Annotated in this window: 49 protein-coding genes and 1 pseudogene (2 of these 50 running past the window's edge); 29 read left to right on the forward strand and 21 right to left on the reverse strand. The window is 61.0% G+C overall.

The window, feature by feature from the left end; genetic code table 11:
* Positions 1-299, forward strand: partial view of a DUF2937 family protein gene (locus V6M90_RS09955; RefSeq protein WP_003172537.1) — the 3' portion only. The gene continues 244 nt to the left of window position 1, outside the view; only the last 299 of its 543 coding nucleotides appear in the window; its start codon lies off the left edge, out of view; it ends in the stop codon at positions 297-299.
* A 64-nt stretch (positions 300-363) separates the two neighbouring features.
* On the opposite strand, the gene V6M90_RS09960 is transcribed toward V6M90_RS09955, so the two are convergent.
* Positions 364-1,284, reverse strand: coding sequence for a LysR family transcriptional regulator (locus V6M90_RS09960; protein ID WP_003172538.1), 921 nt, complete (start codon positions 1,282-1,284; stop codon positions 364-366).
* A gap of 176 nt (positions 1,285-1,460) precedes the next feature.
* Here V6M90_RS09960 and V6M90_RS09965 point away from each other — a divergent pair, with 176 nt between their 5' ends.
* From V6M90_RS09965 to V6M90_RS09975, 3 genes are read left to right on the forward strand one after another with little or no spacing between them, the layout of a single operon-like run.
* Entirely contained in the window at positions 1,461-2,201 is a 741-nt protein-coding gene (locus tag V6M90_RS09965) for a 5-oxoprolinase subunit PxpA (protein WP_003172539.1), read from the forward strand.
* A complete protein-coding gene (pxpB, locus tag V6M90_RS09970; RefSeq protein WP_332846407.1) occupies positions 2,198-2,902 on the forward strand; it encodes a 5-oxoprolinase subunit PxpB in 705 nt (234 codons plus the stop codon). Before V6M90_RS09965 ends, pxpB begins: the two co-directional genes overlap by 4 nt.
* A complete protein-coding gene (locus V6M90_RS09975) occupies positions 2,899-3,807 on the forward strand; it encodes a 5-oxoprolinase subunit C family protein (protein WP_003172543.1) in 909 nt (302 codons plus the stop codon). Before pxpB ends, V6M90_RS09975 begins: the two co-directional genes overlap by 4 nt.
* Positions 3,808-3,857: 50 nt before the next feature.
* On the opposite strand, the gene V6M90_RS09980 is transcribed toward V6M90_RS09975, so the two are convergent.
* The 3 genes from V6M90_RS09980 to V6M90_RS09990 all read right to left on the reverse strand — a co-directional run bounded on the left by V6M90_RS09980 (position 3,858) and on the right by V6M90_RS09990 (position 7,062).
* Positions 3,858-5,036: a vWA domain-containing protein gene (locus tag V6M90_RS09980; RefSeq protein WP_003172544.1), complete on the reverse strand. Its 1,179-nt coding sequence runs from the start codon at positions 5,034-5,036 to the stop codon at positions 3,858-3,860.
* Positions 5,036-5,881 carry an AAA family ATPase gene (locus tag V6M90_RS09985; protein WP_141064519.1) on the reverse strand — a complete coding sequence of 282 codons (846 nt, stop codon included), beginning with the start codon at positions 5,879-5,881 and terminating at the stop codon, positions 5,036-5,038. Before V6M90_RS09985 ends, V6M90_RS09980 begins: the two co-directional genes overlap by 1 nt.
* A 104-nt stretch (positions 5,882-5,985) precedes the next feature.
* Positions 5,986-7,062 carry a DUF748 domain-containing protein gene (locus tag V6M90_RS09990; protein WP_003172546.1) on the reverse strand — a complete coding sequence of 359 codons (1,077 nt, stop codon included), beginning with the start codon at positions 7,060-7,062 and terminating at the stop codon, positions 5,986-5,988.
* A gap of 125 nt (positions 7,063-7,187) precedes the next feature.
* On the opposite strand from V6M90_RS09990, the gene cysK reads away from it, so the two are divergent.
* On the forward strand, positions 7,188-8,162 hold the full coding sequence (gene cysK, locus V6M90_RS09995; protein WP_332846408.1) for a cysteine synthase A: 975 nt from the start codon (positions 7,188-7,190) through the stop codon (positions 8,160-8,162).
* Between the two features lie 109 nt (positions 8,163-8,271).
* On the forward strand, positions 8,272-9,210 hold the full coding sequence (locus V6M90_RS10000) for an aspartyl/asparaginyl beta-hydroxylase domain-containing protein (RefSeq protein WP_003172550.1): 939 nt from the start codon (positions 8,272-8,274) through the stop codon (positions 9,208-9,210).
* Between the two features lie 130 nt (positions 9,211-9,340).
* On the opposite strand, the gene acnA is transcribed toward V6M90_RS10000, so the two are convergent.
* On the reverse strand, positions 9,341-12,082 hold the full coding sequence (gene acnA / locus V6M90_RS10005; protein ID WP_332846409.1) for an aconitate hydratase AcnA: 2,742 nt from the start codon (positions 12,080-12,082) through the stop codon (positions 9,341-9,343).
* A 196-nt stretch (positions 12,083-12,278) separates the two neighbouring features.
* Between acnA and rlmM the strand changes: the two genes are divergently transcribed.
* A complete protein-coding gene (gene rlmM / locus V6M90_RS10010) occupies positions 12,279-13,355 on the forward strand; it encodes a 23S rRNA (cytidine(2498)-2'-O)-methyltransferase RlmM (RefSeq protein ID WP_003172552.1) in 1,077 nt (358 codons plus the stop codon).
* Between the two features lie 27 nt (positions 13,356-13,382).
* Complete coding sequence (gene tusA, locus V6M90_RS10015) at positions 13,383-13,634, forward strand: sulfurtransferase TusA (protein ID WP_003172555.1); 252 nt, start codon at positions 13,383-13,385, stop codon at positions 13,632-13,634.
* Here the strand turns inward: tusA and V6M90_RS10020 are convergent.
* Positions 13,631-15,025 (reverse strand): MATE family efflux transporter, encoded by a 1,395-nt coding sequence (locus V6M90_RS10020; protein ID WP_332846410.1) that lies wholly within the window; start codon positions 15,023-15,025, stop codon positions 13,631-13,633. The genes tusA and V6M90_RS10020 overlap by 4 nt on opposite strands.
* 181 nt (positions 15,026-15,206) lie before the next feature.
* Between V6M90_RS10020 and pdxB the strand changes: the two genes are divergently transcribed.
* Positions 15,207-16,349, forward strand: a complete 1,143-nt coding sequence (gene pdxB, locus V6M90_RS10025; protein ID WP_332846411.1) for a 4-phosphoerythronate dehydrogenase PdxB — start codon at positions 15,207-15,209, stop codon at positions 16,347-16,349.
* A 53-nt stretch (positions 16,350-16,402) separates the two neighbouring features.
* Here pdxB and V6M90_RS10030 read toward each other — a convergent pair whose 3' ends face one another.
* Positions 16,403-16,576 carry a PA1571 family protein gene (locus V6M90_RS10030; protein ID WP_014717504.1) on the reverse strand — a complete coding sequence of 58 codons (174 nt, stop codon included), beginning with the start codon at positions 16,574-16,576 and terminating at the stop codon, positions 16,403-16,405.
* Positions 16,577-16,818: 242 nt separating this feature from the next.
* On the opposite strand from V6M90_RS10030, the gene V6M90_RS10035 reads away from it, so the two are divergent.
* The gene (locus V6M90_RS10035; protein WP_141064522.1) at positions 16,819-18,585 is read left to right on the forward strand and encodes an ABC transporter transmembrane domain-containing protein; all 1,767 of its coding nucleotides are present in this window, start codon (positions 16,819-16,821) and stop codon (positions 18,583-18,585) included.
* Positions 18,586-18,647: 62 nt separating this feature from the next.
* Positions 18,648-19,412: pseudogene (locus tag V6M90_RS10040) on the forward strand (Fic family protein); the annotation flags it as partial.
* Between the two features lie 87 nt (positions 19,413-19,499).
* Here V6M90_RS10040 and V6M90_RS10045 read toward each other — a convergent pair.
* Positions 19,500-21,428, reverse strand: a complete 1,929-nt coding sequence (locus V6M90_RS10045; RefSeq protein WP_042944346.1) for a transglycosylase SLT domain-containing protein — start codon at positions 21,426-21,428, stop codon at positions 19,500-19,502.
* Positions 21,429-21,641: 213 nt separating this feature from the next.
* Between V6M90_RS10045 and V6M90_RS10050 the strand changes: the two genes are divergently transcribed.
* On the forward strand, positions 21,642-23,561 hold the full coding sequence (locus tag V6M90_RS10050) for an ATP-binding cassette domain-containing protein (protein WP_003172562.1): 1,920 nt from the start codon (positions 21,642-21,644) through the stop codon (positions 23,559-23,561).
* A gap of 120 nt (positions 23,562-23,681) precedes the next feature.
* Here V6M90_RS10050 and V6M90_RS10055 read toward each other — a convergent pair whose 3' ends face one another.
* On the reverse strand, positions 23,682-24,122 hold the full coding sequence (locus tag V6M90_RS10055; RefSeq protein WP_141064523.1) for a universal stress protein: 441 nt from the start codon (positions 24,120-24,122) through the stop codon (positions 23,682-23,684).
* Positions 24,123-24,227: 105 nt separating this feature from the next.
* Between V6M90_RS10055 and V6M90_RS10060 the strand changes: the two genes are divergently transcribed.
* The 7 genes from V6M90_RS10060 (at position 24,228) to V6M90_RS10090 (ending at position 32,716) form a co-directional block, all read left to right on the forward strand.
* Positions 24,228-24,665, forward strand: coding sequence for a hypothetical protein (locus V6M90_RS10060; protein ID WP_332846412.1), 438 nt, complete (start codon positions 24,228-24,230; stop codon positions 24,663-24,665).
* A 487-nt stretch (positions 24,666-25,152) separates the two neighbouring features.
* On the forward strand, positions 25,153-27,300 hold the full coding sequence (fadB, locus tag V6M90_RS10065) for a fatty acid oxidation complex subunit alpha FadB (RefSeq protein WP_141064524.1): 2,148 nt from the start codon (positions 25,153-25,155) through the stop codon (positions 27,298-27,300).
* 29 nt (positions 27,301-27,329) lie between these two features.
* Positions 27,330-28,505 carry an acetyl-CoA C-acyltransferase FadA gene (gene fadA, locus V6M90_RS10070; protein ID WP_003172567.1) on the forward strand — a complete coding sequence of 392 codons (1,176 nt, stop codon included), beginning with the start codon at positions 27,330-27,332 and terminating at the stop codon, positions 28,503-28,505.
* 94 nt (positions 28,506-28,599) lie between these two features.
* Positions 28,600-28,836, forward strand: a complete 237-nt coding sequence (locus V6M90_RS10075; RefSeq protein WP_003172568.1) for a DUF1653 domain-containing protein — start codon at positions 28,600-28,602, stop codon at positions 28,834-28,836.
* A gap of 114 nt (positions 28,837-28,950) precedes the next feature.
* A complete protein-coding gene (gene topA, locus V6M90_RS10080; protein ID WP_141064525.1) occupies positions 28,951-31,572 on the forward strand; it encodes a type I DNA topoisomerase in 2,622 nt (873 codons plus the stop codon).
* Positions 31,573-31,842: 270 nt separating this feature from the next.
* Positions 31,843-32,364, forward strand: a complete 522-nt coding sequence (locus tag V6M90_RS10085; RefSeq protein WP_332846413.1) for a DUF6586 family protein — start codon at positions 31,843-31,845, stop codon at positions 32,362-32,364.
* 118 nt (positions 32,365-32,482) lie between these two features.
* Positions 32,483-32,716, forward strand: a complete 234-nt coding sequence (locus V6M90_RS10090; RefSeq protein ID WP_141064587.1) for a hypothetical protein — start codon at positions 32,483-32,485, stop codon at positions 32,714-32,716.
* Between the two features lie 335 nt (positions 32,717-33,051).
* Here the strand turns inward: V6M90_RS10090 and sulA are convergent, their stop codons facing one another.
* Together sulA and lexA are read right to left on the reverse strand one after the other, a co-directional pair.
* Positions 33,052-33,525, reverse strand: a complete 474-nt coding sequence (gene sulA / locus V6M90_RS10095) for an SOS-induced cell division inhibitor SulA (protein WP_141064527.1) — start codon at positions 33,523-33,525, stop codon at positions 33,052-33,054.
* A gap of 10 nt (positions 33,526-33,535) precedes the next feature.
* Positions 33,536-34,144 (reverse strand): transcriptional repressor LexA, encoded by a 609-nt coding sequence (gene lexA, locus V6M90_RS10100; protein WP_003172575.1) that lies wholly within the window; start codon positions 34,142-34,144, stop codon positions 33,536-33,538.
* A gap of 263 nt (positions 34,145-34,407) precedes the next feature.
* Between lexA and psrA the strand changes: the two genes are divergently transcribed.
* Positions 34,408-35,115 (forward strand): transcriptional regulator PsrA, encoded by a 708-nt coding sequence (psrA, locus tag V6M90_RS10105; protein ID WP_003172576.1) that lies wholly within the window; start codon positions 34,408-34,410, stop codon positions 35,113-35,115.
* Between the two features lie 144 nt (positions 35,116-35,259).
* Positions 35,260-36,270 carry a beta-N-acetylhexosaminidase gene (nagZ, locus tag V6M90_RS10110; protein WP_141064528.1) on the forward strand — a complete coding sequence of 337 codons (1,011 nt, stop codon included), beginning with the start codon at positions 35,260-35,262 and terminating at the stop codon, positions 36,268-36,270.
* 115 nt (positions 36,271-36,385) lie between these two features.
* Here the strand turns inward: nagZ and V6M90_RS10115 are convergent, their stop codons facing one another.
* From V6M90_RS10115 to mfd, 3 genes are read right to left on the reverse strand one after another with little or no spacing between them, the layout of a single operon-like run.
* Positions 36,386-39,076, reverse strand: coding sequence for a DEAD/DEAH box helicase (locus V6M90_RS10115; RefSeq protein ID WP_332846414.1), 2,691 nt, complete (start codon positions 39,074-39,076; stop codon positions 36,386-36,388).
* A gap of 9 nt (positions 39,077-39,085) precedes the next feature.
* Complete coding sequence (locus V6M90_RS10120) at positions 39,086-39,652, reverse strand: CsiV family protein (protein ID WP_003172579.1); 567 nt, start codon at positions 39,650-39,652, stop codon at positions 39,086-39,088.
* A gap of 11 nt (positions 39,653-39,663) precedes the next feature.
* A complete protein-coding gene (gene mfd / locus V6M90_RS10125; protein WP_003172580.1) occupies positions 39,664-43,113 on the reverse strand; it encodes a transcription-repair coupling factor in 3,450 nt (1,149 codons plus the stop codon).
* A 340-nt stretch (positions 43,114-43,453) separates the two neighbouring features.
* Here mfd and V6M90_RS10130 point away from each other — a divergent pair, with 340 nt between their 5' ends.
* A complete protein-coding gene (locus V6M90_RS10130) occupies positions 43,454-44,917 on the forward strand; it encodes a glyceraldehyde-3-phosphate dehydrogenase (protein WP_332846415.1) in 1,464 nt (487 codons plus the stop codon).
* 105 nt (positions 44,918-45,022) lie between these two features.
* Here V6M90_RS10130 and V6M90_RS10135 read toward each other — a convergent pair whose 3' ends face one another.
* Positions 45,023-45,556 (reverse strand): chalcone isomerase family protein, encoded by a 534-nt coding sequence (locus tag V6M90_RS10135; protein ID WP_003172583.1) that lies wholly within the window; start codon positions 45,554-45,556, stop codon positions 45,023-45,025.
* Between the two features lie 214 nt (positions 45,557-45,770).
* Between V6M90_RS10135 and sthA the strand changes: the two genes are divergently transcribed.
* Complete coding sequence (gene sthA / locus V6M90_RS10140; RefSeq protein ID WP_003172584.1) at positions 45,771-47,165, forward strand: Si-specific NAD(P)(+) transhydrogenase; 1,395 nt, start codon at positions 45,771-45,773, stop codon at positions 47,163-47,165.
* A gap of 42 nt (positions 47,166-47,207) precedes the next feature.
* Here the strand turns inward: sthA and V6M90_RS10145 are convergent, their stop codons facing one another.
* The gene (locus V6M90_RS10145; protein WP_003172585.1) at positions 47,208-47,930 is read right to left on the reverse strand and encodes a glycerophosphodiester phosphodiesterase; all 723 of its coding nucleotides are present in this window, start codon (positions 47,928-47,930) and stop codon (positions 47,208-47,210) included.
* 44 nt (positions 47,931-47,974) lie between these two features.
* On the reverse strand, positions 47,975-48,559 hold the full coding sequence (locus V6M90_RS10150; protein ID WP_003172586.1) for a PilZ domain-containing protein: 585 nt from the start codon (positions 48,557-48,559) through the stop codon (positions 47,975-47,977).
* A 94-nt stretch (positions 48,560-48,653) separates the two neighbouring features.
* Between V6M90_RS10150 and V6M90_RS10155 the strand changes: the two genes are divergently transcribed.
* From V6M90_RS10155 to V6M90_RS10165, 3 genes are read left to right on the forward strand one after another with little or no spacing between them, the layout of a single operon-like run.
* The gene (locus tag V6M90_RS10155; RefSeq protein ID WP_003172587.1) at positions 48,654-49,904 is read left to right on the forward strand and encodes a lipoprotein-releasing ABC transporter permease subunit; all 1,251 of its coding nucleotides are present in this window, start codon (positions 48,654-48,656) and stop codon (positions 49,902-49,904) included.
* 7 nt (positions 49,905-49,911) lie between these two features.
* Positions 49,912-50,595: a lipoprotein-releasing ABC transporter ATP-binding protein LolD gene (gene lolD / locus V6M90_RS10160; RefSeq protein ID WP_165448107.1), complete on the forward strand. Its 684-nt coding sequence runs from the start codon at positions 49,912-49,914 to the stop codon at positions 50,593-50,595.
* A 58-nt stretch (positions 50,596-50,653) separates the two neighbouring features.
* A complete protein-coding gene (locus tag V6M90_RS10165; RefSeq protein WP_003172589.1) occupies positions 50,654-51,898 on the forward strand; it encodes a lipoprotein-releasing ABC transporter permease subunit in 1,245 nt (414 codons plus the stop codon).
* A 55-nt stretch (positions 51,899-51,953) separates the two neighbouring features.
* On the opposite strand, the gene V6M90_RS10170 is transcribed toward V6M90_RS10165, so the two are convergent.
* Both V6M90_RS10170 and V6M90_RS10175 read right to left on the reverse strand, forming a co-directional pair.
* A complete protein-coding gene (locus tag V6M90_RS10170; RefSeq protein ID WP_141064530.1) occupies positions 51,954-53,309 on the reverse strand; it encodes a heavy metal sensor histidine kinase in 1,356 nt (451 codons plus the stop codon).
* Complete coding sequence (locus tag V6M90_RS10175) at positions 53,306-53,986, reverse strand: heavy metal response regulator transcription factor (RefSeq protein WP_003172591.1); 681 nt, start codon at positions 53,984-53,986, stop codon at positions 53,306-53,308. Before V6M90_RS10175 ends, V6M90_RS10170 begins: the two co-directional genes overlap by 4 nt.
* 156 nt (positions 53,987-54,142) lie before the next feature.
* Here V6M90_RS10175 and copI point away from each other — a divergent pair, with 156 nt between their 5' ends.
* Entirely contained in the window at positions 54,143-54,679 is a 537-nt protein-coding gene (gene copI, locus V6M90_RS10180; protein WP_042944350.1) for a copper-resistant cuproprotein CopI, read from the forward strand.
* A 66-nt stretch (positions 54,680-54,745) separates the two neighbouring features.
* The gene (queF, locus tag V6M90_RS10185; RefSeq protein ID WP_003172594.1) at positions 54,746-55,576 is read left to right on the forward strand and encodes an NADPH-dependent 7-cyano-7-deazaguanine reductase QueF; all 831 of its coding nucleotides are present in this window, start codon (positions 54,746-54,748) and stop codon (positions 55,574-55,576) included.
* A 136-nt stretch (positions 55,577-55,712) separates the two neighbouring features.
* Here queF and V6M90_RS10190 read toward each other — a convergent pair whose 3' ends face one another.
* Together V6M90_RS10190 and V6M90_RS10195 are read right to left on the reverse strand one after the other, a co-directional pair.
* Positions 55,713-55,979, reverse strand: coding sequence for a DUF4404 family protein (locus V6M90_RS10190; RefSeq protein ID WP_141064532.1), 267 nt, complete (start codon positions 55,977-55,979; stop codon positions 55,713-55,715).
* Positions 55,980-56,089: 110 nt separating this feature from the next.
* Entirely contained in the window at positions 56,090-56,698 is a 609-nt protein-coding gene (locus tag V6M90_RS10195; protein WP_332846416.1) for an HAD family phosphatase, read from the reverse strand.
* A gap of 196 nt (positions 56,699-56,894) precedes the next feature.
* Between V6M90_RS10195 and V6M90_RS10200 the strand changes: the two genes are divergently transcribed.
* A protein-coding gene (locus V6M90_RS10200) for an MlaA family lipoprotein (RefSeq protein WP_003172597.1) crosses the window boundary here: on the forward strand, positions 56,895-57,118 show its 5' portion. 466 nt of this gene lie beyond the right edge of the window; only the first 224 of its 690 coding nucleotides appear in the window; the start codon lies at positions 56,895-56,897; the stop codon falls past the right edge of the window.

The following is a 57,118-nucleotide window of genomic DNA, read 5'->3' on the forward strand; positions in this document are numbered from 1 at the left end:
CCATGCTCGATCGTCAGGTGGCGTTGGATAAACAATTCCAGGCCATGCAAGGCCCGTGGTACATCCGCGCGCTGCAGGTGGCGGTGGCGGCCGACCCGGACATTCGCCTGGAAACCTGGAACGGCTACAGCTACCAGATCCTGCTGACGCCAGAGGCGATGGGCTGGGGGCTGGGCGGGGCGATGCTGTTGTCGTTCGGCCTGGAATGCCTGTTCCGTTTGATCGACTGGATCGTGTTGGGCGGCAAACGCATGCGCCAGAGCCGGCCGATTGAAGAGCGTGACCTCAAGGGCCTCTAAAGACCCAACTCGGTCAAACCGTGGGAGGGGGCTTGCTCCCACAGTTTTAATCGTGTTTCTTCAGTCAAATCGGTGTGCTCAGCACCATCCGCTCTTCGCCGACTTCCTCGGCATACCGCGCCACCACCTTCTGACACAACCCCACGATCTCCTCCACCAGCTCCACGCCCACGCGCCACGACACCACCACCTGCAAGTTCGGCAAACGCTGCGCCATCGGCAACATCAGCAATTCCCCGCGCGCCAGTTCTTCACTGACCAGCACTGGCGGCAATGCGCCAATCCCAAACCCGTCGCGCAGCAAGCGGGTAATCGCCGACACTGAATTCACACAGTTCATGCGTGGCGCGGCCACGCCGTTGGCCTGCATCAGGCTCAGCACATCCTGATGCGGGTGGGAGTTTTTCGAGTAAGTGATGATGCGTTCCTGGGCCAGTTCGGCGAGGGAGGCATAGTCGCGGTTATAGATCGACTGGCTGGCGACGATCCAGGCCATGGGGTGGCTGCACAACTCCAGGCTGCGCACGGTTTCCAGGCGCAGCAGATCGGTTTGCAGAATCAGATCGAGGAAGCCTTTTTGCAGCTGATCGCTGAGGTTGAGCGCGGTATCGGCGACCAATTCGATTTCCACCAGGGGAAACTGGTCCATCAATTCGGCGACCAGCGGGCTGAGCCACGTGTGGATCACCGTGTCCATCGCGCCGATGCGAATGCGCCCGACCTTGCTGCTGGTGGTCTCCAGGGACTGTTTCAACCCCTGCATGGTCACCATCATCTGCTCGGCGTAGTCGAGCACCTTCACCCCGTCCGGGGTCAGGCTCACGCCGCGTGAATCACGCAGAAACAGCTTCACCCCCAGTTCGCTTTCCAGCACGGCAATGCGGCTGGAAATCGACGCCTGGGTGGTGAACAGCTTATCGGCGGTCAGGCGAAAGCTCTTGAGCCTGGCTACCCAGACGAAGGTTTCGAGAAACTTCAAATTCATGGGATCAACTTTTCTTATGCATGGATCGGTTTTTATTAGTTGGACGCGTCGCGGGCAAGCGCCAAAAATCGAGCCATTCCACGATAAGCGTCGTTGGGTGTCAGGACAACAGCGTTGCGGGATCTTGGTAAAAGATCCCACACTACAAAAAAACAAAGCCTACAGGAGCGACCAGCGTGAGCCGCCTTTTACTCAATTGCGACATCGGCGAAAGCTTTGGCAACTGGACCATGGGTCTGGATGCCGAGGTCATGCCGTTCATCGATTGTGCCAACGTGGCGTGCGGCTTCCATGCCGGCGACCCGAGCATCATGCGCAAGACCGTCAGCCTGGCGCTCAAGCATGGCGTGCAAGTCGGTGCACACCCGGCCTATCAAGACCTGCAAGGCTTTGGCCGTCGCTCCATGCAGTACACGCCCCAGGAAATCCAGGACCTGTTGCATTATCAGATCGGCGCGCTCGACGGCATCTGCCGGGCGCAGGGGGGGCGGGTCAGTTACGTCAAGCCTCACGGCGCGATGTACAACGACATGATGGCCAACCCCGCGCAGTTGCGCGCGGTGATCCAGGCCATGGCCGCCTATGGCGAGTTGCCGCTGATGCTGCTGGCCACCCGTGACAACAGCGCGGTCCAGGCCCTGGGCGACGAATACGGCGTGACCCTGTGGTTCGAAGCCTTTGCTGATCGTGCCTACGACAACCACGGCCACCTGGTGTCCCGCCAGTTACCGGGTGCGGTGCACCATGACGTCGAGACCATCGTGCAACAGGCCCTGACCATTTCCCGTGGCCAACCGCTGACCGCCAGCGACGGCAGCCCTCTGGTCCTGCAGGCCGATACCCTGTGCGTACACGGCGACAACGCCAGTTCGATCGCGGCGGTGCAGCGTATCCGCGAGGCGTTGAAGCCAGCATGAAGCCACGCATTGAAGTGGTCGCCATCGACTGCCTGATGGTGCGTCTGTTTGACGTGATCGCCGAAGCCAACATGCCGTGGATGCTCGCCGCCACCCAGCGTCTGCGCAATGAGTTCGGTGCGGCGTTGGTGGATCTGGTGCCGTCCTACACCACCTTGATGGTGCATTACGACCTCACCGCGTTGAACCCGGCCCAGGCACACGAACTGATCGACCAGGCGCTCACCGACCTGCAACCCCTGGCCCAGGGCAGCGGCCAGTGCCATGTGTTGCCGGTATGGTACGACCTGAGCGTCGGCCCCGAGTTGACGTTGCTCAGCCAGCGCAGCGGACTGACGGTAGACGACGTGATCCGCCGCCACAGCGCCCATGAATACCAAGTGTTCGCCCTTGGTTTCGCCCCCGGTTTTGCCTTTATGGGGCTGGTGGACGAACGCCTTGCCACTCCACGCCTGAACACCCCGCGCAAGCGCGTGGCGGCCGGCAGTGTCGGCATTGCCGAACGGCAAACCGCAGCTTACCCGGTGGTTTCCCCCGGTGGCTGGAACCTGATCGGCCGCACCCCGTCCAAGCTGTTTGACCGCGAGCGTGACGGTTACAGCCTGATGCGGCCCGGCGACACGGTACGTTTTGAATCGGTCGATCACGCCGAGTTCATCCACTTGGGTGGCGACGACACGCCGTTGGAGACGCAGGCATGAGCCGCTTGATCATTGAGGCCAGCACGCCGCTGTGCCTGTTACAGGACGCCGGTCGCTTTGGCGTGCGCCACCTGGGTGTGACCCAGGGCGGCGCGCTGGATTGGGTATCGATGTCCTGGGCCAACTGGCTGCTGGGTAATGCGCTGGATGCGCCAGTGGTGGAAGTCACCCTGGGTGGGTTTACCGTACAGGCTGAGGATTATTGCCTGCTGGCCTTGGCCGGTGCGGACCTGGGCGCGTACGTCGACGAGCGCGCCATTAGCCCCGGACGCAGTTTTATCCTGCAAAAGGGCCAGCGCCTGCGCTTTACCCAGCCGTTCAGCGGTGCGCGGGCTTACCTCGCGGCGCCGGGTGGGTTTGAGGCGCCGCAGGTGCTGGGCAGTTGCGCCACTGTCGTGCGTGAGGCCCTGGGCGGGGTGGACGGTTTCGGCAAGGCGTTGGCCGAAGGCGGGCGCCTGGCGTATTCAGGCACGGGCGGGGCGATGAACGTTCTGAGCGAGCCCGCCTTGCCCGCTAAAGCGCCGCTGGAGGTGATTGTCGGCGCGCAAATTGGCCAGTTCAGCGGCCAGAGCCTGTTCGATGCGTTCAACACCGACTGGGCCCTGGACAGCCGCGCCGACCGCATGGGCATGCGCTTGCTGGGCACGCCGTTGCAGTATCAGGGGCCGTCGCTGATTTCCGAAGGGATTCCCCTGGGCGCCATCCAGGTACCGCCGGATGGGCAGCCGATTGTATTGCTCAATGATCGGCAGACCATTGGCGGGTATCCGCGATTGGGCGCGCTGACGCCTCTATCGCTGGCGCGACTGGCGCAGTGTTTGCCGGGGGAAAAGGTGAGGTTGGTGCCGGTGGTGCAGGAGACGGCGCATCGGCGGCACATCGAATATTTGCGCCGATTTAAATAGCGCCGCAAATTAAGATGTGGATTGGATGTGGATTGGATCGCAGATCAGGGTCACTTGGAAAGAAACCGCATCCCTTCCTCAAGCCCGCGCAGCGTCAGCGGATACATCTGATCCTCCACCAACTCCCGCACAATCCCCGTCGACGCCGTAAAGTCCCAGGTGTCCTTCGGATACGGATTAATCCAGATCAGCTTCTTGTACTTGGCCATGAAGCGCTGCATCCACACATACCCCGGCTCCTCGTTCCAGTGCTCGACGCTGCCGCCGGCCTGGGTGATCTCGTACGGCGCCATCGAGGCATCGCCGATAAAGATCACTTTGTAGTCGGCGCCGTACTTGTGCAGCAGGTCCTGGGTGGAGGTGCGTTCCGAGGTGCGGCGCTGGTTGTTCTTCCATACCGATTCGTACACGAAGTTATGGAAGTAGAAATACTCCAGGTGCTTGAACTCGGTCTTGCACGCCGAGAACAGCTCTTCGCAGATCTTCACATGGGCATCCATCGAACCGCCGATGTCGAACAGCAGCAACAGCTTGATGGTGTTGCGTCGCTCGGGGCGCATCTGGATGTTCAGCAGCCCGGCATCGCGGGCGGTGTGGTCGATGGTGCCATCGATGTCCAGCTCGTCGGCCGCGCCCTGGCGGGCGAATTTGCGCAGGCGGCGCAGGGCGATCTTGATGTTGCGCGTGCCCAGTTCCACCTGGTCGTCGAGGTTCTTGTACTCGCGCTGGTCCCAGACTTTCACCGCCTTGCCCTGGCGCTTGCCCGCATCACCCACGCGAATGCCTTCCGGGTTGTAACCGCCGGAACCGAATGGGCTGGTGCCGCCGGTGCCGATCCATTTGTTGCCGCCGGCGTGACGTTCTTTCTGTTCTTCCAGGCGTTTCTTGAACTCCTCGATCAGCTTGTCCAGGCCGCCGAGGGACTGAATCTGTGCGCGCTCCTCATCGCTGAGTGAGCGTTCGAATTCCTTGCGAAGCCAGTCTTCGGGAATCAGCGCCTGCAAGTGGTCGTCGAGCTTTTCCAGGCCGTTGAAATAGGCACTGAAGGCGCGGTCGAACTTGTCGAAATGCCGCTCGTCCTTGACCAGGATCGCCCGGGCCAAGTAGTAGAACTCGTCCATGTCGGCGAAGGTCACGCGCTGCTTGAGCGCGTTGATCAGGTCGAGCAACTCGCGCACCGACACCGGCACCTTGGCGGCGCGCATCTCGTTGAACAGGTTGAGCAGCATCAGCGGTTACCGCGACGGCTCATGAACGCCAGACGCTCCAGCAATTGCACGTCCTGCTCGTTCTTCACCAGGGCACCGGCCAGGGGCGGGATGGCCTTGGTCGGGTCGCGCTCGCGCAGTACCGCTTCGCCGATGTTGTCGGCCATCAGCAGCTTGAGCCAGTCGACCAGTTCGGAGGTGGACGGCTTTTTCTTCAGGCCCGGTACCTTGCGCACGTCGAAGAACACGTCCAGCGCTTCGCTGACCAGGTCTTTCTTGATGTCGGGGTAGTGCACATCGACGATCTTCTGCAACGTGGCGCGGTCGGGGAAGGCGATGTAGTGGAAGAAACAGCGGCGCAGGAACGCGTCCGGCAGCTCTTTTTCGTTATTGGAGGTAATGATGATGATCGGGCGTTTTTTGGCCTTGATGGTCTCGTCGATCTCGTAGACGTAGAACTCCATCTTGTCGAGTTCCTGCAGCAGGTCGTTGGGGAACTCGATATCGGCCTTGTCGATTTCGTCGATCAACAGGATCACCCGCTCTTCGGACTCGAACGCCTCCCAGAGCTTGCCCTTCTTCAGGTAATTGCGCACGTCGTGCACCTTGTCCACGCCCAGTTGCGAGTCGCGCAGGCGGCTGACCGCGTCGTACTCGTACAGGCCCTGATGCGCCTTGGTGGTGGACTTGATGTGCCAGGTGATCAACTTGGCGCCGAACGACGCGGCCAGTTGCTCGGCGAGCATGGTCTTGCCGGTGCCCGGTTCGCCCTTGACCAGCAACGGCCGCTCCAGGGTAATGGCGGCGTTGACGGCCAGTTTCAGGTCATCGGTAGCCACATAGGCCTGGGTGCCTTCGAACTTCATCGGTGTTTCCTCGCATTCATCAATGCCCGGACTATACCGCGCAGCCCCGGCGACTGTGAACGCAGACGGGTTATTCAGTCTCTGAATGGCCAGTCACCCTGGCCTCAGTCCGCTGACGGCTTGGGCTGTTCATACCGTGCGTTGAAGGCCTGGATAAAACCGTTGCGCAAGATCGCTAAAAACGCAGAGAACGCGCTGACATCTTGCTGATGCACACTGCCACTGAGTTCGACGCGGGTGGCAAACTGGTTTTTGCCCTGGTTTTTCAACACGGTCTCGCCGGCGCCCACCACGGCCTCCCAGATCGAGCGGAAGATGTTCTTGTCCTTGTTTTCCACGTCCTGCTGCCAGTCGAAAACTTCGACATCGCGCAGCAAGGGCTTGATATAACCGCGCAGTTGGCCTTTTTCGGCCTGGGCTTCGATCACGACATCGCCGGTACCGGCCTTGAAATCGAACTTGCCGTAGGCCGAGGCGAAGTCGTTCATGCGCTTGAGCTGCAGGTCGCGGGCGCGGAAGCGGAACTCGAACTCTTCGAAATCGCTCAGCGGGTCAAAGGTGGCACTGGCTTCCAGCGGCGCCTGGCCTTGCAGCAGGGCCTTGCCGTCGAAGCGGGCATCGCGCTTGCCTTTGACGTCGACCACGTTGGTCAGGTTGTAGAAACTGGCGTTGACCGACGTGGCGTTGATGTTCACCGCAGGTTTGGAGGTGAAGTTATGGAAGGCAATCTTGCCGTCTTCTATGCGTATTTCGTTGAGGGTGATGGGCAACAGTTTGCTCAACTGCTCTTGCCAATCCGTGCCTTTACCGGTCTGGGATGCTTGCTTGTTCGCACCGCCGTCGACGAAGTTGACTTCAGGCCTGACGAACTGCCCCTCGGCGACTACGGCATGGTCGTACCACAACGAGTGCCAGCTGACGGCGAATTCGATGAGCGGAGCGTTGACGAACGGTACGGGCACCTTGCCGTCCACCTTGACGATTTTGAGGCCGTTGATGCGATAGGCGCCACGCCACAAAGCCAGGTCCACATCGGCGATTTCGCCACGGTAGTCGCCCATGTCCGCGAGCTTTTCATTCAAATAGTTGCGTACCAGATAGGGCAACGCGATGTTCAAGGCAACCAGCAGCACCACCAGCCCGGCGACGGTCCATAGCGGCCAACTGTAGCGACGTTTCATGGGGCAGTTCTCCTTGCGTGTAGCAAATTGACTGCCGAGACGCGCTCAACGTTCCTCCGACTGGACGCTTCGCAACACGAGGCATACCCTTGTTGCCTTCCTGAAATTGCCCAATAGGACCCGTCATGAGCCGAATTTTTGCAGACAACGCGCATTCGATCGGTAACACGCCCCTGGTTCAGATCAACCGCATCGCCCCGCGTGGCGTGACCATCCTGGCCAAGATCGAAGGGCGTAACCCTGGGTATTCGGTGAAGTGCCGCATTGGCGCCAACATGATCTGGGACGCCGAAAGCAGCGGCAAACTCAAGCCGGGCATGACCATCGTCGAGCCGACGTCGGGCAACACCGGCATCGGCCTGGCGTTTGTCGCCGCCGCACGCGGCTACAAGCTGCTGCTGACCATGCCGGCGTCCATGAGCCTGGAGCGGCGCAAGGTGCTCAAGGCCCTGGGGGCCGAGTTGGTGCTGACCGAGCCGGCCAAGGGCATGAAAGGCGCCATCGAAAAAGCCGGCGAGATCGTCACCAGCGACCCGGCCACCTACTTTATGCCGGCCCAGTTCGAAAACCCGGCCAACCCGGCGATCCACGAGAAAACCACCGGCCCGGAAATCTGGAATGACACCGACGGTGCGGTAGACGTGCTGGTGGCGGGCGTGGGTACCGGCGGCACCATCACCGGCGTATCGCGCTATATCAAGAACACCGCGGGCAAGCCGATTCTGTCGGTGGCGGTTGAGCCGGCCGTGTCGCCGGTGATCACCCAGGCGCTCGCCGGGCAAGAGATCAAGCCCAGCCCGCACAAAATCCAGGGGATCGGCGCCGGCTTTGTGCCGAAAAATCTCGATCTGTCGATGGTTGACCGCGTGGAGCTGGTGACCGACGACGAATCCAAGGCCATGGCCCTGCGCCTGATGCAGGAAGAGGGGATTTTGTGCGGCATCTCCTGCGGTGCCGCCATGGCCGTGGCCGTGCGTTTGGCCGAAAAACCGGAGATGCAGGGCAAAACCATCGTCGTGGTGTTGCCGGACTCCGGTGAGCGCTACCTGTCGAGCATGCTGTTCAGCGATTTGTTTACCGAGCAGGAAAACCAGGCTTGATTTGGGTCAGCGCCGATAGTCTGGGCCTTCTGCATACTGGCCCAACTGTTTATCATGGCCGGCTGCTACGTCTGCTGTTGGCCAGGCGCTTATTTCCAGGAGTTGCTACATGACCTTTTCGTTGGCCGCCAAGTTGTCGGTGTTGCTGTTGTTTATCGGCAGCACGCTGTATGTACATCTGCGCGGCAAGGCCCGTTTGCCGATGTTGCGCCAGTTCGTCAACCATTCGGCGCTGTTCGCCCCGTATAACGCCTTGATGTACTTGTTTTCGGCGGTGCCCTCCAAACCTTACCTGGACCGCAGCAAGTTCCCGGAACTGGATGTGCTCAAGGACAACTGGGAAGTGATCCGCGAAGAGGCCATGCATCTGTTCGACGAGGGTTACATCCGCGCCGCCGAAAAGAACAACGACGCCGGTTTCGGTTCGTTCTTCAAGAAAGGCTGGAAGCGTTTCTACCTCAAGTGGTACGACAAACCGCTGCCATCGGCCGAGGCGCTGTGCCCGAAAACCGTGGCGCTGGTGAGCAGCATTCCCAACGTCAAGGGCGCCATGTTCGCGCTGTTGCCGGGCGGCAGCCACCTCAACCCGCACCGCGACCCGTTTGCCGGTTCCCTGCGTTATCACCTGGGGCTGTCCACGCCCAATTCCGATGACTGCCGCATCTTCGTCGATGGCCAGGTCTATGCCTGGCGTGACGGTGAAGACGTGATGTTCGACGAAACCTACGTGCACTGGGTGAAGAACGAAACCGAGCAGACCCGCGTGATCCTGTTCTGCGACATCGAACGCCCGCTGAGCAACCGCCTGATGACCCGCGTCAACCGTTGGGTCAGCAAGCAGCTGGGGCGCGCCACGGCGCCACAGAACCTGGATGACGAGCGCGTCGGCGGGATCAACCAGGCGTATGCCTGGAGCAAGACCTTCAGCGACAAGTTCAGCGGTGTGGTCAAGCAGTGGAAGCGCAAGCATCCCAAGGCCTACCGCATTGCCCGGCCGGTGTTGGCGGTGGCGGTGCTGGTGCTGCTGTGGAAGTGGTTGTTCGGCTGATCTGAAACATTAAACGCGGTCAAAATGTGGGAGGGTGCTTGCTCTCGATAGCGGTGGTTCAGTCACTGATGTATTGACTGACACACTGCTATCGGGAGCAAGCCCCTCCCACATTGGTTTACGTCGTTCTTCAAGAGGCAATCAACTGGCGCAGCACATAGTGCAAAATCCCGCCTGACTTGAAGTACTCCACTTCATTGAGCGTGTCGATCCGGCACAGCACCTCGACCTTCTCTTTACCGCCATCCTCCCGCGTAATCACCAGCGTCAGGTTCATGCGCGGCACGATGTCCACGTCCGTCAGGCCGAGGATGTCGAGCTTCTCCTTGCCGGTCAGCTTGAGTGTCTTGCGGTTCTGGTCCAGCTTGAACTGCAACGGCAGCACGCCCATGCCCACCAGGTTGGAGCGGTGGATGCGCTCGAAACTCTCGGCGATCACCGCCTTGACCCCCAGCAGGTTGGTGCCCTTGGCGGCCCAGTCGCGGCTCGAGCCGGTGCCGTATTCTTGCCCGGCGATCACCACCAGCGGCGTGCCCGAGGCCTGGTATTTCATCGAGGCGTCGTAGATCGGCATCTTCTCGCCGGTGGGGATATACAGCGTATTACCGCCTTCCTCGCCGCCGAGCATTTCGTTGCGGATACGGATATTGGCGAAAGTGCCGCGCATCATCACTTCATGGTTACCCCGGCGTGAGCCGTAGGAGTTGAAGTCACGCGGTTCCACGCCTTGCTCGCGCAGGTATTGGCCGGCGGGGCTGTCGACCTTGATGTTGCCGGCGGGGGAGATGTGGTCGGTGGTCACCGAATCCCCCAGCAGGGCCAGCACGTTGGCGCCTTTGACGTCTTCGATCACCGGCAGCGGGCCGGCAATGTTGTCGAAGAACGGCGGGTGCTGGATGTAGGTGGAGTCCGGCTGCCATACGTAAGTGGCGGCCTGCGGCACTTCAATGGCCTGCCACTGCGCGTCGCCGGCAAACACCTCGGCGTATTCCTTGTGGAACATGCCGGTGCTGACCTGCGCCACCGCGTCGGCGATCTCCTGGCTGCTCGGCCAGATGTCCTTGAGGTAGACCGGCTTGCCGTCCTTGTCGTTACCCAGCGGCTCGCTGCTGATATCGATGCGCACGGTGCCGGCCAGGGCATAAGCGACCACCAGCGGCGGCGAAGCCAGCCAGTTGGTTTTGACCAGTGGGTGCACGCGGCCTTCAAAGTTGCGGTTGCCGGACAGCACCGAGGCGACGGTGAGGTCGGCCTTCTGGATGGCTTTTTCAATCGGCTCGGGCAATGGGCCGGAGTTACCGATGCAGGTGGTGCAGCCATAACCCACCAGGTCGAAGCCGAGCGCGTCCAGGTATTGGGTGAGGCCGGCAGCCTTGTAGTAGTCGGTGACCACTTTGGAACCCGGCGCCAGGGAGCTTTTGACCCAGGGTTTGCGGGTCAGGCCTTTTTCCACGGCTTTTTTGGCGACCAACCCGGCGGCCATCATCACGCTGGGGTTGGAGGTATTGGTGCACGAAGTGATGGCGGCGATGACCACCGCGCCGTTTTTCAGGCGGTAGGTGTTGCCTTCGTATTCGTAATCGGCTTCGCCCACCAGGTCGGCATTGCCCACGGCCACACCGCCGCCGCCTTCGCTTTCCAGGCGGCCTTCTTCCTTGTTGGTGGGTTTGAATTGCAGGTCGAGGAAGTCGCTGAAGGCCTGGCCGACATTCGGCAGGGCCACGCGGTCCTGCGGGCGTTTCGGCCCGGCGAGGCTGGCTTCGACGCTGCCCATGTCCAGGGCCAGGCTGTCGGTGAACACGGGCTCCTGGCCGGCGTTGCGCCACAGGCCCTGGGCTTTGGTGTAGGCCTCCACCAGTTTGACGGTTTCGGCCGGGCGCCCGGACAGGCGCAGGTAGTCGAGGGTGACCTCATCCACTGGGAAAAAGCCGCAAGTGGCGCCGTATTCCGGGGCCATGTTGGCGATGGTCGCGCGATCCGCCAGGGGTAGATCGGCCAGGCCGTCGCCGTAGAACTCGACGAATTTACCCACCACGCCCTTTTTGCGCAGCATCTGGGTCACGGTCAGCACCAGGTCGGTGGCGGTGATGCCCTCTTTGAGTTTGCCGGTGAGCTTGAAGCCGATCACTTCCGGAATCAGCATCGACACCGGTTGGCCGAGCATCGCCGCTTCCGCTTCGATCCCGCCGACGCCCCAGCCGAGTACGCCGAGGCCGTTGATCATGGTGGTGTGCGAGTCGGTGCCTACCAGCGTGTCGGGGAAGGCGTAGGTGCGGCCGTCTTCGTCTTTGGTCCACACGGTGCGGCCCAGGTATTCGAGGTTGACCTGATGGCAGATGCCGGTGCCCGGCGGCACCACGCTGAAGTTGTCGAAGGCGCTCTGGCCCCAGCGCAGGAAGGCGTAGCGTTCGCCGTTGCGCTGCATTTCGATGTCGACGTTTTGTTCGAAGGCGTCGGCGTTGCCGAACTTGTCGACCATCACCGAGTGGTCGATCACCAGGTCCACCGGTGACAGCGGGTTGATGCGCTGCGGGTCGCCTCCGGCCTTGGCCACGGCGGCGCGCATGGCGGCCAGGTCGACCACGGCGGGCACCCCGGTGAAGTCTTGCATCAGCACACGGGCGGGGCGGTATTGGATCTCGCGGTCGGACTGGCGCTCTTTGAGCCAGGCGGCAATGGCCTTGAGGTCGGCACCGGTGACGGTCTTGTTGTCTTCCCAGCGCAGCAGGTTTTCCAGCAGCACCTTGAGCGACATCGGCAACTTGCCCAGGTCGCCCAGGCTCTTGGCGGCTTCGGGCAAGCTGAAGTAGTGATAGGTTTTGCTGTCTATTTTCAGGGTCTTGAGGGTACTCAGGCTATCAAGCGATGACATGACACGACTCCTTTTGGTCCGCACGGCTACGGACCTGACGGGACGAACAGAGCTATCAACTTAGCGCTGTTTTCATTAGCAGGCTAATAACTGGACTCTATGGTTAAGTCCAAGGTTCCGAACTCGGCTATCATGCGCGCGTTTTCATGACAGGCATTGCGATAGCGCAATGCCGGTTGATTCACCAGGAGATGCAATGAACACCCTTTTTATGCACTGCCGTCCGGGCTTTGAAGGCGAAGTCTGTTCCGAGATCGCGGAACACGCCGCGCGCCTGAACGTTTCCGGCTACGCCAAGGCCAAGACCGGCAGCGCCTGCGCCGAATTTGTCTGCACCGAAGAAGACGGCGCCCAGCGCCTGATGCACGGCCAGCGCTTTGCCGAGCTGATTTTCCCCCGGCAGTGGGCGCGTGGGGTGTTCATCGACCTGCCGGAAACCGACCGCATCAGCGTGATCCTCACCCACCTGCGCGCGTTTCCTGTGTGTGGCAGCCTGTGGCTGGAGATGGTCGACACCAACGACGGCAAGGAACTGTCGAATTTCTGCAAAAAGTTCGAAGTGCACCTGCGCAAAGCGTTGTTGAATGCCGGCAAGCTGGTGGACGACCCGAGCAAGCCGCGCCTGCTGCTGACATTCAAGAGTGGCCGCGAAGTGTTCATGGGCCTGGCCGAGTCGAATAACTCGGCGATGTGGCCCATGGGCATCCCGCGCCTGAAGTTTCCACGGGACGCGCCAAGCCGTTCGACCCTGAAGCTGGAAGAGGCCTGGCACCACTTTATCCCTCGCGACCAGTGGGACGAACGTCTGCATGGCGACATGACCGGCGTCGACCTCGGTGCCGCGCCGGGCGGCTGGACCTGGCAACTGGTCAACCGTGGCATGCTGGTGACTGCTATCGACAACGGTCCCATGGCCGAAAGCCTGATGGACACCGGCCTGGTGCAACACCTGATGGCCGACGGCTTCACCTTCGTGCCCAAGCAGCCGGTGGACTGGATGGTGTGCGACATCGTCGAGAAACCCGCGCGCAACGCGGCATTGCTGGAAACCTGGATCGGCGAGGGGTATTGCCGTGAGGCGGTGGTGAACCTGAAGTTGCCGATGAAGCAGCGCTATGCCGAGGTCAAGCGCCTGCTGGAACGCATCGAAGACGGCTTCAAGGCGCGCGGCATTCGCGTGGAAATCGGCTGCAAGCAGCTGTATCACGACCGTGAGGAAGTGACGTGCCACCTGCGTCGGCTGGTGGATGTGAAGAAAACCAAGGCCCGCTGAACTGAGCGCCGGTTTCAGGAGTAGACAATGAGCGATATTTTCGACACCGCCGTTGATGGCACCCTCGACGCAACGGGCCTCAATTGCCCTGAGCCGGTGATGATGCTGCACCAACACATCCGCGACCTGGCGCCCGGCGGCCTGCTCAAGGTGATCGCGACCGACCCGTCGACCCGCCGCGATATCCCCAAGTTCTGCGTGTTCCTTGATCACGAACTGGTGGATCAGCAGGAACAGGCCGGTACCTACCTGTACTGGATCCGCAAGAAGGCCGATTAAGCCCGCGCCTTGTCGGCCCGGATGCGCCGGCGTGCACTGCGCGCCAGGCGCACCAGCAACATCCCCGCCGCACAGCTCAACCCCACGATCAGCCCTTGCCACAAGCCGCTTGGGCCGCTGGGTTCGCCCAGCCAGTGGGTCAACCCCAGGGCGTAACCCACCGGCAGCCCCACGCCCCAATAGGCAAACAGGGTCAGCACCATGGTGACGCGGGTGTCCTGGTAGCCACGCAGGGCGCCGGCGGCGGTGACCTGGATCGAGTCGCTGAACTGGAACAGCGCGGAAAACACGATCAGCGTCGACGCCAGGTGGATCACTATCGGGTCCGGCGTGTAGATCGCTGCGATCTGCTCGCGAAACACCAGCATCAGGCTGCACGACAGGCAGGCATACGCCAGCGCGGTGCCCATGCCGACCCCGGCGGCGAAGCGGGCTTCCCGCGCCTCGCCACGCCCCAGGGCCTGGCCGACCCGCACGGTCACGGCCATGCTCAGGGAGTAGGGGATCATGAACACCAGCGAGCTGACGTTCAGCGCGATCTGATGCCCCGACACCACCGTGGCGCCCAGGCTGCCGAGCAGCAGGGCGATCACCGCGAAGATGCTCGATTCGGCAAAGATCGCCACGCCAATCGGCAGGCCAATCCCCAGCACGCGTTTGATCACCGCCCATTGCGGCCAGTCGAAGCGTTTGAACAATTCGCTGCTCTGGTAGGCGGCTCCCCAGCGCGTCCAGGCGGCCAGGCCGAGCATCATCACCCACATGGCAATGGCCGTGGCCCAGCCGCAGCCCACGCCGCCCATGGCCGGCACGCCAAAGTGGCCGTAGATGAAGATGTAGTTCAGCGGAATATTCAGCGCCAGGCCGACCAGGCCCAGGACCATGCTGGGCCGGGTGCGGCCCAGGCCATCGCTGAAGCAGCGCAGCACGTAATACAGCGCAACCGCCGGCATACCGGCGGCGATGCCATGCAGGTAGCCCATGGACGGGGCGATCAGGTCAGGCTCGACCTTCATCGCCTGCAGGATCGGCTGGGCGCACAGCAACAGCAGGGCTGCGATGATCCCCACCACGACGGCCAGCCACAATGACTGACGCACCAACGGCCCGATCTCGCTGAACTGGCCCGCGCCGTAGCGCTGGGCGACTTTCGGCGTGGTGGCCAGCAGGGTACCGGTCATCAGCAGGTACACCGGGATCCAGATCGAGTTGCCCAGGCCCACCGCCGCCAAGTCCTGGGGGCTGACCCGCCCGGCCATCACCGCGTCGACGAAACTCATGGCGGTGGTGGCCAGTTGGCCGATCATGATCGGCAGCGCGAGCGTCATCAGGCCGCGCACTTCCTGGCGGATGCGGGCGGGGCGGGTGAGGGGGGCGGTGGCAGTGTTCACGTACGGGTGTCCAATAGGGGCGCGCAAGGACGGCGGATTCTACGCCTTGACGCATCAGTCAGGAAAAAACCTGTGTTAGCGATTTGTAAGCGCTCCCAAGATCACCGCCCCTCCCACAGGGTCCTCCTGTGTTACTTGGATCGCATCCCTGTACACTGCCGATCCGCCAAAGGAGCCTGCCATGCTGATTGTTGCCGACGAAAATATCCCGCTGCTCGATGCATTTTTCCAAGGATTTGGCGAGATTCGCCGGGTGCCCGGTCGTTCCATCGACCGCGCCACGGTCGAGCAGGCCGACGTGCTGCTGGTGCGCTCGGTGACCAACGTCAATCGTGCGTTGCTGGAGGGCACGAAGGTGCGGTTTGTCGGCACCTGCACCATCGGCACCGATCACCTGGACCTCGGCTACTTCAAGCAGGCCGGTATCCAGTGGTCCAGCGCCCCCGGCTGCAATGCCCGTGGCGTGGTGGACTATGTGCTGGGCAGCCTGCAGACCCTGGCCGAGATCGAAGGCGTCGACCTCACCACACGCACCTATGGCATCGTCGGTGCCGGTGAAGTGGGCGGGCGGCTGGTCAAGGTGCTCAAAGGGCTGGGCTGGAATGTGCTGGTGTGCGACCCGCCGCGGCAGATCGCCGAAGACGGCGATTACGTAAGCCTGGCGCAGATCGTCGAGCAGTGCGATGTGATCAGCCTGCACACCCCGCTGGTCAAGTCCGGCAACGGTTCCACCTGGCATTTGCTCGATCGCCAGCGCCTCGAACAGCTTAAGCCGGGCACCTGGCTGATCAACGCCAGCCGTGGCCCGGTGGTGGACAACGCCGCCTTGCGCGAGGTGCTGCTGGAACGCGAAGACCTGCAAGCGGTGTTGGATGTATGGGAAGGCGAGCCCGAGGTGGATGTCGACCTGGCCGACCTGTGCGTGCTGGCCACGCCGCATATCGCCGGCTACAGCCTTGAAGGTCGCCAGCGCGGCACGGCGCAGATTTACCAGGCGTTCTGTGCGCAACTGGGCGAAGTGCCGCGGATTCAATTGAGTGACCTGCTGCCGCCCCTGTGGTTGGCCGAGGTGCACTTGAACGCCGCAAGCGATCCGGCGTGGGCGCTGGCGACCTTGTGCCGCAGCGTGTACGACCCACGTCGCGACGATGCGGATTTTCGTCGCAGCCTTGTAGGATCGGTAGAGGAGCAGCGTACGGCGTTCGACCTGCTGCGCAAGCACTATCCCGCACGCCGTGAGATCGAGGGGTTGAAGGTGCGGATCAACGGCGAATCCGTCGCGCTTTCGCAGATCGTCTCGGCCCTCGGTGCCGAAGCGATTTAACCTCCCATAAAAAACCCGGCCATGGAGGCCGGGTCTGAAAGAGCGTGGGCGCTTCAGCCTTGCTGGGCAGGTTTGACCAGGCGCTGTTCCAGTTCGCTGCAGGCTTGCTGGATCATTTCTTCGGTAATCTGCACTTCACGGCCCTTGGCGTCGATATACGAGCAAGGCAGCTGCTGCGGCTGGCGGATTACTTCAATCTTGGCATCGCTGCTGTTTTGCAAGGTCATGGCCTGTCTCCTCATCAGGTTGTGTACCTACTCTAAAACCCCCGCGTGACCGCGCTGTTACAACTCCCTGCCGGTCACGGGTTCGAACACCCAGTCCACCAGAAACGGCGGTGGATTTCCAGCCGGGCGTTAGACCGATAGCCTCTAGAGGCATGCATCGGCGGGCATAATTAACCTGACTCATTGCTATTTGCCCAAGTTCCCCCAATGTTGAGGATAGATTCTTCATTGGTGATCCCGCTATGCTCTCAGTCCGTCAACGCCGCGCGATTCGCCTGGCCAGCCGTTTTATCGCGCCTTACCGCTGGCAGGCGCTGGGCGCTTTGTTGGCACTGATCGTCACGGCGGGCATTACCTTGTCCATGGGGCAGGGCATTCGCCTGCTGGTCGACCAGGGCTTCATGACCCAGTCACCGCATCTGCTCAACCAGTCCATCGGCCTGTTCATGGTGCTGGTATTGGGCCTGGCGGTGGGCACCTTTGCGCGCTTTTACCTGGTGTCGTGGATCGGCGAGCGGGTGGTCGCGGATATTCGTCGCCAGGTGTTCGACCACCTGATCTACCTGCACCCCGGTTTCTACGAAAACAACCGCAGCTCGGAAATCCAGTCGCGGCTGACCACCGACACCACCTTGCTGCAATCGGTGATCGGCTCGTCGCTGTCGCTGTTCCTGCGCAATGCCTTGATGGTGATCGGCGGCATCGTGCTGTTGTTTGTGACCAACCCCAAGCTCACCAGCATCGTGGTGGTGGCGCTGCCGCTGGTGCTGGCGCCGATCCTGATCTTCGGCCGCCGCGTGCGCAGCCTGTCGCGGTTGAGCCAGGACCGTATTGCCGATGTCGGCAGCTACGTGTCCGAGACTCTCGGCCAGATCAAGACCGTGCAGGCGTACAACCACCAGCGGCAGGACGAACAACGCTTTGCGGTGACCGTGGAGGAAGCCTTCGTCACCGCGCGCAAACGCATTGCCCAGCGCGCCTGGCTGATTACCCTGGTGATCATGCTGGTGCTCGGCGCCGTGGGTGTGATGTTGTGGGTGGGCGGCATGGATGTGATCAGTGGGCGCATTTCCGGCGGCGAGCTGGCGGCGTTTGTGTTCTACAGCCTGATCGTCGGCAGCGCCGTCGGTACGTTGAGTGAAGTGCTGGGCGAATTGCAGCGCGCTGCCGGCGCAGCCGAGCGCATCGGTGAGTTGTTGCAGTCCACCAACGAAATCCAGGCGCCCGCCACCGATGCCGTGAAATTGCCGGAGCGGGTCAGTGGGCGCATGGAACTGCAGGACCTGCGTTTTTCCTACCCTTCAAGGCCTGACAGTTACGCCATCGACGGCCTGAGCCTGAGCATTAACCCCGGTGAAACCCTGGCTCTGGTTGGCCCTTCCGGCGCCGGCAAATCGACGATCTTCGACCTGCTGTTGCGCTTCTACGACCCCCAGCACGGGCGCATCCTGCTCGAAGGGCAGGCGCTGACCGAACTCGACCCCATGGACCTGCGCCGTCACTTCGCCCTGGTATCGCAGAGCCCGGCGTTGTTTTTCGGCAGCGTCGAAGAAAACATCCGCTACGGCAACCCGAACGCCACCCGCGAGCAGGTCGAAGCCGCCGCGCGCATTGCCCACGCCCACGACTTCATCCTGCAAATGCCCAACGGCTATCAGACGCATCTGGGCGATGGCGGCATGGGCCTCTCGGGCGGCCAACGCCAACGCCTGGCCATCGCCCGCGCGTTGCTGGTAGATGCTCCGATCCTATTGCTGGACGAAGCCACCAGCGCCCTCGATGCCCAAAGCGAGCACCTGATCCAGCAAGCGTTGCCGCAGTTGATGCAGGGGCGTACCACGCTGGTGATTGCACATCGATTGGCCACCGTGAAGAACGCTGATCGGATTGCGGTGATGGACCAGGGCAAGCTGGTGGCGGTGGGCACGCATCAGCAGTTGATTGCGAGTAATCCGCTGTATGCACGGTTGGCGGCGTTGCAGTTCAGTGATGGGGCTGAGGCGGAATGAAGCTGCGGTTAGCCTGTTCCTAAGGCATCATGTGACCTTTCGTTATTGAACTGGATGAGGACATGAGCCGTTATCAACCTCCGTTGACACTGACTACAAAGATGCTGGCTCTGGTCGCCGACATCAGTGAGCAGATCGGTCAACTTTCAGTCGGTGATGATAATCGTCAGACGCCTCAGTTAAGGCGTGGCAATCGAATCCGCACTATCCAGGCCTCGCTGGCTATCGAGAACAATACCCTTAGCGTCGAGCAAGTGACTGCTGTTCTAGAGGGTAAGCGGGTGTTGGGCTTGCCTCGGGAAATCCAGGAAGTGCGTAATGCATTTTCTGCCTACGAGGCGATGCCGCAGTGGGCTGTGGGTGATCGTGCTGACCTGCTTAAGGCGCATGAACTGCTGATGTTTGGATTGATCGATGATGCCGGACGGTTTCGCCAGTCGGGCGTCGGCATTTATCGCGGCGAGCAGTTAGTTCATATGGCTCCGCCGGCAAGTCGCGTGACGCATCTGATAGATGACTTGCTGCAATGGCTATCTGTTTCTGATTGGCATCCGCTGATCGCGAGCTGCGTGTTCCACTACGAGTTTGAATTTATCCATCCATTTGCGGATGGCAATGGGCGGATGGGGCGTTTATGGCAAACCTTGATCCTTAGTCAGTGGCGGCCTGTATTGGCTTACTTGCCGGTGGAAGCGGTGATTCGGGAGCAGCAGGACGCCTACTATGGCGCGCTGTCGGCGGCCGATCAGCGAGCCGAGGCGACTCCCTTCGTTGAGTTCATGTTGCAGGCGCTGAGTCTGGCGTTGGCCGAAGCGGTGCAAAGCGAACGTCCGGCGGTTCCATAAAAATGCCCGCATCTCTCAATGCGGGCACTCCTCTTGAAGCTTCAAACTTGCCGCTTGAAGCTGCGCCTCTTACTGATCATCAAAATACCGCTCATGCCAATCCACCAACGGCTGTGGCGAATTGAGCTTTTGCCCGTAGATCACCGAATAAGACAGCACGTTCTGCACATACTGGCGGGTTTCGTCGAAGGGGATGCTTTCCACCCATACGTCGAAACTCAGGTGATCCGCCCCGCGCAGCCACTGGCGCACGCGGCCGGGGCCTGCGTTGTAGGCGGCGGAGGCGAGCACGCGGTTGCCGTTGAACTGGCTGTGCACCTGGCTCAAGTAGGCGGCGCCGAGCTGGATATTTTTGTCCGGGTCCAGCACCTGGGCCGGGGAGGCCAGCGGGATGCTGAACTTGCGTGCGGTGTCCCTGGCGGTGCCGGGCATCAGTTGCATCAGGCCGCTGGCGCCGACGCCGGAGCGGGCGTCGTCCATGAAGGCGCTTTCCTGGCGGGTGATGGCGAATACCCAGCTTGAATGCAGGCCGCGGACCTTGGCTTCGCGCACCAGGGTGTCGCGGTGGGCCATTGGGAAGCGGATGTCCAGGTCGTCCCAGTACTGCGCCTGGCTGATGGTGCGGATGGCCGGGAAGTACCACTTCATGTCGTAGGCCAGCTTGGCCTGGGCGACCATCTCGTCACGGTTGAAGTGACGGCTGACGTGATACCACTCGCGGCGGCCGTCCACCACCTGACCACGCGCATAAAATTCCAGGGCGCGACGCACGCCGGGGGTGTTACGGACCTTGTTGATCAGCGCCTGGCTCATCACCAGCGGCTTGTTGTTCAACTGATACGGCGCCTTGGAACGGTCGGCGGCAAGGAACCCGTAGAAGTCCCGCTCCCGCGACAGGTTCTTGTACAGCACCAGGGCTTGCGGGTTTTTCGGCTCGGCCAGTTCCAGGCTGCGGGCCTGCCAGTAGCGCCAGCGGTTGGTGGTGGCCAAGTCTTGTGGGAGTTTACGGGTCAACTGGTAGGCATCTTCCCAACGGGCCAGGCGCAACAGCAGGCGCAGGCGCCACTCGGAAACGGTGTTGTCGCGCAGTTCGGGGTCGTACTGGGTCATGACTTCAAGGGCGCGCGGGTCGAAGCGCTTGGCCAGGGTCAGGCCGATTTCGCGGGCGATCGACACTTTTTCGTCACGGGAGAAGTGCATGCTGCTGGCATAGCCGTCGAGCAGGGCCATGGCCTTGTCCGGGTCCTGGCGCGCCAGGCGACGCAGGCCCAGGCCCACGGCGTCCGACATGGCCTCGGTGGCCGGTCGGAAGCGTGACGGGTCGCTGAGCATATCGGGCTTTTGCGCCACGTCCACCATCAGGCGGCCTTGAGCGCCGAGGGTGGGCAGGGTTTTCACCAGGCTGTTGGCCAGCGCGTAGTTGCGTGCTTCGGCGGCGAGTTTGGCGCGGTCCCAGATCTTCTGTTCAGTGAGTTGGCCATCGGAGGCCCACTGGCCAAAGGTGACATCACACGCGGCGGGTTGGGATTTGCCGGTCATCCACAGCTTTTCGGCGGTCTTGTAGCCCTCGGCCTTCAGGTTGTGGGTGAGCTGATACTGGCCGTGCAGGCAATCCAGTTCGACGAAGTTGAGCTTGGAATCGTAGTACTTTTCAAAGGTCTGCCAGTCGCCACGTTCGGCCAGCCAGCGCAACCAGCGCAGTTTCATCCAGTTGGCCTGGGGCAGGTCGCCGTTTTTGGCGAGGAATTGTTCGATTTCCTCGTTGCTCGCGGTTTTCAGCCGCGCGGTCAGTTCGTCATAGGCCAGGTACGGCGTGAGCGGGTAGTCGGCCAGGGCCTGGCTGTATTGCATGTACGGGCCCGTATCGCCTTTGGCGAGGGCGCGTTTGGCTTCATCGTAATATTGACGTTGGGTGGTGAGGTCCACGGCCTGGGCGGATTGAACGGCGGTGGCGGAAAGAAGCAGACAAGATAAAAAGTTGAAAAGGCGACTGCGCATGAGACGTCCGTGCAGAGAAATCACGACTAGCACCGGCACCGCCGACACTGATTGCCCCTAGCTTAGCCTTTTGCCAGCGGCGGGCGAAAGCTTTGCCGGGCGGTTCGTTCAAGTTCGCCAGAAATGTCCTACAGAACGTATCAGCAGTGAAAATGCGGGCCGCATCCCACCCTCAACTCAGGTAGAATGCGCGCCCAGTTTTTGGAGAAGCGTATGACCCTGCTCAAATTCAGCGATGTGTCCCTTGCTTTCGGCGCTATGCCGTTGTTGGACAAGGTGTCCTGGCAGATCGCCCGTGGTGAGCGGGTGTGCATCATCGGCCGCAACGGCACCGGCAAGTCCAGCATGATGAAGCTGGTCAAAGGCGACCAGAAGCCCGATGAAGGCTCTGTCTGGCGCGCGCCAGGCCTGAAGATCGGCGAATTGCCGCAGGAATTGCCGGTGGCCGACGAACGGACAGTGTTCGACGTGGTTGCCGAGGGCCTGGACGGCGTTGGCGAACTGCTTGCGCAGTACCATCATCTGGCGCAGAACTGCGTCACCGAAGAGGACCTGGACAAACTGATGCACGTCCAGCAAGACCTTGAGGCCCGTGACGGCTGGCGTCTTCAGCAACTGGTCGACAGCACCCTGAGCCGCCTGCAACTGCCGGCCGACAAGACCCTCGCCCAGTTGTCCGGCGGCTGGCGTCGTCGCGTGCTGCTGGCCCAGGCCCTGGTGTCCGAGCCCGACCTGCTGCTGCTCGATGAGCCGACCAACCACCTGGACATTGGCGCGATTGCCTGGCTGGAAGAAGCGCTCAAGGATTTCCAGGGCGCCGTGCTGTTCATCACGCACGACCGTTCCTTCCTGCAAAACCTGGCCACGCGCATCCTGGAGCTGGACCGTGGCGGCCTGATCGACTGGAACGGCGACTACGCCAGCTTCCTGGTGCACAAGGAAGCCGCGTTGTCCGCGGAAGAAACCGCCAACGCGTTGTTCGACAAGAAACTGGCCCAGGAAGAAGTCTGGATCCGCCAGGGCATCAAGGCGCGCCGCACCCGTAACGAAGGCCGCGTGCGTGCGTTGAAAGCGTTGCGTGTCGAGCGCAGCGAACGCCGCGAGCGTACCGGCAAGGCCAATATCCAGCTGGATACCGCCGACAAATCGGGCAAGCAGGTGATGGTGCTGGAGAATGTCAGCTTCCATCATCCGGACGGCCCGTTCCTGATCAAGGACTTTTCCATGGTCCTGGCACGCGGCGACCGTATCGGTCTGCTGGGCGCCAACGGCACCGGCAAGACCACCTTGCTCAAGTTGATGCTCGGTGGTCTGCAACCGACCAGCGGCAGCGTGGAAGAGGGCACGCGTATCGATGTGGCCTACTTCGATCAGTTGCGCCATCAGTTGGACCTGGAAAAAACCGTGATCGACAACGTGGCCGAAGGCCGCGATTTTATCGACATCGACGGTCAGAGCCGCCATGTGTTGAGCTACCTGGGCGATTTCCTGTTCAGCCCGCAGCGTGCGCGTACGCCGGTCAAAGCCTTGTCCGGTGGTGAGCGTGCGCGTTTGCTGCTGGCCAAACTGTTCAGCAAACCGGCGAACCTGCTGGTGCTCGACGAACCGACCAACGACCTCGACGTGGAAACCCTTGAACTGCTGGAAGAGGTGCTGTTGACCTTCAACGGCACGGTACTGATGGTCAGCCACGACCGGGCATTCCTCGACAACGTGGTCACCAGCACCCTGGTCTTCGAAGGTGAAGGCAAGGTGCGCGAGTACGTCGGTGGTTATCAGGACTGGCTGCGCCAGGGTGGTTCACCGCGCCTGCTGGGTGTGACCGAGAGCAAGTCCGGCAAGGCCGACTTGAACTCGGCGGTGGTGGCACCTGCCGCTGCTGCCGCACCGGCACAGGAAGCCGCGCCCGCCGCCAAGAAGAAACTCAGTTACAAGCTGCAACGGGAACTGGAAGCCTTGCCGGGTGATATCGACGCCAAGGAACAGCAGATCGCCGCGGTAGAAGCAGAAATGGCCGACGCGGGTTTCTACCAGCGTCCTGCGGCGGAAACCGCCAAGGTCATCGCTTCGCTGGAGGCGTTGAACCAGGAGCTGGAAGTGCTGGTTGAGCGTTGGGCTGAGTTGGATGCCTGATTGATTCGCGGGCAATAAAAAAGCCCGGCGCTCTTCTATGAGCGCCGGGCTTTTTCATATGAAATGCGGTTTAAATGTGGGAGGGGCAAGCCCCCTCCCACATTTTGATCTTCAGTGGTCTTATGAACTCTTGACCAGCTTCACCGCCAGCACATCACATGGCGCGCCATGCAGCACATCATTGGCAGTAGAACCCAGCAACAACGCCAAACCGTGACGACCATGGCTACCCACCACGATCAAGTCGCAAGCCTTTTCCTTGGCCAAGTGGTGGATTTCCTGGCGCGGTTGGCCGTATGTCAGGTGGCAGTCTTCCTTTTTCAGATGCGGGTATTTGAGAATCAAACGGTCCAGGCGCTCCTTGGCCTGGTCAAATTGTTGTTGCTGCAACTGGGAAAGGTCCATCGGTACGTCACCGCCAAAGGCCATGGCCATGGGCTCGACGATATGCACCAGCGATAGTACGGCGCCATTGGCCAATGCAGATTCCTGCGCGCGCTTGATCACCGGATCGCACTCTTCGGTCAGGTCGACAGCGACCAGAATATGTTGGTAGGGCATGAGGCGTTCCTCCAAGGGACTGCAATAAGTTCAGTATGGCTGCTTTCAAGCGGATGGGGTTGCGTCAGGTCAAATCCGCTCATCTAGAAATTCGGGAGTACACATATGACGGTGTGGATAGTGGTGTCAATCCTTGCGGTGGTTTTAAGCCCCCTGGCCTGGCTGCGCCCGTCGCGTGGGCAGAGCGGGCGCATGGCCCTGCGCATGGAGGCGCGACGTATCGGCCTGGCCATGCAACTGGCGCCCCAGGAGTGGCCGCACTGGCTCAAGCAGGAGCCGCCAAGCCCCTGTGCGCAGTATTGCCGGCCACGGCGCGGCAGCACACCGTCGATCTGGAGTTATTGGCAGTTGGAGCCGGGTGTGTGGGTCAACCAGTGGCGCGAAGTGTGTGTGGATGAGAAGTTGTTGGCGCATTTTGCGACGTTGCCGGCCAACGTTTACAAGGTGGAAGCTGACACGCAAATGATCGCTTTGTATTGGGGCGAGAAGGGCGAGGCAAGTGATTTGCTGGCCATTGATGCCCTGCTCAAGGCCTTGGCTTGATTAAAAGCAGCAGGCAATAAAAAGCCCGACATCATCATCGGGCTGGAGTTGGCCAGGCAGGCCGGTAAATCAGTGTTTGTCGCGTCGGATGTTCATCCAGGCGCGTTACGGTTGTCGCTAGCCTAGCGGCATATCCGGTTCTGTACAGTCCTTTGCCAAATCTTTTCAATTATTGATTTCATGAATAATGCGATATTGACGCGGCGCGCGCCTGGGGGCAGGTTCTGAAAATGACTGGAAAGTCGCCTTTTTCCTGGCCTTTCGGGCGATTGACAATTGCCTGGAATTGGATGAAGGTGGCGTACCCAAATCAAACGGGCGTATGAATTGAGCGTTTGTCTGTCAGACCGTTCATACAGAACCCCGACTATCGCATTGGCGGGTGTGCCTGGCGGATTGGCGTGAGCATTGATGCAACTGTCAATGTCAAACCAGAGGCCAGCGTCCAGTGTGTACTGTTCAGCTTCCATATCGTGGAGATCAGTTGATGATTTACGAAGGTAAAGCCATCACGGTTAAGGCTCTTGAAAGTGGCATCGTCGAATTGAAATTCGACCTCAAGGGTGAGTCCGTCAACAAGTTCAACCGTCTAACCCTGAATGAACTGCGTCAGGCCGTAGACACCATCAAGGCTGATGCATCGATCAAAGGTGTGATCGTCTCCAGCGGCAAGGACGTATTCATCGTCGGCGCTGACATCACCGAATTCGTCGACAACTTCAAGCTGCCCGATGCCGAGCTGGTGGCTGGCAACCTCGAAGCCAACAAGATTTTCAGCGATTTCGAAGACCTCAACGTGCCGACCGTTGCCGCGATCAATGGCATCGCGCTGGGCGGCGGGTTCGAGATGTGCCTGGCAGCGGACTTCCGCGTCATGTCCGCCACCGCCAAAATCGGTTTGCCGGAAGTGAAACTGGGCATCTACCCAGGTTTCGGCGGCACCGTGCGCCTGCCACGTCTGATCGGCGCGGACAACGCGATCGAGTGGATCGCCGCCGGTAAAGAAAACCGTGCCGAAGACGCGCTGAAAGTCGGTGCCGTCGACGCTGTGGTTGCCCCGGACAAGCTGGCTGAAGCCGCTCTGAACCTGATCAAAGGCGCCATCAGTGGCGAATTTGACTACAAGGCCAAGCGCCAGCCGAAGCTGGAAAAACTCAAGCTCAACGCCATCGAACAAATGATGTCGTTCGAAACCGCCAAGGGTTTCGTGGCCGGCCAGGCCGGCCCGAACTACCCGGCGCCGGTTGAGGCGATCAAGACCATCCAGAAAGCCGCGAACTTCGGTCGCGACAAAGCCCTGGAAGTGGAAGCGGCAGGCTTCGTCAAACTGGCGAAAACCTCGGCTGCCCAGAGTCTGATCGGCCTGTTCCTGAACGATCAGGAACTGAAGAAAAAAGCCAAGGCCTATGACGAAATTGCCAAGGACGTGAAACAGGCTGCCGTACTCGGCGCCGGTATCATGGGTGGCGGTATCGCCTACCAGTCGGCGTCCAAAGGCACGCCGATCCTGATGAAAGACATCAACGAGCACGGTATCGAGCAGGGCCTGGCGGAAGCCGCCAAGCTGCTGGTGGGCCGCGTTGATAAAGGTCGCATGACCGCTGCGAAAATGGCTGAAGTGCTCAACGGCATTCGTCCTACGTTGTCCTACGGCGATTTCGGCCATGTCGACCTGGTGGTCGAAGCGGTTGTCGAGAACCCGAAGGTCAAGCAGGCGGTATTGGCTGAGGTGGAAGCCCAGGTCAAAGACGACACCATCCTTGCCTCCAACACCTCGACCATTTCCATCTCGCTGCTGGCCAAGGCCCTCAAGCGTCCGGAAAACTTCGTCGGCATGCACTTCTTCAACCCGGTGCACATGATGCCGCTGGTGGAAGTGATCCGTGGCGAGAAGTCCAGCGAGCTGGCCGTTGCCACCACCGTTGCCTACGCCAAGAAAATGGGCAAGAACCCGATCGTGGTCAACGACTGCCCGGGCTTTTTGGTCAACCGCGTGCTGTTCCCGTACTTCGGCGGTTTCGCCAAGCTGGTCAGCGCCGGTGTGGACTTCGTACGCATCGACAAAGTGATGGAAAAATTCGGCTGGCCCATGGGCCCGGCGTACCTGATGGACGTGGTCGGTATCGACACCGGCCACCACGGTCGCGACGTGATGGCTGAAGGCTTCCCGGACCGCATGAAGGACGACCGCCGCTCGGCTGTCGACGCGCTCTACGACGCCAAGCGCCTGGGCCAGAAGAACGGCAAGGGCTTCTACGCCTACGAGACCGACAAGAAGGGCAAGCAGAAGAAAGTCGCTGATCCTTCGGTGCATGAGGTACTCGCGCCAGTCATCTACGAGCAGCGTGAAGTGTCCGATGAGGACATCATTAACTGGATGATGATCGCCCTGTGCCTGGAAACCGTGCGTTGCCTGGAAGACGGCATCGTCGAGACCGCCGCCGAAGCCGATATGGGCCTGGTGTACGGTATTGGCTTCCCTCCCTTCCGTGGCGGTGCGCTGCGTTACATCGACTCGATCGGTGTGGCTGAATTCGTTGCCCTGGCTGATCAATACGCTGATTTGGGCCCGCTGTACCACCCGACCGCGAAGCTGCGTGAAATGGCCAGCAATGGCCAGAGCTTCTTCGGTTAAGCGCCCAAACGACTAGAGCGAGAATATTTATGAGCTTGAATCCAAGAGACGTGGTGATTGTCGACTTCGGTCGCACACCGATGGGCCGCTCCAAGGGCGGCATGCACCGCAATACCCGTGCCGAAGATATGTCGGCACACCTGATCAGCAAACTGCTGGAACGCAACGTCAAGGTCGACCCGAACGAAGTCGAGGACGTGATCTGGGGCTGCGTCAACCAGACGCTGGAGCAGGGCTGGAACATCGCGCGCATGGCTTCCCTGATGACGCAGATCCCGCACACCGCGGCCGGCCAGACCGTGAGCCGCCTGTGCGGTTCGTCGATGAGCGCGTTGCACACGGCCGCCCAGGCGATCATGACCGGTAACGGCGATGTGTTCGTGGTCGGCGGCGTGGAGCACATGGGCCACGTCAGTATGATGCACGGCGTTGACCCGAACCCGCACATGTCCCTGTATGCGGCAAAAGCGTCGGGCATGATGGGCCTGACCGCGGAAATGCTCGGCAAAATGCATGGTATTACCCGTGAAGCCCAGGATGCATTCGGCGTGCGCTCCCACCAACTCGCCCACAAGGCGACCGTGGAAGGCAAGTTCAAGGATGAAATCATCCCGATGAACGGCTACGACGAGAACGGTTTTCTGAAACTGTTCGACTACGACGAAACCATTCGTCCGGATACCACCCTGGAAAGCCTGGCGGCGCTCAAGCCCGCCTTCAATCCAAAGGGCGGCACCGTGACGGCCGGTACTTCATCGCAAATCACTGACGGTGCTTCGTGCATGATCGTGATGTCGGCGCAGCGTGCCCAGGACCTGGGCATCCAGCCACTGGCCGTGATCCGTTCGATGGCGGTGGCGGGTGTGGACCCGGCGATCATGGGCTATGGTCCAGTACCGGCCACACAAAAAGCCTTGAAGCGCGCGGGCCTTTCCATCTCCGATATCGACTTCTTCGAGCTCAACGAAGCTTTCGCCGCACAAGCCTTGCCAGTGCTGAAAGATTTGAAAGTGCTCGACAAGATGAACGAGAAGGTTAACCTGCACGGCGGTGCGATTGCCTTGGGCCACCCATTCGGTTGCTCCGGTGCACGCATTTCTGGCACTTTGCTCAATGTGATGAAGCAAAATGGCGGCAACCTCGGGGTAGCCACCATGTGCATTGGTCTTGGCCAAGGCATTTCCACCGTCTTCGAACGCGTCTAAGCGTTGAGTTGACGGAAGCCGGGGCCCAGTGCCCCGGTTTTTGTTTTTGGGTTTTTTTGTATTTTTTTAACAAATTTTCTAAGAGGGCCGGAGCATGAAAGTTGAACCAGGGCTCTACCAACATTATAAGGGGCCGCAGTACCGTGTTTTCAGTGTGGCGCGGCACTCCGAAACCGAAGAAGAAGTGGTGTTCTACCAAGCACTGTATGGTGAATACGGTTTTTGGGTGCGCCCCTTGAGCATGTTCCTGGAGTCCGTCGAAGTTGACGGCGAGCAGGTCCCGCGCTTTGCTTTGGTCCAGGCCGAACCCAGTCTTTTTTCAGGGCAATAACGGCAGGTCGCGCAGAATGCTGCGCTTGACCTCACCCGGTTGCCACTATATATAGCGTTGCCGCGTCAGGCGCCAACTGCCTTTCACTTCTCGAATTCAGGAATTTTCCGATCCATGGGCAAATCGCTGGTCATTGTGGAATCCCCGGCTAAGGCCAAGACCATCAACAAGTACTTGGGTAACGAGTACGTGGTGAAGTCGAGTATCGGCCATATCCGAGACCTGCCCACCAGCGGTTCGGCTAGCGCCAGCAAGGAGCCAGCCGCCAAGCGCGGCAAGGCGGCTGCGGGTGAAGGTCCGGTGCTCACGCCTAAAGAGAAAGCGCGCAAGCAGCTCGTCTCGCGCATGGGCGTAGACCCGGACCATGGCTGGAAGGCCAAGTACGAAATCCTTCCGGGCAAGGAAAAGGTCATCGAAGAGCTGCGCCGGCTCGCCAAGGATGCCGACACCATCTATCTCGCAACGGACTTGGACCGCGAAGGGGAAGCCATTGCCTGGCACCTGCGCGAAGCCATCGGCGGCGACGACAGCCGCTACAAGCGCGTGGTGTTCAACGAAATCACCAAGAAAGCCATCCAGGAAGCCTTCTCCAAGCCGGGCGAGCTGGACATCGACCGCGTCAACGCCCAGCAGGCCCGGCGTTTCCTCGACCGCGTGGTGGGCTACATGGTTTCGCCGCTGCTGTGGGCGAAGATCGCCCGTGGCCTGTCCGCCGGCCGTGTGCAATCGGTAGCGGTCAAGCTGGTGGTGGAGCGTGAGCGCGAGATCCGTGCGTTCAACCCAGAAGAATATTGGGAAGTCCACGCCGACCTCGGCACCGCCAAGGGCGCCAACGTGCGCTTTGAAGTGGCTCGCGAGAAAGGCGAGGCCTTCAAGCCGCTGAACGAAGCCCAGGCCATGGCCGCGCTGGAGAAGCTCAAGGCCTCCAGCTACAGCATCGTCAAGCGCGAAGACAAACCGACCAGCAGCAAACCGTCGGCGCCGTTCATCACCTCCACCCTGCAGCAGGCCGCGAGCAACCGCCTGGGCTTTGGTGTGAAGAAAACCATGATGATGGCCCAACGTCTGTACGAAGCCGGTTACATCACCTATATGCGTACCGACTCCACCAACCTGTCGTTGGACGCGGTGGCGATGGCGCGTACTTATATCGAGAGCGAATTCGGCAAGAAGTACCTGCCGGAGAAGCCGAACGTCTACAGCAGCAAGGAAGGCGCACAAGAGGCTCACGAAGCGATTCGTCCTTCCGACGCCAACACCACGCCCGCCAAGCTGAGCGGCATGGAGCGTGACGCTGAGCGCCTCTACGAGCTGATCTGGCGCCAGTTCCTGGCTTGCCAGATGCTGCCGGCGCAATACCTGTCCACCACCGTGAGCGTGGGCGCCGGTGATTTCGAGCTGCGCGCCAAGGGCCGTATCCTCAAGTTCGACGGCTACACCCGTGTGATGCCGCAGATCGCCAAGCCAGGCGACGACGACGTGCTGCCGGACATGGCCCAGGGCGACACGTTGAAGCTGATCAAGCTCGACCCGTCGCAGCACTTCACCAAGCCGCCGGCGCGTTATTCGGAAGCCAGCCTGGTCAAGGAGATGGAAAAACGCGGTATCGGTCGTCCTTCGACCTACGCAGCGATCATCTCGACCATCCAGGACCGTGGCTACGTGGCGCTGCACAACCGTCGTTTCTATTCGGAAAAGATGGGCGACATCGTTACCGAGCGCCTGTCCGAGAGCTTCTCCAACCTGATGGACTACGGCTTCACCGCCGGCATGGAAGAGAACCTCGATGACGTGGCCCAGGGCGAGCGCGACTGGAAAAACGTGCTCGACGAGTTCTACGGCGACTTCAAGAAGAAACTCGAAGTGGCCGAAAGCCCTGAGAGCGGTATGCGTGCCAACCAGCCGGTGATGACGGATATCCCGTGCCTGACCTGCGGCCGGCCGATGCAGATTCGTACCGCGTCCACTGGTGTGTTCCTGGGGTGCTCGGGCTACAGCCTGCCACCCAAAGAGCGCTGCAAGGCCACCGTCAACCTGGTGCCGGGTGATGAAATCGCTGCCGATGACGAAGGTGAGTCCGAGTCGCTGGTCCTGCGTGGCAAGCACCGCTGCCCGATCTGCAGCACGGCGATGGACGCCTACCTGCTGGATGAAAAGCACAAGTTGCATATCTGCGGTAATAACCCGGATTGCAATGGTTACGAGATCGAAGAGGGGACTTACCGCATCAAGGGCTACGAAGGTCCGAGCCTGGAGTGCGACAAGTGTGGCAGCGAGATGCAGCTCAAGACCGGCCGTTTCGGCAAGTTCTTCGGCTGCACCAACCCGACCTGCAAGAACACCCGCAAACTGCTCAAAAGCGGCGACGCGGCGCCACCGAAGATGGACCCGGTGAAGATGCCTGAGCTCAAGTGCGAGAAGGTCAACGACACCTACATCCTGCGTGACGGTGCTTCGGGGTTGTTCCTGGCCGCCAGCCAGTTCCCGAAAAACCGCGAGACCCGTGCACCGCTGGTGCTGGAGATCGTGCCGCACAAGGACGAGATCGATCCGAAGTACCACTTCCTGTGTGAAGCGCCGAAGAAGGACCCGGATGGTCGCCCAGCCGTGATCCGCTACAGCCGCAAGACCAAGGAGCAGTACGTGCAGACCGAAGTGGACGGCAAGCCTACCGGCTGGAAAGCGTTCTACGACGGCGGCAAGTGGAAGGTCGAAGACAAGCGCCAGGGCGCTTGATCCGCCGGATACGCTGACCTGACGCTTGAATGTGAGAGGGGGGCTTGCTCCCGATAGAGGTGCATCAGTCGACATGTGTATGACTGATGCACCTCTATCGGGAGCAAGTCGAATCGTCGCACCGCCCCTCCCACATTTGGATCTGTTTGCTTCTGAAAGTAGAGTGTTGACCCGCATAAGCAGCCGTTCATGGTACTTGCAGTGCGCTCGGCTGATCCGTGACACTGTTCAGCCAGCATCCTGCCTATTCGTTGTGGAGATTTTGCCGTTATGGCCAACGAACTCTATACCCGTACCAATCAGAAAATTTACTTTGCGGGTTTGTCCCTGGAAGCCCTCGGCCGGGCCGAGGATGGGAAGGAGATGAATGCTATTGCGCTGGTCCAGGCAGGACGTGAAGCGGCGTTGTTCCACTTGTACGGCGCTTTGCTGGGCCTGTGCCATGAGATCGCCGGGTTCTACCGTCTGCCACAGGCCGGTTCGCCGCGTGCGGAAATGATCATGAACAGCGAAGTGCTGGCGTCCATGGCCATCCCCGAACTGGCTGAACTGGTGGAAATGGCTCAGAGCCCCGACAGCTGGGTGGCGCGTTTGCTCAAGGCCCATGCTGATATGTTCCAGCCACCAAGGGTTCCCCATGTGCCCAAGGGCGACGTGACCCAACCGCTGATCGTGGCGGTGACGTTGGAGCAGGAAGAGCCCAAGCCCCTGAGTCGGGAGGAGTTGGAAGGCTGGCGGCAAGAGCTGAAGAAGATGGCACTGCGCTTTCGTGAAGGTCTTAACGAGTGTTAATAGCGGCTCGGACTCAAAAAGCACCGTTCATCAAGCTGTAAAGAAACCTGTTCAGATCCTCAGCGAGGCTGGGTGTATGACTGATATAATCCCGGCCTTTCGTGGAGAACAGACTTTTATGCCGACGTCCTTTCTGGAAATTGTTGAACTGCCTGACGGTCGAATCGAGCTGCGCCGGGCCGAGGACGAAGGTTCTCTGGTTATCCTGGATTTTTCCGAAGACGCAAAAGTGTTTTTGCAGGGCCAGCACGTTGAAGTGGCAAAAGCCATGTTGAGCGTGGGTGTGCAGATGGCCGGACGGCTGGCGGAAGGCGAGCCGGATAAAGAAGACGGGCCGCGGGTTCTGCACTGAGTCGTGTGAGGAATGAGCTTACTGCTGAGCCTGGTTTTCTGTACTGAACCTGGCCTCAGATGAACTGACTTCTGTGGACACTGGCTCGTTTTGGTGAATTGGATTGCTGTGGTGAACTGGCTTATTGTGGTGAGCGGGCTTGCCCCGCGCTGGGCTGCGAAGCGGCCCCAAACCAGGCACCGTGGACTACCTGATATATCGCGTTCATCTTTTGGTTAGGGCCGCTACGCGCCCCAGCGCGGGGCAAGCCCGCTCACCACAACAAGCCTGCTCATCGCACAAGCCCCCTCATCACAGGCTGCCCTTCATCGCAGGGCTGGTCGTTAGTGCATCAATTATCCCAATCGAATATTCAAGCTCTGCGCATCGCCCAAACGTGCAGCACTGATCAACTGCTGCTTGGCCGTCGCATTCAGCGGATTCAACCAGCTCACCACTGTATGGCTACGCCCCAGGCGCAATGCTTCACAGGTCAACTGCTGGGCGCTTTGTGCGCCGCGTGGTTGCAGCAGCAGGATGCGCTCACGGTTGAGGCCGGCGTCCCTCAGCCAGGCCTGGGTGAGGCTGGCTGGCGGGGCGATCAACGTCAGCCACCGTGCATCCTGCTCCTCGCTCAACTCACGCAGGATGGGCGCCAGCAGGCTCAGGCAGCTTCCGGCAGCACCGCGCAACGACAGCTCACTGAACGCCTCAAGCTCGGCGCCCCAGGGCGCTTCGACCGTCTCCTTGAGGATAGGCGCAAGAGGTTGGGCCATAAAGGCTTCGAACAGCGACAGTTGTGTGTGTTGTGGGGTGTGCACGATCTGCATGATGCCTCCTTTAGCGGCGAATAACGCCGACACTCAAGCCTTCGATCACCAGGTCCTGATCTTTCAGGTTCACTTCAATCGGGGCGAACTCAGGGTTCTCGGCCAGGAGCCAGACCTTGCTGCCTTCGCGCTTGAAGCGCTTGACGGTGACTTCATCGCCGATACGGGCGACGACGATTTGACCATTCCGGGCTTCACGGGTGGTGTGAACGGCCAGCAAGTCACCATCAAAGATGCCCACGTCTTTCATGCTCATGCCATGGACCCGCAATAGGTAATCGGCGCGCGGATGGAAGAAGGTCGGGTTGATGTTGCAGGATTCCTCGACGTGCTGCTGCGCCAGGATCGGCGCACCGGCTGCAACGCGGCCGATGATCGGCAGGGTCGATTCGTCGGCCTTGGCTTCGAAGCCAGGGATGCGAATGCCGCGCGAAGCGCCAGGGGTCATCTCGATCGCGCCTTTGCGAGCGAGGGCCTTGAGGTGCTCTTCGGCGGCGTTGGGGGACTTGAACCCCAACTCCAGCGCAATCTCGGCTCGCGTCGGCGGATAGCCGTTGTCATCGAGGCAGCGCTTGATAAAAGCCAGAATCTCAGCTTGGCGTGGCGTCAGTTTTAGCATGTTGATCGCTCTGTCTTTTTATACAGTGACTGGGATTATATACAGTGAACTGCGCTTGGCAATCATCCTTTTTCGGGACTCCGCTGGACGGTCGTTCTTTATCCGTCCTACAAGGTAGAGATAGCGCTGCCTACAGAGCTGGAAGGATGTGATTAAATAGCGCTGAAATAGATGACTGCCCAGCCGCAAAGCGAACCTGCAGACTTGACAAGACACACCCTGAAACGTATGTTTCAAACAAGTGTTTGTCAGGCGGAGTAGCCATGGCCCAGTCGGAAACCGTTGAACGCATTCTCGATGCTGCCGAGCAATTGTTCGCGGAAAAAGGATTCGCCGAAACTTCATTGCGGCTGATCACCAGCAAGGCCGGGGTCAACCTTGCCGCGGTGAACTACCATTTCGGCTCGAAAAAAGCCCTGATCCAGGCGGTGTTCTCGCGCTTTCTCGGGCCGTTCTGCGCCAGTCTCGATCGTGAGCTGGAGCGTCGCCAGGCCAAGGCCGACCACAAGCCCAGCCTGGAAGAACTGCTCGAAATCCTCGTTGAGCAAGCCTTGGTCGTCCAGCCACGCAGCGGTAATGACTTGTCGATCTTCATGCGCCTGTTGGGCCTGGCGTTCAGCCAGAGCCAGGGCCACCTGCGCCGCTACCTGGAAGACATGTACGGCAAGGTATTTCGCCGCTATATGTTGCTGGTCAACGAAGCCGCCCCACGTATTCCGCCGATCGAGCTGTTCTGGCGCGTGCACTTCATGCTCGGTGCGGCGGCGTTCAGCATGTCCGGTATCAAGGCGTTACGTGCGATTGCCGAAACCGATTTCGGCGTCAACACCTCCATTGAGCAGGTCATGCGCCTGATGGTGCCGTTCCTCGCCGCCGGCATGCGCGCCGAAACCGGCGTGACGGACCCGACGATGGCGGCTGCGCAGTTGCGTCCACGCAGCAAAACCGTGCCGGTTCCCGCCAAGGTTTGACCGCTGCGGGTGTGCGCGGCCGCTTGCATCCGCTAAGCTAGCCGCCATGCCGATTTCAGCTATTTACCCGCAACCCATTGTGCTTGCCGTGCTTGCCGCGCGACGTCAGCGCACTGGGTTGTGGGCGTTATTTAAGGAAGGTTTATGACTGCTGCCCTGCAAGGTTCTTTGATGGTCGACATCGCCGGTACCTGGCTGACGGCCGAGGATCGCCACCTCTTGCGCCAGCCTGAAGTGGGTGGCCTGATCATTTTTGCGCGCAATATCGAGCACCCGCGCCAAGTACGGGAACTGAGCGCGGCGATTCGCGCGGTGCGCCCGGACTTGCTGCTGGCGGTCGATCAGGAAGGCGGCCGCGTGCAGCGCCTGCGCCAGGGCTTTGTGCGCCTGCCGGCCATGCGCGCGTTGGCGGATAACCCCAATGCCGAATACCTGGCCGAACAATGCGGCTGGATCATGGCCACCGAAGTGCTGGCCGTCGGCCTGGACCTGAGCTTTGCCCCGGTGCTGGACCTGGACTATCAGCGCAGCGCCGTGGTCGGCACCCGATCCTTCGAAGGCGACCCCGAGCGCGCCGCCGTGCTCGCCGGTGCATTTATCCGTGGCATGAACAGCGCCGGCATGGCCGCTACCGGCAAGCACTTCCCCGGTCACGGTTGGGCCGAGGCTGATTCCCACGTCGCCATTCCCAATGACGAGCGCAGCCTGGAACAGATTCGCGCCAACGACCTGGTGCCTTTCGCACGCCTGAGCAAGCAACTGGCGGCGGTGATGCCGGCGCACGTCATTTATCCGCACGTCGATAACCAGCCCGCCGGCTTCTCGCGCCGCTGGCTGCAGGACATCCTGCGCGGTGAGCTGCAGTTTGATGGGGTGATTTTCAGCGATGACCTGTCCATGGCCGGTGCCCATGTGGTCGGCGACGCGGCCAGCCGGATTGAAGCGGCGCTGACTGCCGGTTGCGACATGGGCCTGGTGTGCAACGATCGTGCAGCGGCCGAGTTGGCGCTGAGTGCGGCGCAGCGCATGAAGGTCACACCGTCTGCTCGTATTGCGCGGATGCGCGGGCAAGCGATTGCTTCGACGCAGTACAAACAGGATCCGCGTTGGCTGGCAGCGCTTGCCGCGTTGCGGGCTGCTCAGTTAATTGACTGAAGACTGAGTCGCGCTCATCGGGGGCGAGTTCCCTCCCATATTTGTATGTATTCGCCATCAAAGTGGGGGAGGAGCGGTGCGGCGATTCGACTCGTCCCCGATGGCGATCCGACCGTCATCGCTTCTCTTGCTTGTTGGGCAGCGGCGCAAACAACGCCTCGATCTCCTCGTTGCCCAATTGCCAATCCCCGGTGGTACGCCCATCCAGCACACCCGCCGCCAGGTCGGATTTTTCTTTCTGCAGGTGCTGGATTTTCTCTTCCACTGTGCCCCGCGCAATCATTTTGTAAACGAACACCGGCTTCTCTTGCCCGATGCGATACGCACGGTCGGTGGCCTGATTTTCCGTGGCGGGGTTCCACCACGGGTCGTAGTGGATCACGGTGTCGGCTTCGGTCAGGTTCAGGCCGACGCCGCCTGCCTTCAGGCTGATCAGAAAAATCTGCAGTTTGCCACTTTGAAAATCCTTCACCGGCGTGCGCCGATCACGGGTCTGGCCAGTGAGTAACGCGTAGGCAATCCCGCGTTTTTTCAGTTCGGCTTCGATCAGGCTCAGCATCGAAGTGAACTGCGAAAACAACAGAATCCGCCGGCCTTCGGCAAACAACTCGTCGAGCATCTCCAGCAGGCTGTCGAGCTTGCCCGAGCTGCTGCCCCGGGCGGGCGGGGTGGCGTCGTTGACCAGGCGCAAATCACAGCAGACCTGGCGCAGTTTGAGCAGCGCTTCAAGGATGATGATCTGGCTGCGCGCCACGCCCTTGCGGGTGATCTCGTCGCGGACCTTTTTATCCATGGCCAGGCGCATGGTTTCGTATACGTCACGCTGTGCTTCGTTGAGGTCGACCCAGTGGATGATCTCGGTCTTGGGCGGCAATTCCGTGGCCACCTGTTCCTTGGTGCGGCGCAGCAGGAAGGGTTTGATCCGACCGTTGAGGTGCTGCAATCGCACGTCACTGGCGCGTTTTTCGATGGGCACGCGGTAGTCGCGGTTGAAGCTTTTCACGTCGCCCAGCCAGCCCGGCAGCAGGAAGTGGAACAACGACCACAGCTCGCCCAGATGGTTTTCCAGTGGCGTACCGCTCAGGCACAGGCGTTGCCGCGCGTTCAGCTCGCGTGCCGCCTGGGCCGCCTTGCTGGACGGGTTCTTGATGTACTGGGCTTCATCGAGGATCAGCACATGCAAGGGCAGGGTGGCGAGGTGGTCGATGTCCTTGGGCAGCAGGGCGTAGGTGGTCAGCAGCAGGTCGTAGTCCCGCAGGTTGGCAAAATGTTTCTTACGCCCGGCACCGTACAGTGCCAACACGTTGAGCTGTGGGGTGAAGTGCGCCGCCTCGTCGAGCCAGTTGGGAATCAGGCTGGTGGGCATGACCACCATGCACGGCCGGTCCAGGCGCCCGGCGATCTTTTCGCTGAGGATATGCGCCAAGGTCTGCAGGGTTTTGCCCAGCCCCATGTCATCCGCAAGAATTCCGCCCACATCCAGTTGGCTCAGCGACTGCATCCAGCTCAAGCCTTCCAGTTGGTAAGGGCGCAAGGTGGCGTTCAAGCCTTCGGGCGCCACGCAGGTGAAGTCCTTGATATCGCGCAGGCGCTGGGCAAAGTTGCGGATCTTCTCGCCGCCTTCCCATTGCAGCGGCAGGTCTTCCAGCGGGTTGAGGCGAATGGCGTCGGCCTTGGCCAGGCGCAGCGTGGTGGTGCCGGCCTCTTGCAGGTAAAACTCACCGAGGGTTGCCAGCACTGGTTTCAGGCGGCCGTAGGGTAGCGCCACTTGCAGCGGGCCGTGACCGTTGGGCAAGCCGGGGATGTTGACCAGGATCAGCTCGTCATCGCGGCGCCGCGCGACTTTTTCCGGGTTGAGGATCTCGGTGTGGGAGCGCATCAGGTTGAGCAGGATCGGCAACAGACTCAGTCGCTCACCGTTGACGATGATCCCCAGTTCCAGGTCAAACCAGTCACGCTCAGGCCCTTCATCAACGGTGGCGTACCAGTCGTCGACCGGGCTCAGGTCGAAGCCGAAGTCCTCATCGATCTGCAACTCCCACCCCTCGCTACGCAAGGTGGGCGATGCGTTGAGGGTGAAGTTCAGCCAGGCGCTGTCATTGACCATCTCGAACAGCTCGCCGGCGCTTTCCGGCAAGGCCTTGCTCTGGCGCGTGGCGATCTTGAAGCCCAGCAGGCGCAGTTGTTCGCGGTAGGGCTGCTCCAGCTCGGGATGGCGCTTGATGCGAAGGCTCCGGGTTTCCTCGCGCACAATAATGTCGGCGTTCTTCTGGCCGCTGACATAGTTGCCCCGATAATTGAACGACAGCGCCGCACGGTGCTGGATATAGCGCTGCATCTTGCCATTGCGCGGTTCGAACGCACTGAATTCAACGCTGGCCAGCCACAGGCGCGGGATCGGCAGCGCATCCTCTATCACCACCTGCGGCAGCACTACACGGTTATCCAGCACGGCCTGGAGTTTTTCCAGCAGTTCGGCATCCTGCGCCGCTGCTGGATAGGCCAGGGTTTCCTGGACCTTGAGCAGCACGGCCGCGATGTGTTTGCAGTTGGTGTGCACCGGGCAGGTGCAGCGGCTGTCCACCAGGATCAACAGGCCCTTGGCGGATTCGCGCAGGGAGATGGTTTGCCGATAGACGTTGCCGCCCGAGCCTTCGCAACTGGCGATGATGGTGCTGTCGCCGGATTCGACGATACGCACGCGGTTCTCCAGGGCATAACGTCGCCCGCGCTCCAGGCTCTGCTCTTTGAAGCGATTGGCCCACGAAGGGGCCAGGGGTTTGGTCAGCGACGGCGTCAGGGGCATGGCGCTGGATCAGTCCTGGATGTCGGGCGGTGGTGCGCTCGGTGGCTTGGCGGTCAGCGAGGTGATCTTGATCAGCAGCGCCAGGTGGCCACCATCCAGGTAATTGAGCTGGTTGTTCTTGGTGCGTACGTCGGTCTGGTTCAGGTGTTCGCTGGCGATCACGCTGGCGTTGCTGTCGAATTGATTGACCCAGAACTGCGCGTCGATGTCGGTAAAGCGCCCCAGTTGCAGGTTCAATGTGCCCTCGACAGGGAACTGGCCGAACTGCTCCTGGCCGTCGGTGATCGCGATTTTGACCGGCTGCTCGCCCAGGTTCTGCTCCCAGGCCTTGTGCGCCAGCACGGTGTAGCTGTTATCGGCATTGAGCTTGTCGACGATGTTGTTCAGGCGCGGCGGGCTCATTTTATCGCCCAGGCGCACCGCCCCTTCGTCCCAGTTTTCCGGCGCAGCGCGGCTGTTGATCACAGGCTCCGCGTTCTGGCGTACCAGGATCATTTCTACCAGGTACGGGCTGTCGGCAAAGGCCGAAGGCGCCACGACCACCAACAACAAGCTCAGCATGCGGAACAGGCGCATTGAGGCGTCCTTCAAACAGTTTTCGGAATGAGGCGCTCAAACAGCGCCTCCAGGGTATTGAAGCGTTCTTCGGCACGTTCCATCGGCACCATGAACTTGAACAGCGTAGCCCCTTCGAACTTGTAACGGTTGGGCTGGCCCTGGATCAGCTTGATCAGCACCAACGGGTCCACCGGCGTCTGCGCTTCGAACTCGATGCGCCCGCCCTGCGGCCCGGCGTCGACTTTCTTGATGCCAAGCTGCTCGGCCTGCAGTTTGAGCAGGGTCAGGCGCACCAGGTTCTTGGTCGGTTCCGGCAGCAGGCCGAAGCGGTCGATCATCTCCACTTGCAGGTCCTTGAGGCCGTCTTCATCGGTGGCCGAGGCGATGCGCTTGTACAGGATCAGCCTTGCGTGCACATCCGGCAGGTAGTCCTCGGGAATCAACGCCGGCAGACGCAGGTTGATTTCCGGACCTCCGCCCAGCGGCTGGTCGAGGTTCGGCTGTTCGCCCTTGCGGATCGCTTTCACGGCGCGCTCAAGCATTTCCATATAAAGCGTGAAGCCCACGGCCTGGATCTGCCCGCTCTGGCCGTCGCCCAGCAGTTCGCCGGCGCCACGGATTTCCAGGTCGTTGGTGGCCAGCACAAAACCGGCGCCCAGGTCCTGGGTGTTGGCGATGGCTTCCAGACGCTTCTCGGCATCCGAGGTGATCTGTTGGCGCGGCGGCGTGAGCAGGTAGGCATACGCCTGGTGGTGACTGCGCCCGACGCGGCCGCGCAGCTGATGCAGTTGCGCCAGGCCGAACTTGTCGGCGCGCTCGATGATGATGGTGTTGGCGCTCGGCACGTCGATGCCGGTCTCGATGATGGTCGAGGCGATCAGCACGTTGAAGCGCTTGTGGTAGAAGTCGCTCATCACCTGTTCGAGTTCGCGTTCGCGCATCTGTCCATGGCCGATGGCGATGCGCGCTTCCGGTACCAGTTCGGCGAGGTCGGCGGCGCATTTCTCGATAGTCTTCACGTCGTTGTGCAGGTAGTACACCTGGCCGCCACGCAGCAGTTCGCGCAGCAGGGCTTCTTTCACCGTGCTTTTGTTCTGTTCCATGACGAAGGTGCGCACCGACAGGCGTCGCGCCGGCGGCGTGGCGATGATCGACAGGTCGCGCATGCCCGACACCGCCATGTTCAGGGTGCGTGGGATCGGCGTCGCCGTGAGCGTGAGAATGTCGACTTCGCTGCGCAGGGCCTTGAGCTGTTCTTTCTGGCGCACACCAAAGCGGTGCTCTTCGTCGATGATCACCAGGCCCAGGTTCTTGATCTTTACATCGTCCGACAGCAGCTTGTGCGTACCGATCACGATGTCGATCTTGCCTTCGGCCAGGTCAGCGACGGCGGCGTTCACTTCCTTGGCCGACTTGAAGCGGCTCATCACTTCCACGGTCACCGGCCAGTCGGCAAAGCGGTCGCGGAAGCTGTTGTAGTGTTGCTGGGCGAGCAGGGTGGTCGGTACCAGGATCGCCACCTGGCGGCCGCCGTGTACCGCGATGAAGGCGGCGCGCATGGCCACTTCGGTCTTGCCGAAACCCACGTCGCCGCAGACCAGGCGGTCCATCGGCTTGGGCGCGAGCATGTCGGCGCGCACCGCTTCGATGGTGGTTTGCTGGTCCGGGGTTTCTTCGAAGGCGAAGCCGGCGCTGAACGTGGCGTAGTCGGCTTTCGGGTCGGCGAACGCGTAGCCTTCGCGGGCGGCGCGGCGCGCATAAATGTCGAGCAGCTCGGCGGCGACATCGCGCACCTGCTCGGCGGCTTTGCGCTTGGCTTTCTGCCAGGTCTCCGAGCCCAGGCGATGCAACGGCGCCAGGGCGTCGTCGCTGCCGGTGTAGCGAGCGATCAGGTGCAGGTTGGCCACCGGCACGTAGAGTTTGGCGCCCTCGGCGTATTCCATGGTGAGGAATTCGGCCGCCTGGTTATCGATCTCCAGGGTCTGCAGGCCGAGGTAGCGACCGACACCGTGGTCGATATGCACCACCGGCGCGCCTTCGCGCAGCTCGGTCAGGTTCTTGATCACTGCGTCGTTGTTGGCGTCGGCGCGTTTTTCACGGCGACGACGCTGCATCACGCGCTGGCCGAACAGCGGGCTCTCGGCGATCAGCGCCAGGGCCGGGTCATCCAGCAACAGGCCTTCATCCAGCGGCGCAATGGTGATCGCCAGGCGGTCCTTGCTCGCGACAAAATCCGGCCAGCTGTCGACCGTTTTCGGGCGTAGCTTCAGGCGTTCCAGCAACTCCAGCAGCACTTCGCGGCGCCCGGCAGATTCGGCGGTGAACAGCACACGGCCCGGGAAGTCGCCGAGGAAGTTCGACAGCGCTTCCAGCGGCTGGTTGGCCTTGGCTTCAATGGCCAGGTTGGGCAGCGCCTGCGCCGGGAAACGTTCGCGGCCACCGCCGGCGTCCACGTCCTGTTGGCTGGCGACCACACGTGGCCAGTTTTTCAGGCGCGCAAAGCAGTCTTCCACCGGCAGGAACAGTTCGGCGGGCGGCAATAGAGGGCGGGAGGGGTCGACGCGGCGCTCTTCGTAGCGGTTGCGCACATCGTTCCAGAAGTTTTCCGCCGCCTGTTCGATGCCCGGCAGCGAGAACACCTGGGTGTCCTGGGGCAGGTAATCGAACAGGGTCGAGGTTTCGTCGAAGAACAGCGGCAGGTAGTACTCGATACCGGCCGGCGTAATCCCGCTGCTCAAGTCCTGGAAGATCGGGCAACGGCGGAAGTCCACGTCGAAGCGTTCCCGGAAGCGCGCCTTGAAGCGGGTGACCGCGTCTTTTTGCAACGGGAATTCCCGCGCCGGCAGTAGCTTGATTGACTCGACCTTGTCGATGGAACGCTGGTTTTCCGGATCGAAGGTGCGCAGCGTCTCGATCTCGTCATCGAACAGGTCGATGCGGTACGGCAACTTGCTGCCCATCGGGAACAGGTCGATCAGCGCACCGCGTACCGCGAACTCACCGTGCTCGTACACCGTGTCGACACACCGGTAACCGCTGGCTTCCAGGCGCGTGCGCATCTGGTCCACGTCAAGCTTCTGGCCGACATCCAGCACCAGGCTGCTGCCGAGCAGGAACTTGGTCGGCGCCAGGCGATGCAGCGCCGTGGTGATCGGAACCACCAGCACGCCGTGGGCCAGTTCCGGCAGGCGGTACAGGCTGGCGATGCGCTGGGAAATGATGTCCTGATGCGGCGAGAACAGGTCGTAGGGCAGGGTTTCCCAGTCGGGAAAATGCAGCACCGGCAAATCGGGGGCGAAGAAGCTCAGCTCCTGCTCCAACCGTTCGGCACTTTGGCTGTCGGCGGTGAGCAGCAGGGTAAAGCGCTTGGCTGCGCTGGCAGCCTCGGCGATGGCCAGGCTCAGGGCGGCACCGGGCAGGTTGCCCCAGTGCTGTTTACCTGCCGCGGCAGGGAGTAGCGGTAGACGCAGAACGGGCACGGAAGGTTGAGCTCCAAGCGTTGCGACAAAGTCGGCAATTGTAACGGCCCGAGGTGCCCCCTGTCAGTTGCTGACTGTGTGGAATGCGGTTTGTAGGAAATGTAGTGGTTAAGACAAACAATGCAGGGTTTTGACTCAATATGTAGTGCCAAAGGCCGCGGTTGTTTCGGAGGGTTACGGACAAGTCGGCAGGGTTGTTCCACTAGTGGCCTTCTGGAACCCGCGTATTTCCTGGCCTGTAGAGCGGTGGTATTTTTTTGCAAGGGCTTTTTGTTGCCCGTCGCGCATTGCTCAACCGGCACTCGGGCGACATAATGTAGCCCCTTTTTTCAGCCCCTACATGTGGAAGGTTCCCGTGACTCAGAAGCCCGACCAGTGTCTTGGTGAATGGATCGACCGTGAAGCACTCGCAGAAGCGATGATCCCGCTTATCGGTCAGCTGTACCGCAATAACAATGTGGTGAGCTCGATCTATGGCCGCAGCCTGATCAACCAGTCTGTCATCGCGATTCTCAAAGCCCACCGCTTTGCGCGCCATCGCTCCGCCGACGACAGCGAACTCTCCGTCCACGAAACATTCCCACTGCTCAAGGCCATGAGCGAGCTCAAGCTCGGCGCGGCCTCGGTAGACCTGGGCAAGTTGGCCTATAAATTCCGCAAGGAAGGTGCCGGCCGCAGCGCCGAGCAGTTCGTGCGTGAAGAAATGGCCGACGTGGTTGGCCAGCAAAACGCCGCGGCCCGCAAAGGCACCGACGTGGTGCTGTACGGCTTCGGCCGTATCGGCCGCCTGCTGGCGCGCATCCTGATCGAAAAAACCGGTGGCGGCGACGGCCTGCGCCTGCGGGCCATCGTGGTGCGCAAAGGCGCCGAGAATGACCTGACCAAGCGCGCCAGCCTGTTGCGTCGCGACTCGGTGCACGGCTCGTTCAATGGCACCATCACCATCGACGAAGAAAACAACACCATTACCGCCAACGGTAACCTGATCCAGGTGATCTACGCCAAGAGCCCGTCCGAGGTGGATTACACCCAGTACGGCATCAAGAACGCCCTGCTGGTGGACAACACCGGCGTATGGCGTGATGCCGAGGGCCTGGGCCAGCACTTGGCCTGCCCGGGTATCGACCGCGTTGTGCTGACCGCGCCTGGCAAGGGCAAGCTGAAGAACATCGTGCACGGTATCAACCACGGTGAAATCACGGCTGACGACAAGATCGTGTCCGCCGCTTCCTGCACCACCAACGCCATCGTGCCGGTGCTCAAGGCTGTGAACGACAAGTTCGGCATCGTCAACGGCCACGTCGAAACCGTTCACTCGTACACCAACGACCAGAACCTGATCGACAACTTCCACAAGGGCGATCGCCGTGGTCGTAGCGCCGCGTTGAACATGGTCATCACCGAGACCGGTGCGGCCACCGCTGCTGCCAAGGCCCTGCCTGAACTGGCCGGCAAGCTGACCGGTAACGCGATCCGCGTACCGACGCCGAACGTGTCGATGGCGATTCTCAACCTGAACCTTGAGAAAGCCGCGACCCGTGAAGAGATGAACGAGTACCTGCGCTACATGGCGCTGCACTCCGACCTGCACAAGCAGATCGACTTCGTCAATTCGCAGGAAGTGGTGTCCACCGACTTCGTCGGCTCGCGCCACGCCGGTGTGGTGGACGCGGAAGCGACCATTACCCAGGACAACCGTGTCGTGCTGTACGTGTGGTACGACAACGAGTTCGGCTACAGCTGCCAGGTGGTTCGTGTGATGGAAGACATGGCTGGGGTTAACCCGCCGGCGTTTCCGCGCTAAGCCTGAGTGTTGAATGAAAAGCCCCGACTGGTTCGGGGCTTTTTTATGGCTGTGGGTTTTGGGCTGCCTGTGAGGGCCCCCGATAGCGGTCGTTCAGCCGACGCATCAATTGAGCAACTGCCCGCGCAAACTGTCCGACAACCCCTTCGGCGCCAGCCAGATACCCATATAGGCTTTCGCCAATTCAGTATCTCGACTGCTGAACACCACCTGGCCATTGATCTCCAGGTTCAAACCGCGCCCCGGCCGAAAATCCAGGGCGTAGCGATCGCCGCTGCGGATATTGCGAAAGCGTGCATGCAGTTGATCCAGTTCAGGCTTCAAACGAGCACTGGCTTGCTGGCGCTCCAACGTCGCCGTGGCGGCCTTGATCACATCCTTGCGGTCGATGTCGCGAAAGTAATACAGCACCAAACGCAGATCCTGTTGTTGTGCCCAGGCCTGTCTGGCGCTTACATCCGCAGAGGCATACAACCCGGCGGCGTAGACATCCGCCCAGAGGTAGTTGAGCACCGCCTGGTTTTTCCGGGCCAGGCCCTCGAACTGTGCGGGGAAATCAGCCTGCTTGAGTCGGTCGGCGTCATTGGCATGGGCGGCGATCGACATCATCAGCATTAAACACACAAAGAGTTGTCGCATAATGGCTCATCCTGAAATCGGCGCTGATTTGCGTCATGTAGTATGGCAATACTGGCCTACGACGCGACCAAGGGTTAATGTGCGCGGCGTTGAGCCTTATATAGACTGTGCCCCGGTTCACACACTTGAGCCAAATTGTCCTTCATGCCCGCTGGCCGCGGCATGATTTAGCCAGGCGTCCAACCGTACGCCTGGCCTGTTCTGAGGAGTACGCATGGCTGTCTACAACTACGACGTGGTGGTACTGGGTTCCGGCCCGGCTGGAGAAGGCGCGGCGATGAACGCCGCCAAAGCTGGGCGCAAGGTCGCGATGGTCGATAGCCGTCGCCAGGTCGGCGGTAACTGCACCCACCTGGGTACCATCCCGTCCAAGGCCTTGCGTCACTCGGTGCGCCAGATCATGCAGTTCAACACCAACCCGATGTTCCGGGCCATTGGTGAGCCGCGCTGGTTCTCGTTTCCGGACGTATTGAAAAGCGCCGAAAAAGTCATCGCCAAGCAAGTCGCTTCGCGTACCGGCTACTACGCCCGTAACCGAGTCGACCTGTTCTTCGGCACCGGCAGCTTCGCCGACGAGCAAACCATTGAAGTGGTGTGCTCCAACGGTGTGGTCGAGAAACTGGTAGCCAAGCACATCATTATCGCCACCGGCTCGCGCCCTTATCGTCCGGCGGACATCGATTTCCACCACCCGCGTATCTACGATAGCGACACCATCCTGAGCCTGGGTCACACCCCGCGCAAACTGATCATCTACGGTGCCGGCGTGATCGGCTGTGAATACGCCTCGATCTTCAGCGGCCTGGGTGTACTGGTGGAACTGGTGGACAACCGCGACCAGTTGCTGAGCTTCCTCGACTCGGAAATCTCCCAGGCGTTGAGCTATCACTTCAGCAACAACAACATCACCGTGCGCCACAACGAAGAGTACGAGCGCGTCGAAGGCCTGGACAACGGGGTGATCCTGCACCTCAAATCCGGCAAGAAGATCAAGGCCGACGCCTTGCTGTGGTGCAATGGTCGTACCGGCAACACCGACAAGCTGGGCATGGAAAACATTGGGGTCAAGGTCAACAGCCGTGGCCAGATCGAGGTGGACGAGAACTACCGCACCTGCGTGCCGAACATTTACGGCGCCGGTGACGTGATCGGCTGGCCAAGCCTGGCCAGTGCCGCCCATGACCAGGGCCGCTCGGCGGCCGGCAGCATTGTCGACAATGGCAGCTGGCGCTATGTGAATGACGTGCCGACCGGGATCTACACGATTCCCGAGATCAGCTCGATCGGTAAGAACGAACACGAGCTGACCAAGGCCAAGGTGCCTTATGAAGTGGGCAAGGCGTTCTTCAAGAGCATGGCGCGTGCGCAGATCGCCGGCGAGCCGCAAGGCATGCTGAAGATCCTGTTCCACCGCGAGACCCTGGAAGTGCTCGGCGTGCATTGCTTCGGCTACCAGGCGTCGGAGATCGTGCACATTGGCCAGGCGATCATGAACCAGCCGGGTGAGCAAAATACCCTCAAGTATTTTGTGAACACCACGTTCAACTACCCGACCATGGCCGAAGCCTATCGGGTAGCGGCCTACGACGGCCTCAACCGGCTTTTTTGAGCGGCTCCGGCCGGTGGCCTGAGCCGGCCGGGGAGACCGATTTCAGTAATTCCCAAGGGTGGCAGTGGCCAAACCGGGAAAGTCTGTAATCAGGCTATCTACGCCGAAGTCGGCGAGCCTGCGCATCAGTGCAGGTTCGTTGACCGTCCACACGGATACATGCAAACCCTGGCGCTGGGCTTTTTCCAGACGCTCGGGGGTGCATAACGTCCAGTTCAATGCCAGGTATTCACAGCCGTAGTTCTGCGCGACCTTCAGCGGGTCAAGCCAGGCATATTCGGCCACCAGTCCGCGTGACAGGTCGGGTGTGAGTTCAACCGCCGCCTTCAGCACTTCCCGAGAGCTCGAGGTCACTGTGACCTTGTCCATCAGGCCGAACCGTACCGCCATCTCGCGAATCGCCAGCACAGTGGTCGCGGCGCGCGTGCGCGAGGCGCTTTTGACTTCCAGTTGCCAGTGATCGAAGTCGCACTTTTCAAACAGCTCCTCCAGGCGCGGGATCGGGCAGGGGCTCACCCAGCCTGGGCCGCCTTTACGCGCGTCCATCTTCACCAGGTCCGCCGCCGAATACTCGACGACCTTGCCACGCCGGTCTGCGGTGCGTTTGAGGGTGGGGTCATGGATGACCATCAGTTCGCCGTCCATGGACAGGTGCAAGTCCAGTTCGCAACGGCGTACGCCGTGCTTGAGGCATTCCTGAAAGCTGGTCAGGGTGTTTTCCGGTGCTTCGCCTTTGGCACCGCGATGGCCGTAAATCAGGGTCACAGTTGCTCCTTAATGCCAGCTCTTCTGGCCAGGTCAATACGAAATCAGGTGTCTTGGGCGTCGCTCTTTTCCCGCGCCAGGCGGCGTTCCTGCGCTTGTTTCTGCAGGATGTAGCGCGCCAGCAGTTGCCGTTGGGCATCGGTCATGGCTTCGAATTCGGTGCCTATGTCAAAAACGCTGCCCTTTGGATCGCAATGGGTCACCCGCGCGCGCAGCAGCAGGCCGAGTGCCTGGGGCATCAGCACCAGCTTGACCGCCAGATGGGTATCGGGGGCCAGCGGGGTAGGGTGCTGGAAGTCGATGCCACCCTCGGAAAGGATCACCGGCTGCGGCGCGCCCACTTCAGCCAGCAGGCCGCGGGCCATGACCTGGCTGAGCAGGTCAAGGCGCTTGTTCTGCACTTTGAGGAAGGCCGCCAGGCTGCGATCTTTCTCGCTGATCTGGCGCAGCAGGTGCTGGGCTTCGAATTCGCTCAGGTGCAGTTCGCTGAGCAGATTGAACAGCGGCGAATCATCCAGCAACACTTCCTTGCTCGCCGCTTCGGGGCCAGACAATGTGCTGATTTGGAGTGCGATCATGTCGTCGATACGGTAGTATTCGCGGCGCTCTTCTTCATCTAATGTCGACATGGCGAACCCCAGGTAACGGTAATGGTCTGAGTGTAAAGCTGCTTACCAGACCCCGCCACCGGGACGTCTTCTTTTCCTCCGAACAAGCCCCGACATGTTCAGACCTCTCTTCGTATTTATTGGCACGCGTTATACCCGTGCAAAGCGTCGCAATCATTTTGTGTCGTTCATTTCCTTGACCTCGATGATCGGTCTCGCCCTGGGCGTGGTCGTGATGATCGTGGTGCTGTCGGTGATGAACGGCTTCGATCATGAGATGCGCACGCGCGTGCTGGGCATGGTGCCCCACGCGACCATCGAGGGCGATGCGCCCATCAGCGACTGGCAAAGCCTGGCCGCCAAGGTCAAGCAGAACCCCAAAGTGCTGGCCGTCGCGCCGTTCACTCAGATGCAGGGGCTGCTGACCCACGACGGCAAGGTGCAGAAGATCCTGCTCAATGCCATCGATCCGGCCCAGGAGCGCAACGTCTCGATCATCGACAAGTTCATGTTGCAGGGCAAACTCGATGACCTGGCGCCCGGCAGCTTTGGCATCGTGATCGGCGACAAGGCGGCGGCCAAGCTCGGCGTGGGCCTGGGCGACAAGCTGACCTTCGTCGCTCCGGAGGTCACCGTGACCCCGGCCGGCATGTTCCCGCGCATGAAGCGGTTTACCGTGGTCGGCACCTTCCACGTCGGCGCCGGCGAGATCGACGGCTACCTCGGCCTGACCAACCTCACCGACCTGGCGCGCCTGCATCGCTGGCAGCCGGACCAGGTGCAGGGCCTGCGCCTGAAGTTCTCCGACCTGTTCGACGCCCCGCGCGGCGCCTGGGAAATCGCCCAGCAGCTGGGCGAAAGCCAGTATTACGCCCGCGACTGGACCCGTACCCACGGCAACCTGTACCAGGCCATCCGCATGGAAAAAGCCATGATCGGCCTGCTGTTGCTGCTGATCGTCGCCGTTGCCGCCTTCAACATCATCTCCACGCTGGTCATGGTGGTGAACGACAAGAAGGGCGATATCGCCATCCTGCGTACCCTCGGCGCCACGCCGGGGCAGATCATGGCGATTTTCATGGTGCAGGGCACCGTGATCGGCGTGGTCGGTACCCTGATCGGTACGGCGGTCGGTATTCTGGCCGCGCTGAACGTCAGCGCCGCCATTGCCTTGCTTGAAAAAGTGATCGGCCACAAGTTTCTCAACGCCGACGTCTACTTCATCGATTACTTGCCGTCCCAGGTTCAGGCCCAGGACGTGTTGATGGTGGGCGGCGCCGCGTTGGTCCTGAGTTTCCTTGCCACCCTGTATCCAGCCTGGCGCGCGGCACGTACCCAGCCAGCACAGGCCTTACGTTATGAGTGAATCGGGCATGAGTGAAAAAGCAATCCTGAGCTGCCGCAACCTGGGCAAATCCTACGAGGAAGGCCCGGAATCCGTGGTGGTGCTGTCCAATCTGCAGTTGGAGCTGCATCCGGGCGAGCGCGTGGCGATCGTCGGCAGTTCCGGGTCGGGCAAAAGTACCTTGTTGAACCTGCTGGGCGGCCTCGATACGCCGTCCCAGGGCAGCGTCTGGTTGGCCGGTGAAGAACTGTCCGCCCTGAATGAAAAGGCCCGTGGCCAGTTGCGCAACCGGTCGCTGGGCTTTGTGTACCAGTTCCACCACCTGCTGCCGGAATTCACCGCCCTGGAAAACGTGTGCATGCCGCTGCTGATCGGCAAGACCGCGATCCCGCAGGCCCGCCAACGCGCCAAGGCCCTGCTGGAGCGCGTCGGCCTGGGCCATCGCCTGGAGCACAAACCGGCTGAATTGTCCGGCGGCGAGCGCCAGCGTGTGGCGATTGCCCGAGCCTTGGTGAACAACCCAGGGCTGGTGATGCTCGACGAGCCGACCGGCAACCTCGACTCCCACACCGCCCAGGGCATCAAGGATTTGATGCTGGAACTGAGCACCCAGATGCGCACTGCGTTCCTGGTGGTGACCCATGACATGAGCATGGCCCGGCAGATGGACCGTGTGCTGCACCTGCAGGAAGGTCATCTGGTCGCCATCTGACCCGTTTCAAGCCCGGCGTCCGACGCCGGGTTTTCCATTTTTTCAACGGTGCCCGCGAATGTTCAGACCGTTATCGATTTTCATCGGCACGCGCTATACCCGCGCCAAGCGCCGCAACCGTTTTGTCTCGTTTATTTCGATGACCTCGATGATCGGCCTCGCCCTGGGCGTGCTGGCGATGATCGTGGTGCTGTCGGTGATGAACGGCTTCCAGCGCGAAATGAGCTCGCGCATCCTCGGCATGGTGCCCCACGCCACCATCGTCGGCGTGAACCCGATCGATGACTGGCAGCCGGTGGCCGCCGCAGCGATGAAAAACCCGCAAGTGACCGCCGCCGTTCCGTTCACCCAAATGGACGGCATGTTCTCCTACAAGGGCGCGATGCAGCCGATCGAGATCAGCGGCGTCGACCCGGCTCAGGAAGGCAAGGTGTCGATCGTTGCCCAGCATATCGTGCGGGGCAAGCTGGAGGATTTGAAACCCGGTGAGTTCGGCGTGGTGATCGGCGACATCACCGCCCGGCGTTTTCGCCTGAATGTGGGCGACAAAGTGACCCTGATCGTGCCGGAAATCAGCAGCGCACCGGGCGGCATCACTCCGCGCATGCAGCGGTTGAACGTGGTCGGGATCTTCAAGGTCGGCGCCGAGCTGGATGGCTCCATGGCGTTGATCCACATGGCTGACGCCGCAGAAATCCAGCATTGGCAGCCCAACCAGGTGCAGAGCGTGCGCCTGGCGGTCAAAGACCTGTACGCAGCGCCCAGCGTCTCGGCGGATATCGCCGGCAGCCTCGGCGCCGGCTATAAACCCGATGACTGGACCCACACCCAGGGCAGCCTGTTCAGCGCGATGAAAATGGAAAAGACCATGATCGGCCTGTTGCTGCTGATGATCGTCGCCGTTGCCGCGTTCAACATCATCGCCACCTTGATCATGGTGGTGAACGACAAGGGCGCGGACATCGCGATTTTGCGCACCATCGGCGCCACGCCACGGCAGATCATGGCGATCTTCATGGTGCAGGGTACCGTGATCGGCATCGTCGGCACCTTGATCGGTGGTGTGCTGGGGGTGATTGCGGCGTTGAACGTGAGCGAGTTGGTGGGCTGGGTCGAGCGAGTGACCGGGCAGCATATCTTCAGTTCGGATGTGTACTTTGTCAGCAACCTACCCTCGGAGCTGCAAGGCGGGGATGTGCTGCTGATTTGCACGGCCGGGTTTGTGTTGAGCTTTTTGGCGACGTTGTATCCGGCGTATCGGGCGGCGAAGATCGAGCCGGCGCATGCGCTGAGGTATTCGTAAGCCTTTAGACTGCTATCGGGGGCTTACCCCCCCGATAGGGCCGGTACTGCTTGCCTCAATCTCCAGCCGGCAACTCAATCACAAACCGCGTCACTCCCGCCCCAGATTCACAAAAAATCCTCCCCCCGTGCGCCCGCACAATCGACTGGGTAATCGCCAGCCCCAGCCCTGCATGCTCGCTGCTGCCTTCATGCCGCGCCGGGTCGGCCCGGTAGAACCGATCAAACAACCGGGGTAACAACTCCGTCGGAATGCCGTCTCCCGTGTTTTCCACCGTCAGCGTCACGCCCTTCATGCTTTGCATCATGCGTACGCGCACTTCGCCACCGGCGGGGGTAAACCTGAGCGCGTTATCCAGCAAGTTCGACAAGGCCCGACGCAGCATGCCGCGATCCCCGGCCGTGTGGGCGCTACCTTCGCGTACCAGCGAAACCTGTGCGTCTTCGGCCAGTAATGCAAAAAACTCCAGCAGCGCCTCTGCTTCATCCGCCAGCGCCAGGGGTTCACGCTTGGGCATCAACAATCCGTGGTCGGCCTTGGCCAGGTAGAGCATGTCATTGACCAGTTGCGCCATCCATTGCAGCTCTTCCAGATTGCTGTGCAGCGCCTCGCGGTAATCCTCCAGCGGGCGCGGCTGGGTGAGGATGACCTGGGTGTGAGTCAGCAGGTTCGACAGCGGGGTGCGCAGTTCATGGGCGATATCGGCGGAGAAGGCTGAAAGGCGCTGGAACGCATCGTCCAGTCGGCCGAGCATGGCGTTGAAGGCCTGGGCCAGTTCCGCCAGTTCCGTCGGCATCTGCTGCTGGGGCAGGCGCTGGGTCAGGGAATGGGCGGACACGCCGGCGGCCACTTCACCCATGCGCCGCAACGGGCGCAACCCGCTGCGTGCGGCCCAGGCACCCAACAGCGCGGTAGCCAGGGCGGACAGCCCGACGGTGAGCCAGATCAAATGCTGCATGCGTTGCAGAAAGTGCTGGTGGTGGGTGATGTCGAGCATCAGGCTCAGTTGCGGCGAGCCGGCTTGGCCTGCCATCAGCGGTGCGTTGTACACGCGGTAATCGGTGCCGGCCGTTTGCAGGCTATACAGGCCGGGCGCCGTCGGCAGGTTGACGCTCGGCGCATCGTCCAGCCAGCGTCGGCCGTCAGCGCTGATGCGTAGCCTGAGGTCGGGCTGGCGCGTGAGGTCGGCGCGCAATTGCGCTTCACGTTGAACGAAGGTATCCAGCGAGTCGACACCTTGCAAGGTGCTGCGCAGCGCCATGAGTTTGCTGTCGAGCTGTTGCTGGTCCAGCTCGATAAAATGCGCCTCACTGGCGTGGTTGAACAGCACGCCGGCGATCAGCGAGACCACGGCGGTGCAGGCGGCAAACAGCAGCGCCAGGCGGCTGGCGAGGGACAGGCGCTTGATCAAGACAGGCGCTCCTCAAGCACGTACCCCATGCCGCGTACGGTGTGGATCAGTTTGTTGGGGAAGTTGTCGTCGACTTTCAGGCGCAGGCGGCGGATCGCCACTTCGATGATATTGGTGTCGCTGTCGAAATTCATGTCCCACACTTGGGAGGCGATCAAGGTCTTGGGCAGCACTTCGCCCTGGCGGCGCAGCAGCAGCTCCAGCAACGCGAACTCCTTGGCCGTGAGGTCGATGCGCTGACCGTCGCGCTCGACACGGCGACGGATCAAGTCCAGGCGCAGGTCGGCCAGTTGCAGGGCGGTGTCCTGGGGCGTGCTGCTGCCACGGCGCAACAGACTGCGCACGCGGGCGAGCAGCTCGGAAAAGGCGAAGGGTTTGACCAGGTAATCGTCGGCGCCCAGCTCCAGGCCGTGCACACGGTCCTCCACCGCATCGCGGGCGGTGAGGAACAGCACCGGAATATCCAGGCCGGCGCTGCGCACCGCCTGCAGGATTTGCCAGCCATCGCGGCCGGGCAGCATCACGTCGAGGATCAGCAGGTCGTAATCACCGGTCAGCGCCAGGTGTTGGCCGCTGGTGCCGTCGGCGACCAATTCGGTGGTAAACCCCGCCTCGGCCAGGCCCTGGCGCAGGTAGTGGCCGGTTTTCGGTTGGTCTTCGACGATCAGCAGTTTCATGGGCAGCTCTTGGCAACGGGTGGCGACGGGCTTTATACCGCGGGTGCCAGGCCAAGGGCGCAACCTGACAAAGTTGTAATCTAGCAGTCAGTTGGCTGGCAGCGACGTCATCTTAAAGTGCTGCACAAGCGGGTTACTTATATGGGGAGAATTTCGATGGCATTGCGTACACCTCTGTTGTTGGCCGGTTGCCTGTTGGCGTTGAGTGTCGATGCGATGGCCGACGCGACACATACCTATGCGTTCGGCCAGCCGGCAACGGCGGACAAGGCCACGCGCACGGTGGACGTCACGCTGCAGGATATTGCCTTTTCGCCCAAGTCGCTGGAGGTGAAGGCCGGTGAGACCGTTCGCTTTGTATTGGTCAACAAGGGCCAGCTACTGCACGAATTCAACCTCGGTGACGCGGCGATGCACGCCGAACACCAGAAGGAAATGTTACAGATGCAGGCCAGCGGCATGCTCACCTCCACGGGGATGGGCAAGATGGACCACAGCGCCATGAGTCATGGTGATAGGGGCCATGGTGATATGGGCGGCATGAAACACGATGACCCTAACAGTGTACTGGTCGAGCCTGGTAAAACCGCCGAACTGACCTGGACCTTCACTCAGGCCACGGGCCTGGAGTTCGCCTGCAACCTGCCCGGGCATTACCAGGCGGGTATGGTCGGCAAGCTGACCGTTGAGTGAGGTGCCGCTTAAGAGCTCAGGCAAAGGCTGGTAGACTGGCGCGGTTTATTTAGCCAGGTTTCCGCCATGCATCCCGCAGCCGAACATTCGCCGCTGGGCAAGTCCAGTGAATACATCAGCACCTACACGCCTTCGTTGCTGTTCCCGATCCCTCGCGCGGCCAAGTGGGCCGAGCTTGGCCTGAGCGCCGAGACCCTGCCTTACAAAGGCGTGGATTTCTGGAACTGCTTCGAATTGTCCTGGCTGCTGCCGTCGGGCAAGCCGGTGGTGGCGATCGGTGAGTTCAGCATCCCGGCCGACTCGCCGAATATCATCGAGTCCAAGTCGTTCAAGCTGTACCTCAACTCGCTGAACCAGACCGTGTTTGCCGATATCGAAGGCCTGGAAGCGACCCTGCGCACGGACCTCAGTGCCGCTGCCGGCAAGCCGGTGAGTGTGCGTATCCGCAGCCTGGCCGAGATCGAAGCCGAAGGGGTGATGGCGCTGCCGGGTGTGTGTATCGACGACCTGGACATCAACGTCAGCGGTTACGAGCACCCGCGTCCGGAGCTGTTGCGCTGCGATGATTCGCGCGTGCTGGAGGAGAGCGTGCACAGCCACCTGCTCAAGTCCAACTGCCCGGTGACCAGCCAGCCCGACTGGGGCAGCGTGGTGGTGGAGTACCGTGGTTCGGCACTGGATCACGCCAGTTTGCTGGAATACCTGGTGAGCTTTCGCCAGCATTCGGATTTTCATGAGCAATGTGTGGAGCGCATATTCCTGGACTTGCAGCGCCTGCTGAAGCCGGAAAAATTGACGGTGTATGCGCGCTATGTGCGCCGGGGTGGGTTGGATATCAACCCGTATCGCAGTACTGAGGATGTAGCGTTCCAGAACGTGCGCCTGGCGCGCCAATAAGCCTTCACACACAACCAAAATGTGGGAGGGGGCTTGCTCCCGATTACGGATATTCAGACACAGATGTTGTGACTGACTCCGCTATCGGGGGCAAGCCCCCTCCCACATTTGGTTCTGTATCCGGCTTAGGCTTGGGTTAAATGCCGATGTTGCCCAAGGTAATCACAATATTGCGCAGTGTCCCGGCAATGCCAGGATGATCCAGTTCAAAACCTTCCACTGCCCGGTTCACATCGTCAGCGATGCTGGGTGTCTGGGTGGCCGGTTCCATTTTCAGCTGTACTTCGAACTTGGCGATCAATTCTTCCAGCGCTTCACGTTTTTCTTCAGACAGCAGCGGTTTCTGTTCCAACTGCCCGCGCAGGATCTCGACCTGTTCTTCCAGTTTTTTGCGATCAGGCATGACATTCTTCCTTTTATCGATAGGCACTGGCATAGACCGCGACACGCCGTGAAAGGTCTATGGACTGACCTGTAGATTAATCCACGGGCGCCGACTGTGCATGATCTCGATCAGGGCTTCTCGCCTTTGAGCCGGCGCAGGCTGATGTCGGCCAGACAGGTGCCGAGCTCGCCAAGGTGATCGATCACCGAGTGGACCCCCAAGCCATACAGCGCCACGGTGGCCTTGCCGCGCTTGTGCTCGCGCTCCTTGTCGCTCAGGGCCTGCCATTGTTCGGGCGCGAGGCCGCACAGCGAACCGCAGGAGGCCAGGCCGATGGTCCACAGCCCGGCGTTCAGGCCTGATTGCAGCAAGCGTGGCTCACCGCTGACCAATACGCAGCCTTCCAGGCGTTCGATGTTCAGTTCCATCAAGGCTTGCCAGCACGCATGGGGCGCAGGCCAGCGGATGGAGGAGGGCGAGGAGGCCTTGAGCCAGTTGGGCAGGGAGGCGGCCAGAGGGGTGGTGACCGAGGCGGGCAGCTCATCCAGCCAGGCGCAGGGCACACCTTGGTCCTTGAGGCTGCGCAGGCTTTTCAGCGCGCCTGGGGTGACGTGGGAGTCGGGGGATGCTGAGTCGGTGCGCGCATGGGAACCAAAGTCGACCAGGCAACCACTCAGGCCAAACAGTACGGCGGTCAAGGCGGGGCCGTCGGCGACGGCGGTCTCTGCTTGAGGCATGTGAGCATCCCTGAAATAGCTCTGACGCTATCGGTGCAGAATGACAAGGGGATGACAGTCGCGTTAATTGTAGGAATTTTGTCCATTTTCCGTATGACTCTTCTTGGTTGCTGCCTAATTGGAGACTTCCGTCATATACTGACGGCCTTATTCAGGGCATAGCGCCCATGACAGATCATTCAAGGAGCATAAAGCTATGCGCTGGAGCCACTACTTCGCTCAGCTGTCGGTGTGTGCCACTGTCCTGTTGGCCCCGTTCGCCGCCCAGGCCGCATCGGAAGATGACCCATGGGAAAGCGTCAACCGTCCGATCTTCACGTTCAACGACACCGTTGATACCTACGCCCTCAAGCCATTGGCCCAAGGGTATGAGTGGATCACGCCGCAATTTGTCGAAGACGGTATCCACAACTTCTTCCG

This window comes from Pseudomonas lactucae (genome assembly GCF_036688725.1).
GTDB classification, from domain to species: Bacteria; Pseudomonadota; Gammaproteobacteria; order Pseudomonadales; family Pseudomonadaceae; genus Aquipseudomonas; species Aquipseudomonas lactucae.

Bases quoted from the DNA above. Each gene is read 5' to 3' on its own strand.
- V6M90_RS10135 (WP_003172583.1), bottom strand. From the start codon at position 45,556: ATGCGACAACTCTTTGTGTGTTTAATGCTGATGATGTCGATCGCCGCC.
- rlmM (WP_003172552.1), top strand. From the start codon at position 12,279: ATGAACACCCTTTTTATGCACTGCCGTCCGGGCTTTGAAGGCGAAGTC.
- V6M90_RS10000 (WP_003172550.1), top strand. From the start codon at position 8,272: ATGACCTTTTCGTTGGCCGCCAAGTTGTCGGTGTTGCTGTTGTTTATC.
- V6M90_RS10030 (WP_014717504.1), bottom strand. From the start codon at position 16,576: ATGACCTTGCAAAACAGCAGCGATGCCAAGATTGAAGTAATCCGCCAG.
- fadB (WP_141064524.1), top strand. From the start codon at position 25,153: ATGATTTACGAAGGTAAAGCCATCACGGTTAAGGCTCTTGAAAGTGGC.
- V6M90_RS10155 (WP_003172587.1), top strand. From the start codon at position 48,654: ATGTTCAGACCTCTCTTCGTATTTATTGGCACGCGTTATACCCGTGCA.
- fadA (WP_003172567.1), top strand. From the start codon at position 27,330: ATGAGCTTGAATCCAAGAGACGTGGTGATTGTCGACTTCGGTCGCACA.
- V6M90_RS10085 (WP_332846413.1), top strand. From the start codon at position 31,843: ATGGCCAACGAACTCTATACCCGTACCAATCAGAAAATTTACTTTGCG.
- V6M90_RS10090 (WP_141064587.1), top strand. From the start codon at position 32,483: ATGCCGACGTCCTTTCTGGAAATTGTTGAACTGCCTGACGGTCGAATC.
- V6M90_RS09980 (WP_003172544.1), bottom strand. From the start codon at position 5,036: ATGCTGCTCAACCTGTTCAACGAGATGCGCGCCGCCAAGGTGCCGGTG.
- V6M90_RS10130 (WP_332846415.1), top strand. From the start codon at position 43,454: ATGTGGAAGGTTCCCGTGACTCAGAAGCCCGACCAGTGTCTTGGTGAA.
- sthA (WP_003172584.1), top strand. From the start codon at position 45,771: ATGGCTGTCTACAACTACGACGTGGTGGTACTGGGTTCCGGCCCGGCT.
- V6M90_RS10190 (WP_141064532.1), bottom strand. From the start codon at position 55,979: ATGCCTGATCGCAAAAAACTGGAAGAACAGGTCGAGATCCTGCGCGGG.
- queF (WP_003172594.1), top strand. From the start codon at position 54,746: ATGCATCCCGCAGCCGAACATTCGCCGCTGGGCAAGTCCAGTGAATAC.
- V6M90_RS10055 (WP_141064523.1), bottom strand. From the start codon at position 24,122: ATGCCCTACCAACATATTCTGGTCGCTGTCGACCTGACCGAAGAGTGC.
- V6M90_RS10150 (WP_003172586.1), bottom strand. From the start codon at position 48,559: ATGTCGACATTAGATGAAGAAGAGCGCCGCGAATACTACCGTATCGAC.
- V6M90_RS10120 (WP_003172579.1), bottom strand. From the start codon at position 39,652: ATGCGCCTGTTCCGCATGCTGAGCTTGTTGTTGGTGGTCGTGGCGCCT.
- lexA (WP_003172575.1), bottom strand. From the start codon at position 34,144: ATGCTAAAACTGACGCCACGCCAAGCTGAGATTCTGGCTTTTATCAAG.
- acnA (WP_332846409.1), bottom strand. From the start codon at position 12,082: ATGTCATCGCTTGATAGCCTGAGTACCCTCAAGACCCTGAAAATAGAC.
- V6M90_RS10195 (WP_332846416.1), bottom strand. From the start codon at position 56,698: ATGCCTCAAGCAGAGACCGCCGTCGCCGACGGCCCCGCCTTGACCGCC.
- sulA (WP_141064527.1), bottom strand. From the start codon at position 33,525: ATGCAGATCGTGCACACCCCACAACACACACAACTGTCGCTGTTCGAA.
- V6M90_RS10035 (WP_141064522.1), top strand. From the start codon at position 16,819: ATGCTCTCAGTCCGTCAACGCCGCGCGATTCGCCTGGCCAGCCGTTTT.
- copI (WP_042944350.1), top strand. From the start codon at position 54,143: ATGGCATTGCGTACACCTCTGTTGTTGGCCGGTTGCCTGTTGGCGTTG.
- V6M90_RS10115 (WP_332846414.1), bottom strand. From the start codon at position 39,076: ATGCCCCTGACGCCGTCGCTGACCAAACCCCTGGCCCCTTCGTGGGCC.
- V6M90_RS09960 (WP_003172538.1), bottom strand. From the start codon at position 1,284: ATGAATTTGAAGTTTCTCGAAACCTTCGTCTGGGTAGCCAGGCTCAAG.
- pxpB (WP_332846407.1), top strand. From the start codon at position 2,198: ATGAAGCCACGCATTGAAGTGGTCGCCATCGACTGCCTGATGGTGCGT.
- V6M90_RS10045 (WP_042944346.1), bottom strand. From the start codon at position 21,428: ATGCGCAGTCGCCTTTTCAACTTTTTATCTTGTCTGCTTCTTTCCGCC.
- V6M90_RS09990 (WP_003172546.1), bottom strand. From the start codon at position 7,062: ATGAAACGTCGCTACAGTTGGCCGCTATGGACCGTCGCCGGGCTGGTG.
- nagZ (WP_141064528.1), top strand. From the start codon at position 35,260: ATGACTGCTGCCCTGCAAGGTTCTTTGATGGTCGACATCGCCGGTACC.
- V6M90_RS10050 (WP_003172562.1), top strand. From the start codon at position 21,642: ATGACCCTGCTCAAATTCAGCGATGTGTCCCTTGCTTTCGGCGCTATG.
- lolD (WP_165448107.1), top strand. From the start codon at position 49,912: ATGAGTGAAAAAGCAATCCTGAGCTGCCGCAACCTGGGCAAATCCTAC.
- pdxB (WP_332846411.1), top strand. From the start codon at position 15,207: ATGCTGATTGTTGCCGACGAAAATATCCCGCTGCTCGATGCATTTTTC.
- V6M90_RS10165 (WP_003172589.1), top strand. From the start codon at position 50,654: ATGTTCAGACCGTTATCGATTTTCATCGGCACGCGCTATACCCGCGCC.
- V6M90_RS10075 (WP_003172568.1), top strand. From the start codon at position 28,600: ATGAAAGTTGAACCAGGGCTCTACCAACATTATAAGGGGCCGCAGTAC.
- V6M90_RS09985 (WP_141064519.1), bottom strand. From the start codon at position 5,881: ATGAAGTTCGAAGGCACCCAGGCCTATGTGGCTACCGATGACCTGAAA.
- cysK (WP_332846408.1), top strand. From the start codon at position 7,188: ATGAGCCGAATTTTTGCAGACAACGCGCATTCGATCGGTAACACGCCC.
- tusA (WP_003172555.1), top strand. From the start codon at position 13,383: ATGAGCGATATTTTCGACACCGCCGTTGATGGCACCCTCGACGCAACG.
- psrA (WP_003172576.1), top strand. From the start codon at position 34,408: ATGGCCCAGTCGGAAACCGTTGAACGCATTCTCGATGCTGCCGAGCAA.
- V6M90_RS09975 (WP_003172543.1), top strand. From the start codon at position 2,899: ATGAGCCGCTTGATCATTGAGGCCAGCACGCCGCTGTGCCTGTTACAG.
- V6M90_RS10175 (WP_003172591.1), bottom strand. From the start codon at position 53,986: ATGAAACTGCTGATCGTCGAAGACCAACCGAAAACCGGCCACTACCTG.
- topA (WP_141064525.1), top strand. From the start codon at position 28,951: ATGGGCAAATCGCTGGTCATTGTGGAATCCCCGGCTAAGGCCAAGACC.
- V6M90_RS10060 (WP_332846412.1), top strand. From the start codon at position 24,228: ATGACGGTGTGGATAGTGGTGTCAATCCTTGCGGTGGTTTTAAGCCCC.